The sequence below is a fragment of the Streptomyces sp. 378 genome (assembly GCF_030124145.1).
Taxonomy (GTDB): Bacteria; Actinomycetota; Actinomycetes; order Streptomycetales; family Streptomycetaceae; genus Streptomyces.
This window is the reverse complement of sequence record NZ_JASKMS010000036.1, coordinates 1-56,781: the sequence shown is the minus strand read 5'-3', so window position 1 is coordinate 56,781 and position 56,781 is coordinate 1. Positions and strand designations below refer to the sequence as shown.

The 56,781-nt window shown below is 71.7% G+C and carries 48 protein-coding genes, 1 pseudogene and 1 riboswitch; of the genes and pseudogenes, 16 read left to right on the top strand and 33 right to left on the bottom strand.

Features of this window, described 5'->3' with window-relative positions; translation table 11 throughout:
* Positions 1-143: 143 nt before the first annotated feature.
* Entirely contained in the window at positions 144-533 is a 390-nt protein-coding gene (locus QNO09_RS34250; protein ID WP_283974129.1) for a winged helix-turn-helix transcriptional regulator, read from the bottom strand.
* Positions 534-624: 91 nt separating this feature from the next.
* On the opposite strand from QNO09_RS34250, the gene QNO09_RS34245 reads away from it, so the two are divergent.
* Both QNO09_RS34245 and rarD read left to right on the top strand, forming a co-directional pair.
* Positions 625-1,479 (top strand): SDR family oxidoreductase, encoded by an 855-nt coding sequence (locus tag QNO09_RS34245; RefSeq protein ID WP_283974128.1) that lies wholly within the window; start codon positions 625-627, stop codon positions 1,477-1,479.
* Positions 1,480-1,602: 123 nt separating this feature from the next.
* Positions 1,603-2,616 carry an EamA family transporter RarD gene (gene rarD, locus QNO09_RS34240; RefSeq protein ID WP_283974127.1) on the top strand — a complete coding sequence of 338 codons (1,014 nt, stop codon included), beginning with the start codon at positions 1,603-1,605 and terminating at the stop codon, positions 2,614-2,616.
* Positions 2,617-2,817: 201 nt separating this feature from the next.
* Here rarD and QNO09_RS34235 read toward each other — a convergent pair whose 3' ends face one another.
* On the bottom strand, positions 2,818-3,441 hold the full coding sequence (locus QNO09_RS34235; RefSeq protein WP_283974126.1) for a CGNR zinc finger domain-containing protein: 624 nt from the start codon (positions 3,439-3,441) through the stop codon (positions 2,818-2,820).
* 21 nt (positions 3,442-3,462) lie between these two features.
* Here QNO09_RS34235 and QNO09_RS34230 point away from each other — a divergent pair, with 21 nt between their 5' ends.
* Both QNO09_RS34230 and QNO09_RS34225 read left to right on the top strand, forming a co-directional pair.
* A complete protein-coding gene (locus QNO09_RS34230; protein ID WP_283974125.1) occupies positions 3,463-3,936 on the top strand; it encodes a VOC family protein in 474 nt (157 codons plus the stop codon).
* A gap of 152 nt (positions 3,937-4,088) precedes the next feature.
* On the top strand, positions 4,089-5,039 hold the full coding sequence (locus QNO09_RS34225) for a M28 family metallopeptidase (protein ID WP_283974124.1): 951 nt from the start codon (positions 4,089-4,091) through the stop codon (positions 5,037-5,039).
* Positions 5,040-5,055: 16 nt separating this feature from the next.
* On the opposite strand, the gene QNO09_RS34220 is transcribed toward QNO09_RS34225, so the two are convergent.
* Positions 5,056-6,753, bottom strand: coding sequence for a tetratricopeptide repeat protein (locus QNO09_RS34220; protein WP_283974123.1), 1,698 nt, complete (start codon positions 6,751-6,753; stop codon positions 5,056-5,058).
* Positions 6,754-6,912: 159 nt separating this feature from the next.
* On the opposite strand from QNO09_RS34220, the gene QNO09_RS34215 reads away from it, so the two are divergent.
* The 3 genes from QNO09_RS34215 (at position 6,913) to QNO09_RS34205 (ending at position 9,359) form a co-directional block, all read left to right on the top strand.
* Positions 6,913-7,416, top strand: a complete 504-nt coding sequence (locus QNO09_RS34215) for a DUF6668 family protein (RefSeq protein ID WP_283974122.1) — start codon at positions 6,913-6,915, stop codon at positions 7,414-7,416.
* 68 nt (positions 7,417-7,484) lie between these two features.
* Positions 7,485-8,666 carry an amidase gene (locus tag QNO09_RS34210; protein ID WP_283974151.1) on the top strand — a complete coding sequence of 394 codons (1,182 nt, stop codon included), beginning with the start codon at positions 7,485-7,487 and terminating at the stop codon, positions 8,664-8,666.
* Between the two features lie 111 nt (positions 8,667-8,777).
* Positions 8,778-9,359 carry a flavodoxin family protein gene (locus QNO09_RS34205; RefSeq protein WP_283974121.1) on the top strand — a complete coding sequence of 194 codons (582 nt, stop codon included), beginning with the start codon at positions 8,778-8,780 and terminating at the stop codon, positions 9,357-9,359.
* 20 nt (positions 9,360-9,379) lie between these two features.
* Here the strand turns inward: QNO09_RS34205 and QNO09_RS34200 are convergent, their stop codons facing one another.
* The 4 genes from QNO09_RS34200 to QNO09_RS34185 all read right to left on the bottom strand — a co-directional run bounded on the left by QNO09_RS34200 (position 9,380) and on the right by QNO09_RS34185 (position 13,767).
* Positions 9,380-10,258 (bottom strand): ABC transporter permease, encoded by an 879-nt coding sequence (locus tag QNO09_RS34200; protein WP_283974120.1) that lies wholly within the window; start codon positions 10,256-10,258, stop codon positions 9,380-9,382.
* Positions 10,245-11,231 (bottom strand): ABC transporter ATP-binding protein, encoded by a 987-nt coding sequence (locus tag QNO09_RS34195; protein ID WP_283974119.1) that lies wholly within the window; start codon positions 11,229-11,231, stop codon positions 10,245-10,247. Before QNO09_RS34195 ends, QNO09_RS34200 begins: the two co-directional genes overlap by 14 nt.
* A 40-nt stretch (positions 11,232-11,271) precedes the next feature.
* A complete protein-coding gene (locus tag QNO09_RS34190) occupies positions 11,272-12,525 on the bottom strand; it encodes a LolA family protein (protein WP_283974118.1) in 1,254 nt (417 codons plus the stop codon).
* 231 nt (positions 12,526-12,756) lie between these two features.
* Complete coding sequence (locus QNO09_RS34185; protein WP_283974117.1) at positions 12,757-13,767, bottom strand: polyprenyl synthetase family protein; 1,011 nt, start codon at positions 13,765-13,767, stop codon at positions 12,757-12,759.
* Positions 13,768-14,276: 509 nt separating this feature from the next.
* A riboswitch (cyclic di-AMP (ydaO/yuaA leader) is annotated at positions 14,277-14,446 on the top strand.
* A gap of 3 nt (positions 14,447-14,449) precedes the next feature.
* Between QNO09_RS34185 and QNO09_RS34180 the strand changes: the two genes are divergently transcribed.
* Positions 14,450-15,226 (top strand): transglycosylase SLT domain-containing protein, encoded by a 777-nt coding sequence (locus QNO09_RS34180; RefSeq protein ID WP_283974116.1) that lies wholly within the window; start codon positions 14,450-14,452, stop codon positions 15,224-15,226.
* Here the strand turns inward: QNO09_RS34180 and QNO09_RS34175 are convergent.
* Entirely contained in the window at positions 15,190-16,038 is an 849-nt protein-coding gene (locus QNO09_RS34175) for an HAD family hydrolase (protein ID WP_283974115.1), read from the bottom strand. The two genes, QNO09_RS34180 and QNO09_RS34175, sit on opposite strands and share 37 nt — an antisense overlap.
* Positions 16,039-16,225: 187 nt before the next feature.
* On the opposite strand from QNO09_RS34175, the gene QNO09_RS34170 reads away from it, so the two are divergent.
* Genes QNO09_RS34170 through QNO09_RS34160 form a run of 3 tightly spaced genes read left to right on the top strand, consistent with a single transcriptional unit; the run spans position 16,226 to position 19,502 of the window.
* A complete protein-coding gene (locus QNO09_RS34170) occupies positions 16,226-17,296 on the top strand; it encodes a GNAT family N-acetyltransferase (protein ID WP_502962382.1) in 1,071 nt (356 codons plus the stop codon).
* A 35-nt stretch (positions 17,297-17,331) separates the two neighbouring features.
* The gene (locus QNO09_RS34165) at positions 17,332-18,633 is read left to right on the top strand and encodes a glycosyltransferase family 2 protein (protein ID WP_283974113.1); all 1,302 of its coding nucleotides are present in this window, start codon (positions 17,332-17,334) and stop codon (positions 18,631-18,633) included.
* Positions 18,630-19,502 carry a polysaccharide deacetylase family protein gene (locus QNO09_RS34160; RefSeq protein WP_283974112.1) on the top strand — a complete coding sequence of 291 codons (873 nt, stop codon included), beginning with the start codon at positions 18,630-18,632 and terminating at the stop codon, positions 19,500-19,502. Before QNO09_RS34165 ends, QNO09_RS34160 begins: the two co-directional genes overlap by 4 nt.
* Before the next feature lie 280 nt (positions 19,503-19,782).
* Here the strand turns inward: QNO09_RS34160 and QNO09_RS34155 are convergent, their stop codons facing one another.
* The 5 genes from QNO09_RS34155 to QNO09_RS34135 form a co-directional block, all read right to left on the bottom strand.
* Entirely contained in the window at positions 19,783-21,051 is a 1,269-nt protein-coding gene (locus QNO09_RS34155; protein WP_283974111.1) for a glycoside hydrolase family 26 protein, read from the bottom strand.
* Positions 20,958-21,410, bottom strand: a complete 453-nt coding sequence (locus tag QNO09_RS34150; RefSeq protein ID WP_283974110.1) for a hypothetical protein — start codon at positions 21,408-21,410, stop codon at positions 20,958-20,960. The genes QNO09_RS34155 and QNO09_RS34150 overlap by 94 nt, the downstream gene beginning before the upstream one ends.
* On the bottom strand, positions 21,407-23,266 hold the full coding sequence (locus tag QNO09_RS34145; protein ID WP_502962381.1) for a glycosyltransferase: 1,860 nt from the start codon (positions 23,264-23,266) through the stop codon (positions 21,407-21,409). The genes QNO09_RS34150 and QNO09_RS34145 overlap by 4 nt, the downstream gene beginning before the upstream one ends.
* Positions 23,267-23,489: 223 nt before the next feature.
* Positions 23,490-25,751 carry a lipopolysaccharide biosynthesis protein gene (locus QNO09_RS34140; RefSeq protein ID WP_283974108.1) on the bottom strand — a complete coding sequence of 754 codons (2,262 nt, stop codon included), beginning with the start codon at positions 25,749-25,751 and terminating at the stop codon, positions 23,490-23,492.
* Positions 25,744-27,003 (bottom strand): DegT/DnrJ/EryC1/StrS family aminotransferase, encoded by a 1,260-nt coding sequence (locus QNO09_RS34135; protein WP_283974107.1) that lies wholly within the window; start codon positions 27,001-27,003, stop codon positions 25,744-25,746. Before QNO09_RS34135 ends, QNO09_RS34140 begins: the two co-directional genes overlap by 8 nt.
* 310 nt (positions 27,004-27,313) lie before the next feature.
* On the opposite strand from QNO09_RS34135, the gene fahA reads away from it, so the two are divergent.
* A complete protein-coding gene (gene fahA, locus QNO09_RS34130; protein WP_283974106.1) occupies positions 27,314-28,525 on the top strand; it encodes a fumarylacetoacetase in 1,212 nt (403 codons plus the stop codon).
* Between the two features lie 205 nt (positions 28,526-28,730).
* Complete coding sequence (locus tag QNO09_RS34125) at positions 28,731-29,669, top strand: M56 family metallopeptidase (protein ID WP_283974150.1); 939 nt, start codon at positions 28,731-28,733, stop codon at positions 29,667-29,669.
* A 246-nt stretch (positions 29,670-29,915) separates the two neighbouring features.
* Here QNO09_RS34125 and recQ read toward each other — a convergent pair whose 3' ends face one another.
* The 15 genes from recQ to QNO09_RS34050 all read right to left on the bottom strand — a co-directional run bounded on the left by recQ (position 29,916) and on the right by QNO09_RS34050 (position 48,234).
* On the bottom strand, positions 29,916-31,970 hold the full coding sequence (recQ, locus tag QNO09_RS34120) for a DNA helicase RecQ (RefSeq protein WP_283974105.1): 2,055 nt from the start codon (positions 31,968-31,970) through the stop codon (positions 29,916-29,918).
* Positions 31,971-32,201: 231 nt separating this feature from the next.
* Complete coding sequence (gene nuoN, locus QNO09_RS34115) at positions 32,202-33,851, bottom strand: NADH-quinone oxidoreductase subunit NuoN (protein WP_283974104.1); 1,650 nt, start codon at positions 33,849-33,851, stop codon at positions 32,202-32,204.
* Positions 33,848-35,419, bottom strand: a complete 1,572-nt coding sequence (locus QNO09_RS34110; RefSeq protein WP_283974103.1) for an NADH-quinone oxidoreductase subunit M — start codon at positions 35,417-35,419, stop codon at positions 33,848-33,850. The genes nuoN and QNO09_RS34110 overlap by 4 nt, the downstream gene beginning before the upstream one ends.
* A gap of 5 nt (positions 35,420-35,424) precedes the next feature.
* Positions 35,425-37,389 carry an NADH-quinone oxidoreductase subunit L gene (gene nuoL, locus QNO09_RS34105; RefSeq protein WP_283974102.1) on the bottom strand — a complete coding sequence of 655 codons (1,965 nt, stop codon included), beginning with the start codon at positions 37,387-37,389 and terminating at the stop codon, positions 35,425-35,427.
* Positions 37,390-37,404: 15 nt separating this feature from the next.
* Positions 37,405-37,704 carry an NADH-quinone oxidoreductase subunit NuoK gene (gene nuoK, locus QNO09_RS34100; RefSeq protein ID WP_062928520.1) on the bottom strand — a complete coding sequence of 100 codons (300 nt, stop codon included), beginning with the start codon at positions 37,702-37,704 and terminating at the stop codon, positions 37,405-37,407.
* On the bottom strand, positions 37,701-38,543 hold the full coding sequence (locus QNO09_RS34095) for an NADH-quinone oxidoreductase subunit J (protein WP_283974101.1): 843 nt from the start codon (positions 38,541-38,543) through the stop codon (positions 37,701-37,703). Before QNO09_RS34095 ends, nuoK begins: the two co-directional genes overlap by 4 nt.
* On the bottom strand, positions 38,540-39,181 hold the full coding sequence (nuoI, locus tag QNO09_RS34090; protein ID WP_283974100.1) for an NADH-quinone oxidoreductase subunit NuoI: 642 nt from the start codon (positions 39,179-39,181) through the stop codon (positions 38,540-38,542). The genes QNO09_RS34095 and nuoI overlap by 4 nt, the downstream gene beginning before the upstream one ends.
* A complete protein-coding gene (nuoH, locus tag QNO09_RS34085; RefSeq protein ID WP_283974099.1) occupies positions 39,174-40,550 on the bottom strand; it encodes an NADH-quinone oxidoreductase subunit NuoH in 1,377 nt (458 codons plus the stop codon). The genes nuoI and nuoH overlap by 8 nt, the downstream gene beginning before the upstream one ends.
* The gene (locus QNO09_RS34080; RefSeq protein WP_283974098.1) at positions 40,547-43,051 is read right to left on the bottom strand and encodes an NADH-quinone oxidoreductase subunit G; all 2,505 of its coding nucleotides are present in this window, start codon (positions 43,049-43,051) and stop codon (positions 40,547-40,549) included. Before QNO09_RS34080 ends, nuoH begins: the two co-directional genes overlap by 4 nt.
* On the bottom strand, positions 43,048-44,394 hold the full coding sequence (gene nuoF, locus QNO09_RS34075; protein WP_502962380.1) for an NADH-quinone oxidoreductase subunit NuoF: 1,347 nt from the start codon (positions 44,392-44,394) through the stop codon (positions 43,048-43,050). The genes QNO09_RS34080 and nuoF overlap by 4 nt, the downstream gene beginning before the upstream one ends.
* Positions 44,394-45,254 (bottom strand): NADH-quinone oxidoreductase subunit NuoE, encoded by an 861-nt coding sequence (gene nuoE / locus QNO09_RS34070; RefSeq protein WP_283974096.1) that lies wholly within the window; start codon positions 45,252-45,254, stop codon positions 44,394-44,396. The genes nuoF and nuoE overlap by 1 nt, the downstream gene beginning before the upstream one ends.
* Complete coding sequence (locus QNO09_RS34065) at positions 45,251-46,573, bottom strand: NADH-quinone oxidoreductase subunit D (RefSeq protein WP_283974095.1); 1,323 nt, start codon at positions 46,571-46,573, stop codon at positions 45,251-45,253. Before QNO09_RS34065 ends, nuoE begins: the two co-directional genes overlap by 4 nt.
* Complete coding sequence (locus QNO09_RS34060) at positions 46,570-47,310, bottom strand: NADH-quinone oxidoreductase subunit C (protein ID WP_283974094.1); 741 nt, start codon at positions 47,308-47,310, stop codon at positions 46,570-46,572. Before QNO09_RS34060 ends, QNO09_RS34065 begins: the two co-directional genes overlap by 4 nt.
* On the bottom strand, positions 47,307-47,861 hold the full coding sequence (locus QNO09_RS34055) for a NuoB/complex I 20 kDa subunit family protein (RefSeq protein WP_007387566.1): 555 nt from the start codon (positions 47,859-47,861) through the stop codon (positions 47,307-47,309). Before QNO09_RS34055 ends, QNO09_RS34060 begins: the two co-directional genes overlap by 4 nt.
* Positions 47,862-47,874: 13 nt before the next feature.
* The gene (locus QNO09_RS34050) at positions 47,875-48,234 is read right to left on the bottom strand and encodes an NADH-quinone oxidoreductase subunit A (RefSeq protein WP_019755222.1); all 360 of its coding nucleotides are present in this window, start codon (positions 48,232-48,234) and stop codon (positions 47,875-47,877) included.
* Positions 48,235-48,958: 724 nt separating this feature from the next.
* On the opposite strand from QNO09_RS34050, the gene QNO09_RS34045 reads away from it, so the two are divergent.
* Positions 48,959-49,804 carry a C40 family peptidase gene (locus QNO09_RS34045; RefSeq protein WP_283974093.1) on the top strand — a complete coding sequence of 282 codons (846 nt, stop codon included), beginning with the start codon at positions 48,959-48,961 and terminating at the stop codon, positions 49,802-49,804.
* A gap of 471 nt (positions 49,805-50,275) precedes the next feature.
* Here the strand turns inward: QNO09_RS34045 and QNO09_RS34040 are convergent, their stop codons facing one another.
* The gene (locus QNO09_RS34040; RefSeq protein WP_283974092.1) at positions 50,276-51,568 is read right to left on the bottom strand and encodes a geranylgeranyl reductase family protein; all 1,293 of its coding nucleotides are present in this window, start codon (positions 51,566-51,568) and stop codon (positions 50,276-50,278) included.
* Between the two features lie 100 nt (positions 51,569-51,668).
* Here QNO09_RS34040 and QNO09_RS34035 point away from each other — a divergent pair, with 100 nt between their 5' ends.
* On the top strand, positions 51,669-52,193 hold the full coding sequence (locus QNO09_RS34035) for a GNAT family N-acetyltransferase (RefSeq protein WP_283974091.1): 525 nt from the start codon (positions 51,669-51,671) through the stop codon (positions 52,191-52,193).
* Between the two features lie 89 nt (positions 52,194-52,282).
* Positions 52,283-52,606, top strand: a pseudogene (locus QNO09_RS34030) (PASTA domain-containing protein); the annotation flags it as partial.
* 20 nt (positions 52,607-52,626) lie between these two features.
* On the opposite strand, the gene QNO09_RS34025 reads toward QNO09_RS34030, so the two are convergent.
* The 4 genes from QNO09_RS34025 to QNO09_RS34010 all read right to left on the bottom strand — a co-directional run bounded on the left by QNO09_RS34025 (position 52,627) and on the right by QNO09_RS34010 (position 56,678).
* The gene (locus tag QNO09_RS34025; RefSeq protein WP_283974090.1) at positions 52,627-53,322 is read right to left on the bottom strand and encodes a demethylmenaquinone methyltransferase; all 696 of its coding nucleotides are present in this window, start codon (positions 53,320-53,322) and stop codon (positions 52,627-52,629) included.
* Between the two features lie 372 nt (positions 53,323-53,694).
* Positions 53,695-54,372, bottom strand: a complete 678-nt coding sequence (locus QNO09_RS34020) for an amidohydrolase family protein (protein ID WP_283974089.1) — start codon at positions 54,370-54,372, stop codon at positions 53,695-53,697.
* Positions 54,373-54,379: 7 nt separating this feature from the next.
* The gene (gene mqnC / locus QNO09_RS34015; RefSeq protein WP_283974088.1) at positions 54,380-55,579 is read right to left on the bottom strand and encodes a cyclic dehypoxanthinyl futalosine synthase; all 1,200 of its coding nucleotides are present in this window, start codon (positions 55,577-55,579) and stop codon (positions 54,380-54,382) included.
* Positions 55,580-55,649: 70 nt separating this feature from the next.
* On the bottom strand, positions 55,650-56,678 hold the full coding sequence (locus QNO09_RS34010; RefSeq protein WP_283974087.1) for a CPBP family intramembrane glutamic endopeptidase: 1,029 nt from the start codon (positions 56,676-56,678) through the stop codon (positions 55,650-55,652).
* Positions 56,679-56,781 lie beyond the last annotated feature (103 nt).

Genomic DNA, 56,781 nt, shown 5'->3' with positions numbered 1-56,781 from the left:
GCGTCCGATCAGGTCGCGTGGTCCGGTGCCGTGCATCGCAAGGCGCCGGAAGACCCTAGTAGCTCCGCTACGAGGGTCTTTCGGCAACGCGGCGAGGTGCGGTGCCAGACCACGCGCCCCGGACGGGCATAGTGAAAGGACCCCTAAGACGCGGCCCGGGCCTCGTCGTACGCCCGGCGGGCCTTCTCCACCTCGTCCATGCGCTGGTGCGTCCACGCCGCGAGGCCCCGGACCTGCTCGGCGGCCTCGCGGCCCAGGTCGGTGAGGGAGTAGTCGACGCGCGGGGGGATGACGGCCTTGGCGTCGCGGTGGACGAGGCCGTCGCGCTCCAGGGTCTGAAGGGTCTGGGTGAGCATCTTCTCGCTGACGACCCTGCCCCCGGCGCCGACCGCGCGGCGCAGCTCGCTGAAGCGGTAGGTGCGCTCCAGGAGCTCGATCAGCACGAGCACGCCCCAGCGGCTGGTCACGTGCTCCAGGACCAGCCGGTGGGGGCACATCGCCTGGAGGTCGCTCACACTCCTACTTACCGTCATGCCAGTACCTTACTTCAAAGTGGGTACTTTCCCATAGTTAGCGCATCTCCTAGGGTTAGTGTCAACGCACCCCACAAGGAGAGTCCCCACCATGAGCATCGTCGTCACCGGAGCCACCGGACACCTCGGCCGTCACGTCGTGGAGCAGTTGCTGGAGAAGGTCCCCGCCGAGCAGATCACCGCGGTCGTCCGCACCGCGGAGAAGGCCGCCGACCTCGCGGCCCGCGGTGTGCGGATCGCGGTCGCCGACTACAACACCCCCGCCTCCTTCGACGGCCTCTTCGCCGCCGGCGACAAGGTGCTGCTGATCTCCGGCAACGAGTTCGACAAGGGCCGCGTGCAGCAGCACCGGGTGGTCATCGACGCCGCCAAGGCCGCCGGTGTCGCCCTGCTCGCCTACACGAGCGCCCCCAGCAGCCTGACCGCCGCGCTCGCCGACGACCACCGCGGCACCGAGGAGCTCCTGCTGGACTCCGGTGTGCCCTACGCGCTGCTGCGCAACGGCTGGTACCACGAGAACTACACCGAGAACCTCGCCCCGGTGCTGGAGCACAACGCGGTCGTCGCCGCCGCCGGCGAGGGCAAGGTCTCCTCCGCCGCCCGCGCCGACTACGCCGCTGCCGCCGTCGCGGTACTGACCGGCGAGGGACACGAGAACAAGACGTACGAGCTGGGCGGCGACACCGCGTGGAGCTTCGCCGAGTACGCGGCCGAGCTGAGCCGGCAGACCGGCAGGGAGATCGCCTACCACGCCGTCTCCCCCGAAGCCCTCGTCGGCATCCTGACCGGCGCGGGCCTGCCCGAGCCGTTCGCGCAGATCCTCGCGGGTGTCGACGCCGCCATCGAGAAGGGCGAGCTGGTCGTGTCCACCGGTGACCTGTCCCGTCTGACCGGCCGCCCGACCACCCCGCTCTCCGAGGCGATCACGGCCGCCCTCAAGAGCTGACACCCGCCCCACTCCCTCACCCCCGGGATGTCATGACCGTATGCCGATACGGGCATGACAGCCGGGGGCGCTCGGCGTTACCGTCGGGGACGCGGACACACGCCAGGCGCGAAGGAGGGGCCCGTGACCGGCAAGCCGAGGGGTGAGCGGCACATAGGACTGCTGAACGGCTTCGCGGCCTACGGGATGTGGGGGCTCGTCCCCCTGTTCTGGCCCCTGCTCAAGCCGGCCGGCGCGGTGGAGATCCTGGCCCACCGGATGGTGTGGTCGCTGGTCTTCGTGGGCGCCGCCCTGCTCGTGCTGCGCCGCTGGGTCTGGGCCGGTGAGCTGCTGCGGCAGCCGCGCAAACTGGCGCTGATCACGGTCGCCGCGGCGGTCATCACCGTCAACTGGGGCCTGTACATCTGGTCCGTGAACTCCGGGCACGTGGTCGAGGCCTCGCTCGGGTACTTCATCAACCCGCTGGTCACCATCGCGATCGGCGTGCTTCTGCTGAAGGAGCGGCTGCGGCCGGTGCAGTGGGCGGCGGTCGGCACCGGATGCGCCGCCGTCGTCGTACTGACCATCGGCTACGGCCGACCCCCGTGGATCTCCCTCTGCCTCGCGTTCTCCTTCGCCACGTACGGGCTGGTGAAGAAGAAGGTGGGCCTCGGCGGCATCGAGTCGCTGGCCGCGGAGACCGCGATCCAGTTCCTGCCCGCCCTGGGCTTCCTGGCGTGGCTGACCGCGCGGGGCGACTCCACCTTCGCCGCCGAGGGTGCGGGGCACGCGGCCCTGCTCGCCTCGGCCGGCATCGTCACCGCACTCCCCCTGGTCTGCTTCGGCGCGGCCGCCATCCGCGTGCCCCTGTCCACCATCGGCCTGCTGCAGTACTCGACGCCCGTCCTCCAGTTCCTGCTCGGCATCCTCTACTTCCACGAGGAGATGCCGCCGGAGCGCTGGGCCGGGTTCACGCTGGTGTGGCTGGCGTTGACGCTGCTCACCTGGGACGCCCTGCGCGCCGCCCGCCGGGCCTCGCGCACCCTCACCGACGAGATCAGCGCGCCCGGCGCCACCAGGGCGACCGGCACGGTCAGCGCCGCGCGGAAGGCCGACAGCGTGGCCTCGGGGCCGGATCCGGTGGACGCCAAGCCGTAGAGCGCGGTCACCGCCGAGCCGCCGATCGCCGAACCGAACTGGGTGGCGGTGGCCGGCAGCCCGCCGGCCGGGCCCTGCTCCGACCCCGCGTCCCCGTCCGTCGCCGCGATCGTCAGCTGCCCGTGGAGCACCGGGAGGAGATCGCGGCGGCCCGGACCGCGTACGACTCCCGCGCCGCGCAGGCCGCGCAGGCCGCGCAGGCTACGGCTTCGTAGGGGCGTGGCGGGCGCGGTGTGCCCGGACCTTCTCGCGGTTCCCGCAGTGCTCCATCGCGCACCAACGGCGGCGGCCCGGGCGGGAGGTGTCGACGAAGAGCAGGTGGCAGTCGTGGGCGCCGCACTCGCGGATCCGGTCGGCGAACGGCCCGGTGAACAGGTCGATCGCGTCGCGGGCGACGGTGGAGAGCAGTTGGGCGCCGGTGGCGCCGGGCGCCCAGGAGCGGATGCCGCCGGGCTCGACGCGAGCGATGAGCGGGGGCCCGGCAGCGGCGGCGTTGACGACGTCCAGGTGGGCCGGCTCCAGGGGGTGGCCGTGGGCGCGACCGGCGGCGAGCAGGAACACGGCGTCGCGCAGGGCGCGCACCCGCTCCAGTTCCGCGGCGCAGACGGTGAGGTCGAGCCCGTCCGGCAGTCGGCTGCGCGCGGCCCAGGTGACCAGGTCGGAGGGCTCGTGCAGCACCTCCCAGCGGGCGAAGGCCCCGGGGCCGCCCGTCGCCGTCAGCTCCATGCACAGGGTGCCCGGGTCGAAGCGGTAGGGCTTGCCCTCGTGCGAGACCAGCGTCAGACCGGGCGGTCGTTCCGGCGTTTCCCCTGCGCGTCCACTCACCTAACCAGTATAAGTGGTTACATGACGCAGACACCGCCGTCCCCCGCTCCCGTGCACTGGAAACTCGTCATCGACGCCGATGACCCGCACGCGCAGGCCGACTTCTGGGCGGCCGCCCTCCGCTACGAGGTCGAGGACAACAGCGCCCTGATCGGGAAGCTGCTCGGCTTCGGCGCCCTGCCGGAGGAGGCCACGGTCGACTTCCACGGCCGCCGCGCCTTCCGGGACCTGATCGCCGTACGGCACCCCGAGGACCCGTTCGACGAGGAGAGCGGGACCGGGCTGGGGCGGCGGCTGCTGTTCCAGCGAGTGCCGGAGGCGAAGACGGCCAAGAACCGGCTGCACCTCGATCTGCACCCGGGCGAGGGGCGGCGCGAGGAGGAGGTCGCACGGCTGGAGGAGCTCGGGGCGAGCACGCTGCGGCGGGTGAAGGAGCAGGGCGGTGCATGGGTCGTGATGGCGGACCCGGAGGGGAACGAGTTCTGCGTGCAGTGACCGGGGCACCGGAGGCCCGTACTCCGTAACGCCCTGGCCGAATAGGCACCTTGACGGAGAGTCAGTACCAGCTTCACCATCCAGGCACCCCATTCACTGTGGGCGGCCCGTGGACACCCCACGGGCTTCCCGACGGAATCCGGAGCCCCCACATGAAGCTCTCCGTTTCCGCGCGCGCCGTCGCGGCCGGCGGCATGGCAACAGCCATGCTCCTGACCGGCGGTGCCGTGGCCGACGCCGCGTCCTCCGCTCCCTCCAGAGCGGCCGTCGCGCCGGACATACCCGTGGCGAACGTCAAGGCCCACCTGTCCCAGCTGCAGTCCATAGCCACCGCCAACGGCGGCAACCGGGCGCACGGCCGGGCCGGCTACAAGGCCTCGCTCGACTACATGAAGGCCAGGCTGGACGCGGCCGGATACACCACCACGGTCCAGCAGTTCACCGCCTCCGGCCGCACCGGCTACAACCTGATCGCCGACTGGCCGGGCGGCGACGCGAACCAGGTCGTCATGGCCGGCTCGCACCTCGACAGCGTCTCCTCGGGGCCCGGCATCAACGACAACGCCTCCGGCTCGGCCGCCGTCCTGGAGACCGCCCTGGCCGTGTCGCGGGCGCAGTACAAGCCCGCCAAGCATCTGCGGTTCGCCTGGTGGGGCGCGGAGGAACTCGGCCTGATCGGCTCGCGCTACTACGTCAACCGGCTGGCGACCGGCGACCGTTCCAGGATCAGCGCCTACCTCAACTTCGACATGATCGGTTCGCCGAACCCCGGCTACTTCGTCTACGACGACGACCCCGCGATCGAGAAGACCTTCAAGGACTACTTCGGCGGCATCGGCGTCCCGACCGAGATCGAGACCGAGGGCGACGGCCGCTCCGACCACGCGCCGTTCAAGAGCGCGGGCGTGCCGGTGGGCGGCCTGTTCACGGGGGCGAGCCGGACGATGACGGCGGCACAGGCGGCCAAGTGGGGCGGCACGGCGGGGCAGGCCTTCGACCGCTGCTACCACTCCTCCTGCGACACCACCGCCAACATCAACGACACCGCCCTGAACCGCAACAGCGACGCCCTCGCGTACGCGGTGTGGGAGCTGTCGGAGTAGCCCCTCGGGGCGGCGCCTACGGGTTGCGGGCGGCGCGTTCGGTGAGACGGCCCATGCGGGCGCGGGCCGACTCCAGTTGCTCGACCTCCTCGGCGGCCGGACCGCCCTCGGCGGCGAGCTCCGTCCACAGACCGATCAGGTCGCGCCCCAGCTCCAGCCCTTGCGCCGGGTCGCGCACCGCGCGCCAGGCGGTGGCCGCGCTCTCCACGTTGCCGTAGGCGGCCTCCGCGTCGCCGGCCCGGCGGCGGGCACCGGCCAGGTCGAGCGACAGCCGGCAGGCGCGGACCGGGTCGCCCGCCAGGTAGGCGATGTACGCGGTGAGTTCGCGCAGCCGGAGCACCTCGGGGTGCTCCGGCCCCAGCGTCCCCGACGCCTGCGACACGGTCTGCTCAGCCAGCCCGGCGGCCGTGTCGATCCGGCCCTCCTTCACGGCCTCGTTGATCCGCGCGACGGGCTCCGCGAGGAGCGCGGGCGCGGCGGGATCGCCCGGGGCGGTGAGGGGTTCGTCCCCGAGCACGGCCTCCGCCACGGCGTCGAAACCGCGCGGGGGCGTGGGCTTGAGGTCGGGGTCGGCGGCGATCAGGGCCTCTTCGGGGACCGGTACACGTCGCGGAGCCGGGCGGGCCTCCGGGAGGGGGAGCGGCCTGGCGTCCATGGGCGGGGGCGGGCCGAACGCGCCGGTGGGCGGCGCGACGGTGCCGGGTGGCGTCGCCGTGCCCGGGGCCGGCGGCGCGTCGTCCGGCACGGGCTCCGCCGACCCCGGCACGGCTCGCAGCTCGAACGTCGGTACGGGTTCATCGGCCGGCTGCGGCTCGGGCACCGCCCGGAGCCGGAACGTGGGGGCCGAGTCCCGGCCGGACTCGTGCGCGGGGCGCAGCACATGCGTGGCGCTGTTACTCGGGGCGGACGGGGCGTGCGGCGGCCCGGGTGGGGTCGCGGCACTGCCACTCCGAGTGTGCTGCGGCTCGGGCGGGGACGCGGTCCAGCCGGGGGCGTGCGGCGGCTCCGGTGGGGTCGCGGTCCAGCCGGGGGCGTGCGGCGGCTCCGGTGGGGTCGCAGTCCCGCCCGAAACATGCGGCGGCGGCGCAAGGACGCCGTCGTCTCGGACAGGCCGCGACTCGGGCGGGAACCCGGCGCTACCACTCCGGGCATCCTGCGGCTCGGACGGGATCGCGGTCCCGCCCGGGGCGTGTTGCGGCTCGGCCGGGATCGCGGTCCGGTCGGGGACCTGTTGCGGCTCGAAGGGGGTCGCCGTCCCGCCCGGGGCGTGTGGCGGCTGCGGCGGCGCAAGGGTGCCGTTGTCTCGGGCGGGCCGCGGTTCCGGCGGCGTGAGGGCGGCCTCGTTGCCCCCGGCGTGCCGGGGCGCTGGTGGGGGCGTGGCGACCGGCTCGGCCGTGAAGCGGCTGGAGCCGTCCGGGTCGACCTGGAGCGGGACGACGTAGCCGATGCGCTCGTCGTGGATCGTGGCGAGGACGGGGTGGCCGGTGGCGAGGGCGATGTGGTGCAGGCGGTTCAGGACGGCCCGTTGGATCTCCTCACCAGGAGCCGCGAAGACCGGCACCCCTCCGACGGAGGCGCCGTCGGAGACCCCACCGGCTGCCCCTCCCGCGTCCGTCCCGGCCCGGGGGACATGGACGTCGATCGGCGCCGCCGGGGTCGCCGCGCGTGCGGCCTGCTTCTGTTCCCGCTTCTTCTCGCGGCTGAGTCGCGACATCGTCCCCTCACTGGGCGTCGTACACCTACTGTCGAGTGTGTCCGCTCGCCCCCGTTTCTCACGTCACCGCGGTGTCACAGGCTCGTCCCAAGGGCCGCGGGCAACGGCACGGGGCGTTCCGGGGGCGTGAGGGCCGGGCGCACGAGGGAGGAGAGGGGCATGCGCACAGGCACGCGACAGGGACCGGAGATCTGGCTGCGGGGCCCGGTGACCACGCCGGAGCCGGGGCCGCCGGAGCCCGCGCCCGCCCATGCCGCGGGGCGGCGCTTCTCCTGGGTCGGCACGCACGGCGGCGCGGGTGTCTCCACCCTCGTGGCGGTCTACGGCGGTCATGACAGCGGCCGGTCCTGGCCCGGGCCCGGTGATCCCCCGTCGGTGCTGCTGGTCGCCCGGACGCACGCGGCCGGGCTGGACACGGTCGCCGGGGCGGTGGAGCTCTTCCGGCGCGGTCAGGCTCCGCCGGGTCTCGACCTGGACGCCGTCGTCCTCGTGGCGGACGCCCCGGGCCGGCTGCCGCGCCCGCTCGCCCAGCGGGTCAGGTCCCTGGAGTCGGTCATCGACGTGTATCGCGTGCCGTGGGTGCCGTCCTGGCGGCTCGGCGAGACGGGCCACCCGCCGCGCGAGACGGCGGACCTGGCCCGCCTGACGGGAGCGGCGCGCTGACGGCCGTGCCCCTGCCGGACCGGCCCCTGTCGGACCGGCTGCTGTCGGACCGGCTGCTGTCGGACCGGCTGCTGTCGGCCGGGGAGATCGCGGCGGGTGTGCGCGCCCGGGCGCTGCGAGCGGCGAACGTCGTCGCGGCGGCGCTGGAGCGGATCGAGCGGGCCGATCCGGACCTGTGCGCGTTCGTCGAGGTGTGGGGCGAGGAGGCGTTGCGGCGGGCGGGTGAGGTGGACACCCGACTCGACCGGCGGGGTGCGGACCCGTCCCTGCCGCTCGCCGGTGTGCCGATCGCCGTCAAGGGGCGGCACGGGCTGCGCGCGGCGGACGCGCTGCTCGCCGCCGGGTGTGTGGCCGTGGGGGCGACGTCCGTGCCCGGGCCGGGCACGCCCTGGCAGACGTGGGGGCTCGGAGCCGGGGGCCGGACCGTCAACCCGTGGCGGGCCGACCGTACGCCGGGCGGTTCGTCGGCCGGGGCCGCGGCGGCGGTGGCGGCCGGGCTGGTGCCGCTGGCGACGGGTGGCGACGGGGCCGGGTCGGTGCGTATCCCGGCGGCGTGGTGCGGGGTGGTGGGGCTGAAGACGACGCGGGGACGGCTGCCGTCGGGCGATCGCACGGGGCTCACGGTCCGCGGGGTGCTCGCCCGCTCGGCGCGGGACGCGGAGCTGTGGTGGCGCACGGAAGCCCGGGAGCCGGTGCCGGCCCCGGTGCCTCTTCCCGTCACCGCCGTCTGGTCCCCGGACCTCGGTTTCGCGGGGCCCGACCCGGAGCCCGTCGCGCTCGCCCGGGCGGCGGTGGAACGGCTCGTGGTGGCAGGGGTGCTACGGCTGGTACGGCCGCGCACGCCGGTGCGGCTCGCGGATCCCGGGCCGGCCTGGCTCGCCCTGCGCACACCCGGTGCCGACCCGGCCGGGGCCCACCGTGTCCGGGCGGTGAACGACCGGCGGCTCGCGGACCTGTTCGCCGGTGCCGATCTGCTGCTGACACCGACGGCACCCACCGCCCCGCACGGCCACGAGGGCCCCGGGGACCGTTACTCCACTGCTCTGACCTGGGCGTTCAATCTCAGTGGGCACCCTGCGCTGAGTCTGCCCGCGGGGGTCGGCGACGACGGCTGCCCGGCCGGGCTTCAGCTGGTGGCCCGGCACGGGCGGGAGGCGCTTCTGCTGGCGGTGGCGCGCGAGGCGGAGGCGCGCGAGGCGGAGGCGCGCGAGGCGGAGGCGCGCGAGGCGGAGGCGCGCGAGGCGGGCTGACCGACGGCCCCGGCGGACACCCCTGGCGGCCACCCTTGGCACATTTACTTGCGTACGCATATGATGCACACGCGTGTAATTGACGTACGCCGAGTTTCCAGAGGGGCACCCATGACCCGCCGTTTCCTTTTCGTCCTGGGCAGCGCTCGCGCCGAGGGCAACTCCGAGCTGCTGGCCCGCCGGGCCGCCGAACAACTGCCCCCGGAGGTCGAGCAGGAGTGGATCGACCTCACCGAACTCCCCCTGCCGGACTTCGAGGACCTGCGCCACGACAGCGACCACGTCCGGCCGACCGAGGGCAACGTGGCCCGGCTGCTCGACGCCACGCTCGCGGCGACGGACATCGTGATCGTCTCGCCGCTGTACTGGTACTCGGTCTCCGCGCAGACCAAGCGCTACCTGGACCACTGGTCGGGCTGGCTGCGCACGCCGGGCCTCGACTTCAAGGCGACCCTGGCCGGACGCACCCTGTGGGGCGTCACCGCCCTCGCGCACACCCAGGAGGTGGTCGCCGACCCGCTCGTCGGGTCGCTCCACAACTCGGCCGCGTACCTGGGGATGCGCTTCGGCGGGGTACTGCTCGGCAACGGCAGCAAGCCCGGTGACGTGCTGACCGACACCGCGGCGCTGACCCGGGCGAAGACCTTCTTCACGCAGGAGGCACCGCTCGCCCGGTTCCTGTACGAGCAGTGACCTGGGGCGGGCGCTCGAAGCTAGGCGGTGATGTCCTTCGCCGTGAAGCGTGCCCACGCCGCCGACCCGAACACCGCCGCGTACAGGGCCTGGAGGCCCAGGTTCTTGACCAGGTCGTCCCAGTAGACCGGCTCGCGCATGAGGTCGGCGAAGGAGAGCCAGTAGTGGGAGAACAAGTACGGCTGGAGGGCGTGCAGTTGCGGGATCTGGTCGAGGATCTGGACCGTGATCAGCAGGCCGACCGTCGTCGCCATCGCCGCGATGCCGCTGCCCGTCAGGGTCGACACGAACAGGCCGAGCGCGGCGACGCCGATCAGTGACGCGGCGACGGCCAGGGCGATCAGCAGGGCCCTGCCCAGGCCCTCGGCGAAGCCGATCCGCGTACCGGAGAGGGTCGTCAGGTCCCCGAGCGGGAAGAGCAACGCGCCGACCGCCAGGGCCGATACGGCGACCACCAGCGTGGCGGCCACGCAGAAGACGACGACCGTCGCGTACTTGGTCAGCAGCAGACGGCTGCGGCCGGCCGGGGCGACCAGCAGATAGCGGAGCGTGCCGGAGTGGGCCTCACCGGCGATCGCGTCGCCCGCCACCACCCCGACCGCCATCGGCAGGAAGAACGGGAGCGTGGCGGCCAGGCCGGTGAAGACCAGGAACAGGCCGTTGTTGGTGATCTGCGCGATGAAGGCCGGACCTCCACCGCCCCCGCCGCCAGGCGACGAACCGTCCCCCGTCTCGATTCTGACGGCGATGCCGACGAGGATCGGCACACCCGCCAGCACGGCCAGCAGCGCGAGCGTGCGCCAGCGGCGGAAGGTGGTGACGAGCTCGTTGCGCAGCAGCCCGAAGGTCCACAGCCGGCTCACCGGCCGTGCGGATTCCACGACTTCAGCCCGCGACATCGAAGCCCTCCCCGGTCAGCGCCACGAACGCGTCCTCCAGCGAGGCCCGTTCGACGGTGAAGCCGCGCACCCGGACCCCCGCCGTCACCAGCGCGGCGTTCAGCTCGGCGAGGTCGCGCTGCGGTGGTTCGCCGGTCACCCGGTCGCCGGTGACGACGACGTCGCCGACGCCCTGTTCCTTCAGTACCCGTGCCGCCTCCGCCGGGTCCGGCGTGGTCACCAGCAGCCGGCGGCGCGCGCCGGCGGACAGTTCGGCGACCGGCCCCTGCGTGATCAGCCGGCCCCGCGCCATCACGGCCGCGTGCGAGCAGACCTGCTCGATCTCGTCGAGGAGGTGGGAGGAGAGGAAGACGGTCGTGCCGTCCGAGGCCAACTCCCGGATCAGGGTGCGGATCTCCCGCATGCCCTGCGGATCGAGGCCGTTGGTCGGCTCGTCGAGGACGAGCAGCCGGCGCGGCCGGAGCAGCGCGGCGGCGAGGCCCAGGCGCTGTTTCATGCCCAGGGAGTACGCCTTGGCCTTCTTGGACCCGGCGGCCGTCAGGCCCACCCGGTCCAGGGCCGAGGCGACCCGGGCCGAGCGGGTGCGCGGATCGGCGGCCGGGTCGGCGCTGTCGTAGCGGGTCAGGTTGTCGCGGCCGGAGAGGAAGCCGTAGAGGGCCGGTCCCTCGATGAGGGCGCCGACGTGCGGCAGCACGGCGCGGGTGGCGCGGGGCATGGGCTGCCCCAGGACCCGGGCCGTGCCGGAGGTGGGCTCGATGAGGCCCATCAGCATGCGGATGGTGGTGGTCTTGCCGGAGCCGTTGGGGCCGAGGAAGCCGAAGACGCTGCCCGCCGGGACGGTCAGGTCGAGACCGTCGACGGCGAGCTGTCCGCCGCGGTAGCGCTTGGTGAGCGCGCGGGTGGCGATGACCGGTTCCCCGGTCTCGGCCCGCGCCTCGCTCTCCTGCGGTTCCGCGGCGGACGGTTCGCCCATCGGCTTCCTCGTTCTCTCGACGTCCCGTACGCCTACGGGCCTACTTCCCGGCGTCGGCCGCCTTCACGAGCGCGTCCTTGGTGACCAGGCCCGCGTAGACCTTGCCGTCGTCGGTGATGAGGGCGTTGACCAGGCGGGTCGAGAAGACCGTGCCCGAGCCGAACTTTCCGTGGACCTTGTCGCCGAGGGAGTCCATGAAGCCGCCGAGGTCGCCGCCGGCCTTGCCGGAGGGCACGCCCTCGCCGCCGGTGTCGAAGGTGGCGATGGTGTTCCAGCCCTCGCCGATGGTCTTCATGCCGTCGAGGCCCTTGGCGGGGCCGTCCCCGGCCTTGGGGGCGTGCTCGCGCGCCCCGCCCTGGTCGAAGCCCTTTCCGAAGCCCTTGCCGAAGTCCTTCTCGGAGCCCTTGGCGGCGTCCTTCTCCTCGGTGACCTTCGCCCCCTTGGGCGGGGTGAAGTCGAAGGTCGAGGCAGCCGGCTTGGCGAAGCTGACCTTCGTGAAGCCCGCGTCGACGACGGCGGCGCCGCCGCTCGCCGGGGTGAGCGTGAACTTCAGCGGCATGCCGGTCCGCGCGTCCACCGCCACGGTGATCGCGCCGACGGTCGAGCCGGACTGCTTCGGCTCGATGACCAGCTTGTAGGCGTCGCGGCCGGCCACCTGGGCGGTGCCGTCCACGGTGACGGACGTCGTGTCGTCGACCGCCTTCAACGCCTCCTCGGCGAAGTCCTTCGGCAGGGCCGGCGGCCGCTGGTCCTTCCCGCGCTCCGGGCTCTCGGCGGAGGTGCCGTGGTAGACCTCGTTGGACTTGCTGTCGTAGCCCCAGACGTCCTTGCCGTTGTGGATGAGGCTGTACTCGGCGGCGTTCTCCAGCAGTGACAGCTTCTGCCGGTCCGGGCCGTCCGCCGCGACGCGCAGGGTGTGCGTGCCGGAGGCCAGTTCGGTGAGCTTGGCGGTCGGGTCGGCGGAGGAGCCGCCCTCGCCCTGGCCCGCGGCACCGGACAGCAGGCCGGACTCCAGGCCGCCGAGGTTCGGCAGGCCGAGGTCGGTGCTGATCTTCACCGTGCCGGACAGCTGCTCGACGTCGGACTTGGCGATCTTCTCGATGAGTTGCCGGGCGGTGATCTTCGGGAGGTCGGGGTCGCCGGAGTCGGCGAGCGCGGGGACCAGGCCGATCGTCGCGGCCGCCACCCCGATCACCGTGACCGGGACGATGTACCGCGCGGCTGTGCGCCGCCCGGATCGCTGCTCGTCGGCCTGCCCGGCGGTCGTGCTGTCGTCGGATGCGTACGGTGCCATGTGTGCCCTACCTCCGTGATCGGCGGCGGCTGTCCGTGTCGTGCACGCACTCGTCCCTGAGCCGCCATTCTCACCCGAACAGGTGAGGAGTGGTGTTTTCCGTAGTGTCCATCTGACCAAATCGGCCAGCCGGATACGTCAGACCCCGGACTCAACTCCGTGTACTGCTGGGGTATGACACGGAGGCTCGGCTTCTCCCCCGACCCGTAGGGGTCGTACGGGGAAGAGGTGCTAGCCGGCCCGGTGCACGACCGCGTCACACAGCTCCACAAGCGCCGTCTTCGCGGCGCACTCCTTCAGGGGCGCCAGCGCCGAACGGGCGTCCTGGGCATAGCGGACGGTGTCCCGCCGGGCCTGCTCCAGCGCCGGGTGGGCCCGCAGCAGGCGCAGGGCCTCGGCATGCCGTTCGTCGTCGGTGAGGTCGGAGTCCAGCAGCTCGCACAGGGCGATGTCCTCGGCGAGCCCGAGCCGGGCCGCCCGCTCGCGCAGCCGCAGCACCGGCAGGGTGGGGATGCCCTCGCGCAGGTCGGTGCCGGGGGTCTTGCCGGACTCGTGGGAGTCGGAGGCGATGTCCAGGACGTCGTCGGCGAGCTGGAAGGCGACACCGAGCCGCTCGCCGTACTGGGTCAGCACGTGCACGACCGTCTCGTCGGCGCCGGACATCATCGCGCCGAAGCGGCAGGAGACGGCGACCAGCGAGCCGGTCTTGCCGCCCAGCACGTCCAGGTAGTGCTCGACGGGGTCGCGGCCGTCCTGCGGTCCGGCCGTCTCCAGGATCTGGCCGGTCACCAGGCGCTCGAACGCCTCGGCCTGCACCCGCACGGCCTCCGGGCCGAGGTCGGCCAGGATGTGCGAGGCGCGGGCGAAAAGGAAGTCGCCGGTGAGGACCGCGACGGAGTTGCCCCAGCGGGTGTTCGCGCTCGCGACGCCCCGGCGCACGGCGGCCTCGTCCATGACGTCGTCGTGGTACAGCGTGGCGAGGTGGGTCAGCTCCACGACGACGGCCGACGGCACGATCCCGGGTGCGTACCGGTCACCGAACTGGGCGGAGAGCATCACGAGCAGCGGACGGAACCGCTTGCCACCGGCCCGCACCAGGTGCTGGGCGGCCTCCGTGATGAAGGGCACCTCACTCTTGGTGGCCTCGAGCAAGCCTTCCTCGACAGCCGTCAGCCCGGCCTGGACATCGGCTTCCAGAGCCTGGTCCCGCACGCTCAGCCCGAACGGCCCGACGTCGGTCACGAGGGGTCTCCTGTCTGCTGTGTCTGCCGGTGATTACGCGGTTTGTCGATAGGTCGCTGCCCTCACTCACGTCAGCGTATCCGGTCACGTTTCGATCACCGCCAGCGCCCGTGGTTACAGGCCGGGTGGTATCCGATCACGACCGCTATGTTTTCGATCAACCCATAAGAACAGATATTTATCGACTTACTCAAAGATAGCAAAATATGCCCGATTTGCCGTTTTGAGTAAGTGAATTCCCCTTGATGGAAATTGCCCCTCCGGCTCGTGATCAGTGAGTTGAATCACTCCTTCCGCTTTTCCCTCCCGGCCTCGCACCGGCCCGTACCCCCTTCCCCGATAAGCCAGTTGAGCCTTGGCTCGCGCAAAGGATCAAGTGGCCCAAACAGCCCCGACCAAGGTCATCCGCGTGATATGTGACTGAGGCGCTTGTTCCCGACATGTGCTCTCGCATACGTTCCCGGCCTGTCCGGCGGACGCCTAATCCTGCCGCCGCCCGGACTCCCCACTGAACCGACTCACTCACGCAGGGCAGGAGCGGGGGACCCAGGTAAGTCGCCGGTCCGCACAGCGGCACGGCTCGGGGTGAAGCCGCGCACGGCACACAGCGCCGTACGCGGCCGGGCACCTCCCGGCCCGAACCCGACAGCTCACCTCGCAGGCGCCGGAGAGGAATATCGCCATGCCCGCACGAGGCAAGCACCGTCGCCCCAGAACCAACCCGCTGACCCGAGGCTTCATCGCCGCCGGCACCGGCGGAGCCGCACTCACCCTCCCGCTCCTCGGCGCCACCCACGCGAGCGCCGCCGAGCCCCAGAGCGCACCCGCCGCACAGTCCGTGCCGCGGGCGGCCCAGCCCGCCAAGTCCCTCACGTACACCGTGACCAAGGGCGACTCGCTCGCCCGCATCGCGGACACGTACGACGTCTCGGGCGGCTGGAAGCAGCTCTACAAGGACAACCGCGCCGCCGTCGGCGACAACCCGAAGCTGATCCACCCGGGTCTGAAGCTGACGGTGAAGACCACCAAGGCGCCCGCCGCGAAGAAGACGGTGACCCCCTCGTCCGCCCCGGCCAAGCCGGCCGCGAAGCCCGCCACGGGCGTCGCCCAGGCCACCCAGGCGTCCGCGAAGACCTACGCGAACAACCTCGACGGCTGGATCCGCGAAGCGCTGGACATCATGGCGCAGAAGGGGATCCCGGGGTCCTACGAGGGCATCCACCGCAACATCATGCGCGAGTCGTCCGGCAACCCGCTGGCGATCAACAACTGGGACTCGAACGCCGCCAAGGGCACCCCGTCCAAGGGCCTGCTCCAGACCATCGACCCGACGTTCCAGGCCTACCACGTGGACGGCACGTCGTGGGACCCGTTCGACCCGGTCGCCAACATCACGGCGGCCTGCAACTACGCGGCCGACCGCTACGGCTCGATCGACAACGTCAACGGCCCGTACTGAGCCGTCCCGCCCAGCAGTCGTTCGAGGACGACGGCGATGCCGTCGTCCTCGTTCGACAGGGTGATCTCGTCGGCCACGGCCTTGAGTTCGGGATGGCCGTTGGCCATCGCCACGCCGTGCGCCGCCCAGTCGAACATCGGGATGTCGTTGGGCATGTCACCGAAGGCGATGGTGTCCGCCGGCCGCAGCCCCAGGTGCTCGGCGGCCAGCGCCAGACCCGTCGCCTTGGTGATCCCGCACGGCTGGAGTTCCACCGTGCCGGGCCCCGACATCGTCACCGTCGCCAGTGAGCCCACCACCGAGCGGGCCGTCGCCGCCAGTTCGTCGTCCGACAGGTAGGGGTGGCGCAGCAGCACCTTGCTGATGGGCTCGCCCCACAGGTCGTCGCGCCGGTCGACCCGCACCGCGGGCAGCGTCGGGTGCGGCATGAGGTAACCCGGCTCGATCAGGGTGAGCCCGTCGACCCCGTCCTGGTCGACCGCCGCGTACACCTGCCCCACCTCGGCCTCGATCTTGCCGAGGGCCGTCTCGGCCAGTTCCCGGTCCAGGGTGATGGACCACAGCAGCCGGTCCGCGCCGGCGTCGTACACCTGCGCGCCCTGCCCGCACACCGCGAGCCCCCCGCATCCGAGGTCGTCCAGGAGCGGCCGCACTCTCGGCGCCGGCCGGCCCGTCACCACGAGGTGCTGGGCACCGGCGTCCGCCACCCGCGCGAGCACGGCGAGAGACCGGTCGGAGAGGGTGTCGTCGCCGCGCAGCAACGTCCCGTCCAGATCGGTGGCGATGAGTGAATATGCGAGGGGTGCGGCCATGATCAGAGAATACGGACAACGCGCCCCCTTCGTTTCATCGCACGGCGGACGCCGATTGCCCGGTTGAAGGCCTCTGCACCGGTTGGCAACAAGATGCTCCGCTACCTACCGGAGAGGCCGCAACGAGCGGTACCTTCCATGTGTCCAGGGGGGACTTGATCGGGGGGTCAGGTTGAGCGGTGGGCGCATACGCGTGGCGGGGCCCGGGGAGCTCGGTGCAGGGGAGAAGGAGCGCTGGCGTGCGCTGCGCGCGGCCTGCGAGGCACCGCGCAACCCCTTCATGGAACCGGAGTTCACCGAAGCCGTCGGCCGGGTCAGGCCGGGGGCCCGGGTCGCCGTGGTGTACGAGGGGCCGGAGCCGGCCGGCTTCCTGCCCTATGAGCGGGGCCCGTTGGGGCAGGGCCGGGCGATCGGGCTCGGCGTCTCGGACGCGCAGGGCGCGATCCTGCGGCCGGGCCTGGACCTGGAGACGGGCGACCTGCTGAAGGCCTGCTCGGTGTCGAGCTTCGCCTTCGACAATCTGGAGGCCGAGCAGCGGCTGTTCGTCCGGTACGCGGCCGAGGAGCACGCCACCTACGTCATCGACGTGGAGAAGGGCTACGAGACGTACGAGTCGGTGCTGCGCGCGCAGTCGCCGAAGTTCCTCAAGACCACGCTGGCCAAGGAGCGCAAGCTGGGCCGGCAGGCCGGTGAGCTGCGGTTCGTGTTCGACGAACGCGACCCCGCCGCGCTGCGCACCCTCATGGAGTGGAAGTCGGCGCAGTACCGCAGGACCGGCCGCCGGGACCGGTTCGCCCAGGAGTGGATCACCCGGCTCGTCGGACGGCTGGCCCGGACCCGGGCGCCGGAGTGCAGCGGCACCCTGTCCGTGCTGTACGCCGGTGAGCGGCCCGTCGCCGCCCACTTCGGGCTGCGCTCGGCCTCGGTGCTGGCCTGCTGGTTCCCGGCCTACGACCCGGAGTTCGCGAAGTTCTCGCCGGGTCTGGTGCTGCACCTGCGCATGGCGGAGGCGGCGGCCGCCGATGGCGTCGGCATGCTCGACCTGGGGCGGGGCGCGGCCGCGTACAAGGACGCGCTGAAGACGGGCGAACTGCCCGTGTACGAGGGGGCGGTGACGCGGCCGGGGGCGGGCGCGGCGCTGCACTGGCTGAGCCGCGAGCCGGCGCGCCGCGCGCACCGCTTCGTCCGCGGTCGGCCGCGGCTCGCCTCGCTGGCCGCGCGGACCCTGAAGGGCGCGGCCCGGCTGCGCCGCACCTGAGCGCAAGGCGTATCCGACACAAGGGGGGTGGGCGCATGGCCCGTTCGGCGCGTGCGCGGGAGGAGATACGGCGGTTCCTGGACATCGGGGCGGTGCAGGTCGCCGAGCTGGACCTCGACGGGGACGAGGCGGTGCTCAGACCGGGCCCGGGGAGTCCGCCGGTGACGCACGGAGAGGTGTTCGCGCTGGTCAGGAGGGGCGGTCGGCCCGTCGGCACGCTGCTCGGGCGGGTGCCGGAGGGAGCGGATCCGACGGCCGTGCTGGCGGGGCGGGCCCGGGCGGAGTGCCGGCCGGCCGTCTTCGGCGAGCCCGGGGAGCCCCCGTACACGAGTGTCGTCGTCGCGACGCGGGAACGTGCCGGGCAGCTGGCGCGGGCGCTGGACTCGCTGCTGGCGCAGGACCATCCGCGGTTCGAGATCGTCGTCGTCGACAACGCGCCCGTCACGGACGAGACACGGGAGTTGATCGAGCGGAAGTACGCCGAGCGCGTGCGGTACGTCCGTGAGCCTGTTCCGGGGCTCGCGGGCGCGCACAACGCCGGGCTGGACGCCGTGCGCGGCGAGGTGGTCGCCTTCACCGACGACGACGTGGTCGCCGACCCGCGCTGGCTGACCGAGCTGACCGCGCCCTTCGCCGCCGACGCCCGGCTCGGGTGCAGCACCGGACTGATCCTGCCCGCGCGGCTGACCACTCCGGCCCAGGTGCTGCTGGAGAGCCACGGCGGCTTCGCGAAGGGCTTCACTCCAAGGACGTACGACCCGGCGAGCCCGCCGGGCGACGAGCCGCTGTTCCCGTTCACGGCGGGGCGGTTCGGATCGGGCGCGAACATGGCGTTCCGCACGGCGGTGCTGCGTTCCGTCGGCGGTTTCGACCCGGCCACCGGCGCCGGGACGGCCGCCCGGGGCGGGGACGACCTCTACGGTTTCGTGCGCGTCCTGGCCGAGGGCCACCGGCTGTGCTACACGCCGTACGCCCTGGTGTGGCACCACCACCGGGAGACCTGGCGGGACCTGGAGACCCAGGCGTTCGGCTACGGCGCCGGGCTCACGGCGTATCTCACCGCGGTGCTCGTGAACCGGCCCGCGCTGCTGCCGGCGTTCCTCGCGCGGCTGCCCCGGGGCCTCGCCCACGCCCGCGCGCTGACGGCCGTGCGGGAGGCGGAGGCGGCGCACGACGCGGGGATGCCGGGTGATCACGACGGGCGGACCCATCCCTGGCCGCGGCGGCTGTCGCGGTTGCAGCGACGCGGGATGGTGTACGGGCCGGTCGGCTATCTGAAGGCGCGGCGGGCCCTGCGCTCGCCCGTTCGGGAGAAGACAGCTCGGGGGGCGGGATGAAGACGGACGGCAGAGGCCGGGCGGAGCGGGGTGCGCAGGACGGTGAGGGGCCGACAGCCGCGGCGGGCGGTGCCGGCACCCCCGCGATCCCCGTCTTCCTGTACCACTCCGTGACGGACGATCCGCCGGACTGGATAGCGGAGTTCACGGTCACGCCGAAGCAGTTCGCCGCGCACCTCGACGCGGTGGTCCGCAGCGGCCGTACGCCCGTCACGATCAGCGCGGTCGCCGACCACCTGGCCGGGCGGGCGCCGCTGCCGCCCCGGCCCGTGCTGCTCACCTTCGACGACGGGTTCGCCGATCTGCCCGGCGCCACCGCCGAGGCCCTGGCCGAACGCGCGCTGCCGGCCACCGCCTACCTCACCACCGGGGCCATCGCCCCGGGTGGCCGCAGCCTGCTGCCACCCGCCCCGATGATGGCCCTGGCCCGGGCGGCGGAGCTGGAACGTTCCGGCATGGAGATCGGCAGCCACACCGTCACCCACGCGCAGCTCGACACCCTGCCGGCCAAGGCCCTGGCGTACGAACTGCGCACCTCCAAGGCCGTATTGGAGGACGCCCTCGGGCACGAGATACGGCACCTCGCCTACCCGCACGGCTACAACAGCCCCCGTGTACGGGCCATGTCGGCCCGGGCCGGCTACGAGACGGCGACCGCCGTACGGCACGCGCTCAGCTCCGACCGCGACGAGCGGTACCGCATCGCCCGGCTCATCGTCCGGCGCACCCACACCCTCGCCGACGTCGAGAGCTGGCTGGCGGGGGCGGGCGCGCGGGTGGCGCCGTACCGCGACGGGCCGAAGACGATCGCCTGGCGCTGGTACCGGCGGGCCCGTGCGGTGCTGCGCGGGCCCGAGTTCGCCGGCTGATCCCGGCTCACTCCAGCGGCTGGTCGAGTACGGGTCGGCGACGGCTCACCTCAGCGGCTGGTTACAGGTACGGGTCGGCGACGGCTCACCTCAGCGGCTGGTTCAGGTACGGGTCGGCGGCGGCTCACCTCAGCGGCTGGTTCAGGTACGGGTCGGCGGCGGCTCACCTCAGCGGCTGGTTCAGGTACGGGTCGGCGGCGGCTCACCTCAGCGGCTGGTTCAGGTACGGGTCGGCGGCGGCTCACCTCAGCGGCTGGTTCAGGTACGGGTCGGCGGCGGCTCACCTCAGCGGCTGGTTCAGGTACGGGTCGGCGACCGCCTCGCGCAGGCTGTCCCAGGCCGCGTCGTTCGCCAGCGCCAGGTTGCAGTGCGGTCCGGGGTCGCGGTAGTTCCACTGGAGGGCCGCCTTGACGCCCTCCAGGTCCTTCAGCACCCCGGGCACCTGCGCGTACCACTCGGCCTGCCGCTGCGGGCGGGTCGTGTCCTCTGCGGTGCCGAACTCGGAGAGCATCAGCGGCTTGTCGTCGGAGATGTTCGCCCGGATCCAGTCGTGCGTGGCGTTCTGGGTCTGCGCGAAGGTCAGCCAGCCGGCGTCGTGACAGCGGTAGTAGTTGTACTGGTTGTAGCCGATCCAGTCGACGTAGTCGTCGCCCGGGTACATCTTCTCGATCGCGTCGGCGTGGTCGAGGTACCCGGTGGTGATCCACGTCCACACCACGTTGTCGACGCCCAGGTCGCGGAACCGGTCGTGGATGTGCCGGTACGCCTTCACATAGTCGGCGGGCGTGCCGCTGGCCGGGGTGCGGGTGTCCATCTCCAGATCGAAGGAGAGGAACACCTTCTTGCCGTAGTCCTTGATGCGCCGGGCCTGGACGTCGATGACCTTGTCGTCCAGCTCGCCGGCCGCGATCTGCTTCCAGGTCGGCTGCTGCCGCTTCGTGCCGCCCCACCACTTGCTCTCCCAGGAGAGCAGCAGCAGGTGGTCCTCGCCGACGCGCCGCTCCTCCGGGGTGAGCAGTTGACCCTCGCGCCGGGTGCCCGAGGGGAGGGACATGTCGTGGTACGTGTACACGATGTCGAGTGCGCGGCCCACCCGCTTCTCGTAAGCGCGCACCTTCTCGGGCAGGTCGTCGCGCTCGTGCGGCACGAACGCGCCGAACCAGGCGCCGCAGGGCGGTTCCAGGAGCTGCGTGGGGCGGCAGTCCGCCCCGGAGCCGGCCGCTCCCCGCTCCTGCGGCCCGGAGGCGTCCCGCAGGGCGAGGACGGCGACCAGGACCGCGCTGACGACCGTGGCGGACGTGATCAGCAGGCGGCGCCGGCTGGATGCCAACGGGCCGGCGGCCCGCTCCTCGTGCGGTGTCCGCGCGTGCGGTCGCTCCGGGTGCGGCGTCCTGCGGTGCTGTCCCGCGGCCGGGCTCGGCTTGCGGCGAAAGGGACGGTGGGGGCGGGTGAACCTCACGGAGCGGAACCCTTCGGTGTGCTCGGCGTCGTGCTCGGCGTCGTGCTCGGTGTCGGGGAGGCGCGCAGCGGCGGACAGAAGGCGGCGCATGTGGTCAGCAGTGTCAGGGTCAGCAGCACGCGCTGCGCGCTGAAGGTGTGGGTGGCGATCAGCACGGTCGCGACGAACATCACGGCGCCGATGCTCAGGAACAGCACCAGCATCAGCCGCTCCAGCAGGTCGGAGTGGCGGGCGAAGTCCGCGTCCCGGCGCTCCACGGGCCCTTCGGCGGGCCGGGCTCCGAGGGCGGGCGCGCAGATCCTGACCGCGGCGGCGCCCGGGCCCGCCGCCAGGAAGAGCACGACCGCGGCGCCCCGCAGCGGCGAGCCGCCGGGCAGGGCGAGCGCGGCCAGCGCCAGCCAGCCGCCGAACGGGGGCAGCATCCGGACCACGAGATCCTGCGGTGTCATCGCTCCGCTCCCCCTGCCTGCTTCAGTACGTAGAGCCATCCGGCGCTGTTCTTCGCCACCAGCCGGAACCGGGGCGAGGCGGCGACGGACTTCTGGATGCGGTTCAGCTGCGCCTTGTCGAGCTGCCCGTTCATCTCGGAGTTGGCCCACTGACCCCGGGTGAGCAGGAAGTAGGCCCGGGCCGGCCGCTCCACCCCGGCCATGTCACGGGCGAGGGTGGCGGCGGGGCTCGCGACGATCTGGTCGACGTGGCTGCGGTCGTCGTCGAGGAACCAGTAGTGGTCGACGCTCCAGTAGGAGGCGTACGCGTCCGGGTAGTTGCGGTTGGCGGCCACGACCAGCGAGCCGTCCGGCGCCTGGTCGAAGAGCTGCCGGACGAGGGCCACTTCCTGAGGCGGGAAGTAGTTGATCCGGTCCTTGCCGGAGTAGGCCGGGACGAACGCCAGCGTGCCGCCGAGCAGCGCGGCCAGCGGCACCCAGACGCCGGGTCCCCGACGGCTTCCGGCGGAGGTGGTCCGTCTGCCGCCGGCCTCCCGCGTGGCGGCGTCGGCGTCGGCGTCGGCGTCGGCGTCGGCGTCGGCGTCGGCGTCGGCGTCGGCGGCCAGTGTGCGGACCTTGGGCAGCAGCGCGGCTGCCGCGAAGAAGGCGGCGCCGGGCAGCATGAACAGCAGCACCCGGAAGATCATCTCGCTGCCGTAGCTGCTCGCCGCGAACATCGGCAGCGGGGCCGCCGCGACCAGCAGCAGGGGCCGGGCGCGGTGGCGCAGCACCCGCTGGCGCAGCACGCCGACGGTCGCGAGCAGCAGGACGGAGCCGGACAGCAGCCGGGCCGCCCAGGAGGTGGCGATCGCTCCGGCGCCGGTCGGGGTGGCGCCGTAGCCCGTCTCGACGTTGGCGCCGACGTCGCCGATGGAGCGGATCAGGTCCGGCATCGCCGCGGACAGGAAGGGCAGCGCGGCCGTGAGACACCAGGCCAGGAAGAGCACGACGGTCGTGACGGCCGGGACCCAGTCGCGGTAGCGGCGGCTCAGGCACAGGGCGAGCAGGCAGACGGCCAGCATGCCCGGGGTGAGCTGGTGGGAGATGACGATCGCCACGATCATGACGGTGATCACCACCGTCCACACGGCCTGCCGGGGCCGGCCGCCGCGCACCGCGGACCGGCCGAAGCGGCGCAGGACGACGGCGAGCACGCCCACGTGCAGCGCGTACGCCACGGACTGGGGGGAGAAGTAGTCCTGCCCCACCCAGTTGGCGACGTAGAAGAGCCAGACCGCGGTCCAGATCAGCCGCCGGTCCTCGGTGAAGGTGCGGTAGATCAGCAGCAGCGGGAGCAGCAGCATCAGGCTGGAGGCCAGGGGCCACCAGGCCATGAACATCGCCGCCGACTCCACGCCCAGCAGCCGCTGCAGGGCGGCCTGGGCGGCGAAGAAGCCCGGCCACTGGTCGTACACCGCCATGTCGCCGACCTGATCGGCCGTCTGCAGACCTCCGGCCGTCAGCAGATGGTCGATGACCGCCTCGTGCTTCCACGCCCAGGCGTACAGCGGGGTCGGATAGACCAGGGCCTGTGTGGCCCGCTCCATCACCAGCAGACCGAGCACGTACGCCGCCGGCCATGCGCCCGGCCGGCGCGCGTCGCGGACCGTGAACCAGAAGCCGGTGGTGAGCACCGCCAGCCCGGCCCAGAAGGCCGGATGCAGCGCGCTGACCAGCCCGTAGTCGTCGATCCGGGAGACGTCGGTGTGCCGCACGGCGTACGCCCAGAGTGCGAGCGCGACGAACAGCGGGACGGCGGGCCAGGCCAGTGCGCGGCGCCCGGACCGGGTGGGGGGGAGGTCGGACAGATCCGTCACCGGCGCGTGGGCGGGGCTCGACGACTCCGAGGAGGAGGGGCTGGAGGACTGGCTGGCCGTCTCGGGGCCGCTGCCGGGGGTGTTCGCGCCGCCCCGCGCGGGTGTGGGTTCCGGCGTGGATCTCTCCCTCGGTGTGACTGGCGGACGCACGGTGGTTCCCCCCTGGCGGTTCGGCTCTCTCGGCTCTGTTCGGTCTGTTCGGTCTGTTCGGCTCTGTGCTTGATCAGTGGTGGGGCCGGCCGCTCGGTGGTCCGTCGGCCGTTCGGTCGGCTGTGGAGGCTGAGGTGCGCGAACGCGACCGGGCCGAGACGGCGCGCTGGAGCAGCAGGAGCAGCACGAGGACGGCGAGCAGGGGCGGCGCGACCGGTGCGAGCGCGTCACGCCACACCCAGCCGCCGACCGCGACGAGATACAGGACCCCCCAGCGCCCCGGCCACGGCAGCCGGCCGCCCGCGCTCGCGAGGAGCAGTCCCAGCGGCAGGAGACACATCACCTGGCAGGCCGGCGGCGCCCAGCGCAGCAGCGGCTCGGGCCCGTCGAGCCCCACCGCCTGCGCCAGGAAACCGGCCGTCTTCTCGTACAACGCCCCGTCCACCGGCCGCGGTTCCCGTCCGAGGGCGGCCGGTGCGGCGTGGAGGGCGAGCAGAGCGGCGCCCAGCGCCGTGCCCGGCAGCCACGGGTCGCGCCGGGTGCTCAGCGTGACGGCGGCGACGAACACCACGAGCAGCAGGCCGCCCGCGGTGAGCGACGGCAAGGGCATGCCCTCCAGCAACTGACGTCCGCTCAATGCCGCTTGCGAGGCGCCGTCCGGCCACGGCAGGTCCCGCAGCGGTGCCCAGAAGAACACGGTGGCGACGGCGAGCAGGCTCCACAGGGCGCCTCTCAGCCGCCGTTCCCGCGCCTCCTCGTCCGCGAACGGCTCCCCGGACGGGGCCGGTGGTTCCCGGGTCGGCCCCTCCGGCCGCACGATCAGCGCCAGCGTGTCCGCCTGCAGGGCCTCCCGCTCGTATCCGGGGCGCCCTATGAACAGCGTGACGGTGTCCTGGTCGCCGTCCCCGGGCCGGTAGGCGGCCCGGCGGGCCCAGGTGGTGCCGTACCCGGCGGTGGCGTTGAGTTTCGCCCACTGGGTGCCGTAGGAAGGGCCGGCGGGCGGGCGGACGGCGGGTGCGCTGTCGTGGGGGCGCAGGGCATTGCGCAGCCCGGCCGTGGCGACGACCGCGATCAGCGTCATGCTCAGCAGCACCGCCCACCCGGCGCCCGCGATCCCCGACGGGGTGAACAGCACGGCCGCGCTGCCCAGCACCAGGGCGCACATGGCCCCTTGGAGCGCGGCCAGCACTCCTGTGCGCCCCTGGACGCGCAGTACGCCGATGTACAGCTCCACCACGACCCGTGGCAGTGCGCCGAGGGCCAGCAGCCGCAGCACGGTCGAGCCGTGCTCGGCGTAGTCCGGGCTGAAGAGGGTGAGGATCTGCGGGGCGAAGACGACCAGCACCAGCACGACCGGGACGAGCAGCAGCGTCATGCGCCGCAGAGCGCCCCGCACCCCGTCGGCGAGCTGACGCGGGTCGTGCGAGGCGTGCGCGGTGAGGGACGAGGCCATGTTGATGGCCATGAACTCCATCGTGCCGCCGACGGTGTAGGCCACGTAGAAGTAGCCGTTATCGGCGGCGCTGAAGCGGACCGCGACCATCACCGGCAGCAGGTTGATCATCGCCAGGCTGAACAGCGCGCCCAGCGAGTCCCCGGCCAGGAACCGGCCCATGTCCCTGATCCTCGAGGGCTCTTTGCCGCGGTCGGCCTCCGCCTGGCGCGGGATGAGCCGGCGGAAGATCAGCCAGCCCAGCGGCAGGGTGGAGAAGGCGATCGCGACCGCCCAGGAGACGAAGATGCCGAGCACCGGCAGCGTGCCGGCGAACACGGCCAGCAGCGCCAGCTTCCCGACCGAGAACACCGCGTTCCCGGCGGGCACCCACTCCGCCTTGCGCAGCCCGGTGAGCACCCCGTCCTGGAGGGTGAGCAGCGCCCAGGCCACGCATGCCGCGACGAACACCGCCCCGGCCACGGGTGTGCCCAACGGCGCGTAGGAGGCCCCCCAGGCGTCGAGCGTGAGCAGGAAGACGGCGGCCGCCAGCGCCACGATCAGCGAACTGGCCACGTACGTGCCCCACACCAGACGCCCGGTCTCCCGGCCCGCGCGCGGGACGAAGCGGACGACGGCGCCGATCATCGTCGTGGCGGTGATGCTGGCGAGCAGCCGCATCGCGGCGATCGCGGCCGAGCCCTGGCCGACGGCCTCCTCCGAGTAGTAGCGGGCGGCCACCAGCCAGAACCCCAGGCCCAGTACGGCGGAGACGCCGGTGCTGAGCATGAGGAAGTAGGCGTTCTTGAACAGCGAGTCGTGGGTGTGGTCGGTGCCGGCAGGCCGCGGTCCGCCGCCGTCGGCGCGCGCGGCGGCGGGCTCGTGCACCTGGATCTCAGCCACGGGACTGTCCCAGCCCTCCCGGTGTCGGCTCGTTCCCCGGCAGTTCTCCCGGCGCCCGGACCGGTCGCGCCCCGGACCGCTCCAGCACCTCGACGACCGTCCGCGCCCGCAGCGGGTCGACGGGCAGCGCGTGCCGCGCGAACCAGCGGGCCGCCTCGGGTGCCGGTGAGGGGTCGGTGAACTCCGCCCCGGCGTAGTCGTCCAGAGGCGGGTCGTAGAGGTAGCCGACGACGATGCCCTGCCGCGCCAGCGCCGCGATCGCCGCGTCCCGGTCCGCCACGAACAGCGGGACGCGGAACAACGGCTGCGTCACCGAGCCCTCACGCGGCTTGGCCCAGGGCGTGGACAGCAGCACTGCGGTGCCCGCCCGGCAGGCGTCCAGCACGTCGTCCAGCCGGTCGAGCCCCCGCCCGACGCGCCGCAGCCGCAGCCGGCCGGATGCCAGGCGGTAGTCGTGCATGTCGACCCGCAGCCACGGGTGGTGGGCGTCGAGCCCGGGCGCCTCGGGGGCGGCGAGGGCGAGTTCGTCCGGGCGCAGCGGCATCCGGATCTCCTCGCGGTCCGCCAGCCCCAGCAGCCGGATCGCGGCCCAGGCGGCGCGCCGCAGCCGCAGCCCGCGCACCGTCGCCTCCGCGTAGGGCCGGATCAGGTAGGCGAGTTCGGCGCTCGTCCGGCGCGGTGCGAGCAGCCCCGCGCAGGTCTTCTCCACCGCTTCCCGCAACCCCGGATCGGCGAGCGAGAGCACGCCTCCGGCCTTGGCCCCGACGTGCTTGGACAGGCTGAACACGGAGGCCTCGCCCCACGCCCCGACCGGCCGGTCCCCCACCCGGCTGCCGATCGCGTGGGCCGCGTCCTCGAACAGCGGGATGCCCAGCGCGTCGCACTTCTGCCTGAGGCGCGGCGCCGGGTCCGGGTTGCCGTACAGGTTCGTCGTGAGCACGGCCGAGACCGAGCCCCACACCTCGTCCGGCACGGCATCGACGTCGATGGACGCGTCGAGCGGGTGCAACGGCGCCTGCACCGGGCGCAGTCCGGCCGCGAGCACGACGAAGAAGATCACGTCGTCGTTGACCGGCGACATCAGCACCCGTCCGCCGGGCGGGCACCAGTGGCGCAGCGCCACGTACAGCCCGAATCGGCACGACGGTACGTACACACATTCCCGGCCGAGCCGGACGCGCATGGTCTCTTCCAGCCGCTTCGGCTGTGCACCATGCCGCACCGAACCCGGACCGGCCGCCCCTATGGCCATCCGCCCCCCAGATGTGCCGTGGGAAAGCCCCCTCCCCGAGGCCTTCCGGCACCCGCCCAGAGTCGCCCCGTTCGCACCGCTCCGTCAAGATTGCGTCGCGTCCTGTGGATAACTTCCGGCTCGTACGGATGTGCCGTCCCGCCCGGCGCGCCGGAGCCGCCCCGTCCGGTCCCACCCGGACCCACCTGCCCCGTTCGCCTCTTCGCGCCTCCTCGGACTCTGCCCAGGACCGGCGTGTCACCCGTAACGTGTGGCACGACCACGAACACGTGGCGACGACATGGCACACCCGAAAGCGAGGCAGCACCCGATGCCCCCCTTCGATGTCCCCGAGGGCGACCCCTTCGGCCCGCACAACCTGCCGTACGGCGTGTTCTCCCTGCCCGGCTCGTCCCACCGGACGGTGGGCGTCCGGCTGGGCGACCATGTGCTGGACGCGGGCGCGGCGGCCCACGCGCTCGGCTCGCCGTACGCCTCCCTGCTCGCGCGGCCGACCCTCAACCCGCTGCTGGCCGCGGGGCGCACGGCCTGGTCCGACGTGCGCCGGGCGCTGACCGCCTGGGTGACCGTGCCGTCCCACCGCGAGACCGTCGCACCCCTGTGCCACCCCCTGTCGTCGGTGACCCTGCACCTGCCCTTCGAGGTGGCGGACTACGTCGACTTCTACGCCTCCGAGAACCACGCCCGCAACGTCGGGCAGATCTTCCGCCCCGACGCCGAGGACTCCCTCACCCCCAACTGGAAGCACCTGCCGATCGGCTATCACGGCCGCTCCGGCACGGTCGTCGTCTCCGGCACGGAGGTCGTACGCCCCTCCGGCCAGCGCAAGGCCCCCACCGACGCCGCTCCCGTCTTCGGCCCGTCCGTCCGGCTGGACATCGAGGCCGAGGTCGGTTTCGTCGTCGGCGTGCCCTCCCGGATGGGCGCGCCGGTGGCCCTCGGGGACTTCCGCGAGCACGTGTTCGGGCTGTGTCTCCTCAACGACTGGTCGGCCCGCGACATCCAGGCCTGGGAGTACGTGCCCCTCGGCCCGTTCCTCGGCAAGTCCTTCGCCACCTCGGTGTCGGCGTGGATCACGCCGCTGGACGCCCTGGAGGAGGCGCTCGTGACGCCTCCGGCCCGGACGCACGAGCTGCTGCCCTACCTGGACGACGGCGACGAGGAACCGGGCGGCTACGACCTGCGGATCAGCGTCGCCGTCAACGGCCACGTGGTCTCCGAGCCGCCCTTCTCCACCATGTACTGGACGGCCGCCCAGCAGTTGGCCCACATGACCGTCAACGGCGCCTCCCTGCGCACCGGCGACCTGTACGGCTCCGGCACGGTCAGCGGCCCCGCGGAACGCGAGCGCGGCTCCCTGCTGGAGCTGACCTGGAACGGCCGCGAGCCGCTCGAACTCCCCGACGGCAAGCGGACGTTCCTGGAGGACGGCGACGAGGTGACCCTCTCGGCCTGGGCGCCCGGGCCGAACGGCGTGCGCGTGGGGCTGGGCGAGGTGACGGGGCGGGTGGTCCAGGGCTGACGCCCCGCGGCCGACGACTGCCCCTCCGGTCACTCTCGTTGCCGCTCGGCCCCTGACGCACACCGCCCGGCCCGTCATACTGGGCACAGGGCGGTGTGCCCGCACGTGCGCCACGCTCGCCGTGGTCACAGTGCGCCCGGGGACCGCCCTGCTCCGCACGACCCGTAGCCGCCCCTCTTCCGACGAGGAACCGGAGCCCGTGGCCATGACCGTCTGCCTGCTCCTGCTGAGCGTCGTCGCCGTGACGGCCGCCGTTCCCGTCCCCCGCGCGCTGACCCGGGCCGCGTGGCCGGAACGGGAACCGGTGGTGGCGCTGTGGGTGTGGCAGTGCCTGGTCGCCACCGTCCTGCTGGCCTGCGTGACGGCGCTCTCCCTGGGCGCCGCCGCCGTCTTCGGCACGGTGCGCGCCCAGCTCTTCGCCCCGGCACCACCGGCGGTCACCGCCGCGTACGACCTGTCCACCGCCCCGCCCTGGGCCGCCGCGCTCACCCTGCTGCTGGCCTGCGGCGCCGCCTGGACGACAGCGATGCTCGCCCGGGAGCTCGTCGAGGCCCGCCGGCGCCGCGCCCGGGCCCGCGCCCACCTGCGCGAGCGCGCCCCCGACCTGCCGGCCGGTCTGCCCGCGGCGCGCGGTCCGCTGCTGGTCCTGGAGGACGAGTACCCGGACGCCTGGTGGATGCCCGGAAGCCCGCCCCAGCTGATCGTGACCACGGGCGCCCTGCACCGCCTCACCCGCCACCAGCTCGACGCCGTCCTCACCCACGAGCGGGGCCACGCCCGGGCCCGCCACGACTGGCTGCTGCACCTGTCCACCGCCCTGGCTACCGGCTTCCCCCGCATCCCGCTGTTCGCCCACTTCTGCGACCAGACCCACCGCCTGGTCGAACTGGCCGCCGACGACACGGCCTCCCGCCGCTGCGGCCACCTGACCACGGCCCTGGCCCTGATCGAGCTCAACCAGCACCGCGGCGTCCTGTCCTGCGCCTCCAGCCACCGCCTGCTGGGCGAGCGGGTCGACCGGCTCCTGGAACCGCCGCCCCGGCTGGGCCGCCGGCACCGGGCCCTGACCACCACGACGGCCGCGCTCGTGCCGCTGCTGCCCCTGCTGATCGCGTTCGCCCCGGGCCTGACGGCACTGTCGTAGCCGGGCCGGCCCGGCGGTGGACGGCTCTCGCCGTGACGGTCGGCGCGGCCGCACCGGCCGGACGGCCGGCGGCGGATCCGGGCACGGGCCGGCCAAAGGGCCGGCTCACTCTTGCCACCGAGGAGGCCCGGGCGGCCCTCGCCACGGCGACGACGGACTCCGGCGCGGAGGTCAGGGCGTACGCGGGGCGGGCGCCGGCACCGGACCGGCCCTCCACCCCCGGGTGGCCTCGGCCGGCGCCCGGCCCTATATCCAGTCGTCGGGCTCCGACTCCTCGTCCGCCTCCGGCCAGATGTCCGGCTCACCCGCGTCCTGGCGCACGGTGTGAGCGGAGGTCCGGGCCGGAGCCGGGTCCGCTGCCGGAGCCGCGTGAGCCGGTCCGCCCAGCGACGCGAGCACTTCCAGCACACCCTCCCCGTACGTCGCCAGCTTCTTCTCGCCGACCCCGCCGATCCCGCCGAGCTCCCCCACCGATGTCGGCCAGGCCACGGCGATCTCCCGCAGCGTGGCGTCGTGGAAGATCACGTACGCCGGGACGCCCTGCTCACGGGCCTGCTCGGCGCGCCAGGCGCGCAGCGCCTCGAAGGCCGGCAGCAGTTCCTCGGGCAGCTCGGCGGCGACCGCCTTGCCCTTGCGCTCGCCCCGCCCGGAGCCCGAGGACGACGCCCCCGACCGGGAGGTCACCGGCTTCTTCGGCTCCTTGCGCAGCGGCACGTCCCGCTCCCGCCGGAGCACCGCCCCGCTGGCCTCGGTCAGCACCAGCGTGCCGTACTCGCCCTCCACCGCGAGCAGCCCCTGGGCGAGCAACTGACGGATGACGCCCCGCCATTCCCCCTCGGTGTGCTCCTCGCCGATGCCGAACACGGACAGCTGGTCGTGGTCGAACTGGATGACCTTGGCCGTCCGCTTCCCCAGCAGGATGTCGACGATCTGCACCGCGCCGAACTTCTGCCCGCGCTCGCGCTGCAGCCTCACCACCGTCGACAGTGCCTTCTGCGCCGCGACGGTGCCGTCCCAGGTCTCCGGCGGGGTCAGGCAGGTGTCGCAGTTGCCGCAGCCGGACGGGTCCGGGTCCTGACCGAAGTAGGCGAGGAGCTGGCCCCGGCGGCACCGGGCCGTCTCGCACAGCGCCAGCATCGAGTCCAGATGGGCCTGGGCCCGGCGCCGGAAGGCCTCGTCGCCCTCACCGGACTGGATCAGCTTGCGCTGCTGGATGACGTCGTTCAGCCCGTAGGCCATCCAGGCCGTCGACGGCAGCCCGTCGCGGCCGGCCCGGCCCGTCTCCTGGTAGTAGCCCTCGACCGACTTGGGCAGGTCGAGGTGGGCGACGAAGCGGACGTCCGGCTTGTCGATGCCCATGCCGAAGGCGATGGTCGCCACCACGACCAGGCCGTCCTCCCGCAGGAAGCGGGACTGGTGGGCGGCGCGCGTCCCCGAGTCCAGGCCCGCGTGGTACGGCACCGCCTCGACGCCGTTGCGGCTGAGGAACTCGGTGGTCTTGTCCACCGAGTTGCGCGACAGGCAGTAGACGATGCCCGCGTCGCCCGCGTGCTCCTCACGCAGGAAGCTCAGCAGCTGCTTCTTCGGGTCGGCCTTGGGCACGATCCGGTACTGGATGTTGGGCCGATCGAAGCTCGCCACGAAGTGCCGGGCCGTCGGCATGTTCAACCGCTCGGTGATCTCCCGGTGCGTCGCGTGGGTGGCCGTCGCCGTCAGCGCGATCCGCGGCACGTCCGGCCAGCGCTCGCCCAGCAGGGACAGCGCCAGGTAGTCGGGCCGGAAGTCGTGGCCCCACTGGGAGACGCAGTGCGCCTCGTCGATCGCGAAGACGGCGATCTTGCCGCGGGAGAGCAGATCGAGCGTGCTCTCCAGCCGTAGCCGCTCCGGCGCCAGGTACAGCAGGTCGAGCTCGCCGGCGAGGAACTCGGCCTCGACCGTCCGCCGCTCGTCGAAGTCCTGCGTGGAGTTCATGAACCCGGCCCGTACGCCCAGCGCACGCAGCGCGTTCACCTGGTCCTGCATGAGGGCGATGAGCGGGGAGACGACCACGCCCGTACCGGGCCTGACCAGGGACGGGATCTGGTAGCACAGCGACTTGCCGCCGCCGGTCGGCATGAGCACGACGGCGTCGCCGCCGGCCACGACATGGTCGATGACGGCTTCCTGCTCACCGCGGAAGGCCTCGTAGCCGAAGACCCGGTGCAGCGCGAGAAGCGCCTCGCTCGCGTCGGCACCGAGGGGCCCGGCGGGATCACCGCCCGTGCCGATCCCGGCTCCGGTCACCGCGTCCAGTTCCGTCATCACACCTGTCCCGCCCGTAGCGCCCGTCATTGCGTCCCCCGTGCGTCGCCCTCGACCACTGCGTCCACCATAGGCGCCCGCACCGACAGCTCCGGAGTTGTCCACAGGTCCCGTCCGTGGAGCGGTGCCCATACGTGCGTTCGACATGGCCCGACGGGCAGCCCGCCGTCCCGGAAACGCCGCGGGACCCGGCTCCCGAAGGAGACCGGGTCCCGCGCAGACGCGGCGAGGTCAGCGGACGAACACGCCCGCCTGCCCCGCCAGGTCCAGGAAGTACTGCGGCGCCACACCGAGCACCAGCGTGACCGCCACGCCCACCCCGATCGCCGTCATCGTCAGCGGCGACGGCACGGCCACCGTCGGGCCCTCCGGCCGCGGCTCGCTGAAGAACATCAGCACGATGACGCGGATGTAGAAGAACGCCGCGATCGCCGACGAGATCACACCGATGACGACGAGCGGGGCGGCCCCGCCCTCCGCCGCCGCCTTGAACACGGCGAACTTCCCGGCGAAGCCGGACGTCAGCGGAATGCCCGCGAAGGCCAGCAGGAACACCGCGAACACGGCCGCCACCAGCGGGGACCTGCGGCCCAGGCCCGCCCACTTGGACAGGTGCGTCGCCTCACCGCCCGCGTCGCGGACGAGGGTGACCACCGCGAAGGCTCCGATCGTCACGAACGAGTACGCCGCCAGGTAGAACAGCACCGACGAGACGCCGTCGGGCGTGGTCGCGATGACACCCGCGAGGATGAACCCCGCGTGCGCGATCGACGAGTACGCCAGCAGCCGCTTGATGTCGGTCTGGGTGATCGCGACGATCGCACCGCCCAGCATGGTGACGATGGCGACGGCCCACATGACCGGCCGCCAGTCCCAGCGCAGACCCGGCAGGACGACGTACAGCAGCCGCAGCAGCGCGCCGAACGCCGCCACCTTCGTGGCCGCCGCCATGAAGCCGGTCACCGGCGTCGGAGCGCCCTGGTACACGTCCGGCGTCCACATGTGGAACGGCACCGCGCCCACCTTGAACAGCAGACCCATCACCAGCAGCGCGGCGCCGATCAGCAGCAGCGCGTCGTTGCCCATGGTGTCGGCGAGCGCCGGGTTGACGTCCTGCACGGTGCCCTCGACGACCTGCGCGATCGTGGCGTACGACATCGAGCCCGCGTAGCCGTAGAGCAGCGCGATGCCGAACAGGGTGAAGGCGGAGGCGAAGGCGCCGAGCAGGAAGTACTTGACCGCCGCCTCCTGCGACATGAGCCGCTTGCGGCGGGCCAGGGCGCACAGGAGATACAGCGGCAGGGAGAGGACCTCCAGCGCCACGAACAGCGTCAGCAGATCGTTGGCCGCCGGGAAGATCAGCATGCCGGCGACGGCGAACAGCAGCAGCGGGAACACCTCGGTGGTGGTGAACCCGGCCTTGACCGCGGCCTTCTCGCTCTCGCTGCCCGGCACGGCGGCGGCCTGCGCGGCGAAGGAGTCGACGCGGTTGCCGTGCACCACCGGGTCCAGGCGCCGCTCGGCGAAGGTGAACAGGCCCACCAGGGCCGCCAGCAGGATCGTGCCCTGCAGGAACAGGGCCGGTCCGTCGACGGCGATCGCGCCCATCGCCGCGATCTGCGCCTTGGTGGTGCCGTATCCGTCGGCGGCGAGCGCCACGACCGCCGCGAAGGCGGCCGTGATCGCGACCACGGAGACGAACATCTGGACGTAGTAGCGCGATCTGCGCGGGACGAACGCCTCGACCAGGATCCCGACGATCGCCGCACCGACGATGATCAGGGTGGGGGCGAGCTGCCCGTATTCGATCTTCGGCGCGTCGATCTTCGAGATCGGTTCGGCCGCGGTTGTCCACAGGCTGTGGACGGCTGTTGCGCTCACTTGGCCGCCTCCACCTCGGGCTGGGGGTCCTTCTTCTGGACGTCGGACATGGTCTGCTTGACCGCCGGATCGATGATCTGCGTGAGGGGCTTCGGGTAGACGCCCAGGAAGATCAGCAGGACGACCAGCGGGGTGACGACCACGAGTTCCCGGACCCGGAGGTCCGGCATCGCGGAGACCGCCGGTTTCACCGGGCCCGTCATCGTCCGCTGGTAGAGGACGAGGGTGTAGAGCGCGGCGAGGACGATGCCGAACGTGGCGATGATGCCGATCACCGGGTAGCGCGTGAACGTGCCGACCAGGACCAGGAACTCACTGACGAACGGCGCCAGTCCCGGCAGGGAGAGGGTCGCGAGGCTCCCGATCAGGAACGTGCCGGCGAGCACCGGGGCGACCTTCTGCACTCCGCCGTAGTCGGCGATGAGCCGCGAGCCGCGCCGGGAGATCAGGAAGCCCGCGACCAGCATCAGCGCGGCCGTCGAGATGCCGTGGTTGATCATGTAGAGCGTCGCCCCGGACTGGCCCTGGCTGGTCATCGCGAAGATGCCCATGATGATGAAGCCGAAGTGGGAGATCGACGCGTAGGCGATCAGCCGCTTGATGTCCCGCTGTCCGACCGCCAGCAGCGCCCCGTAGATGATGCTGATCAGGGCGAGGACGAGGATGGCGGGCGTGGCCCACTTGCTGGCCTCCGGGAAGAGCTGGAGGCAGAAGCGGAGCATCGCGAAGGTGCCGACCTTGTCGACGACCGCCGTGATGAGCACGGCGACCGGGGCGGTGGACTCCTGCATGGCGTTGGGCAGCCAGGTGTGCAGCGGCCACAGCGGCGCCTTCACCGCGAACGCGAAGAAGAAGCCGAGGAACAGCCAGCGTTCGGTGTTGGTCGCCATGTCGAGCGTGCCGTTGGCGCGGGCCTCGGCGATCTCCTGGAGCGAGAAGTTCCCGGCGACCACGTACAGGCCGATCACCGCGGCCAGCATGATCAGACCGCCGGCCAGGTTGTAGAGGAGGAACTTCACCGCCGCGTACGACCGTTGGGTCGCCGCCGCCTTCTCGCCGTGCTCGTGGGCACGGTCCCCGAAGCCGCCGATGAGGAAGTACATCGGGATCAGCATGGCTTCGAAGAAGATGTAGAAGAGGAAGACGTCGGTGGCCTCGAAGGAGAGGATCACCATCGCCTCGACGGCGAGGATCAGGGCGAAGAAGCCCTGCGTCGGCCGCCACCGGGTGCTGCCGGTCTCCAGGGGGTCGGCGTCGTGCCAGCCCGCGAGGATGATGAACGGGATCAGCAGCGCGGTCAGCGCGATCAGCGCCACCCCGATGCCGTCCACACCCAGTTCGTAGCGGACGCCGAAGTCGGCGATCCAGGCGTGGGACTCGGTGAGCTGGTAGCGGTCGCCGCCCGGCTCGAAGCGCACCAGGACGGTGATCGCCAGGGCGAGCGTGGCGAGCGAGAAGAGCAGCGCCAGCCACTTGGCCGCGGTGCGCTTCGCGGCCGGTACGGCGGCGGTGGCGATCGCCCCGACGGCCGGGAGCGCCGCTGTCACTGTCAGCAGAGGAAAGGACATCGGTATCAGACCGCCCTCATCAGCAGGGTCGCGGCGACGATGACCGCCGCACCCCCGAACATCGAGACCGCGTAGGAGCGGGCGAAGCCGTTCTGCAGCCTGCGCATCCGCCCGGACAGGCCGCCGACCGAGGCCGCCGTGCCGTTGACGACGCCGTCGACCAGCGTGTGGTCGACGTAGACCAGGGACCGCGTGAGGTGCTCGCCGCCGCGGACCAGGACGACGTGGTTGAAGTCGTCCTGGAGCAGGTCGCGCCGGGCGGCCCGGGTGAGCAGCGAGCCGCGCGGGGCGACGGCCGGGACCGGGCGGCGGCCGTACTGGGCCCAGGCGAGGGCGACGCCGATGACCATGCACGCGACGGTCGCGCCGGTGACCACGCCCGCGCTGATCGGCGGATTGCCGTGACTGTGCCCGGTGATCGGCTCCAGCCAGTGCAGGAACCGGTCGCCGATGCTGAAGAACGCGCCGCCGACCACCGACCCGACGGCCAGCACGATCATCGGGATCGTCATGACCTTGGGCGACTCGTGCGGATGCGGCGGGGTGTACTCGCCGCGCGTCTGGGCGGCGGGCTCCGCGCTCGGCTCGGCCGGGGACGGCGTCGGGGCGTGGCGCCAGCGCTCCTCGCCGAAGAAGGTCATCAGCATCACGCGCGTCATGTAGAACGCGGTGATGGCCGCGCCGAGCAGGGCGCAGGCGCCGAGGATCCAGCCCTCGGTGCCGCCCTTGGCGAACGCCGCCTCGATGATCTTGTCCTTGGAGAAGAACCCGGACAGGCCCGGGAAGCCGATGATCGCCAGGTAGCCGAGGCCGAAGGTGACGAAGGTGACCGGCATGTACTTCCGGAGTCCGCCGTAGCGGCGCATGTCGACCTCGTCGTTCATGCCGTGCATGACGGAACCGGCGCCGAGGAACAGGCCGGCCTTGAAGAAGCCGTGCGTCACCAGGTGCATGATCGCGAAGACGTAGCCGATGGGGCCGAGGCCCGCGGCGAGGATCATGTAGCCGATCTGCGACATGGTCGAGCCGGCCAGGGCCTTCTTGATGTCGTCCTTCGCACAACCGACGATCGCACCGAACAGCAGCGTGACCGCGCCGACGATGGTGACGACCAGTTGCGCGTCCGGGGCGCCGTTGAAGACGGCCGCGGAGCGGACGATCAGGTAGACGCCCGCCGTCACCATCGTCGCGGCGTGGATGAGGGCCGAGACCGGGGTCGGGCCCTCCATGGCGTCCCCGAGCCAGGACTGCAGCGGTACCTGGGCGGACTTGCCGCACGCGGCGAGCAGCAGCATCAGCGCGATCGCGGTCAGCTTGTCCTCACCGGCGGCACCGGCCAGCCCGGCCTCCCCGTGGCCGCCGAGCACCGGCCCGAAGGCGAAGGTGCCGAACCACAGGAACATCAGCATGATCGCGATGGACAGGCCCATGTCGCCGACGCGGTTGACCAGGAAGGCCTTCTTCGCGGCCGTGGCGGCGCTGGGCTTGTGCTGCCAGAAGCCGATCAGCAGGTAGGAGGCCAGACCGACGCCCTCCCAGCCGACGTACAGCAGCAGGTAGTTGTCGGCGAGGACGAGGATCAGCATCGCCGCGAGGAACAGGTTCAGATAGCCGAAGAAGCGGCGGCGCCGCTCGTCGTGCTCCATGTACCCGATCGAGTACAGGTGGATCAGCGATCCGACGCCCGTGATCAGCAGCACGAACGTCATGGACAACTGGTCGAGCTGGAAGGCGACGTCCGCCTGGAAACCCTCGACCGGGATCCAGCTGAACAGGTGCTGGCTCAGGACGCGGTTCTCGGCGTCCCGGCCCAGCATGTCGGTGAACAGCACCAGGCCCAGCACGAAGGAGACGGCCGCGAGCAGGGTGCCGAGCCAGTGGCCGACGGCGTCCAGCCGCCGTCCGCCGCACAGCAGGACCGCCGCTCCGAGCAGGGGCGCCGCCACCAGCAGCGCAATGAGGTTCTCCACGATTCTTCCGACCCCTTACAGCTTCATCAGGCTGGCGTCGTCGACCGAGGCCGAGTGGCGGGCACGGAACAGGGACACGATGATCGCCAGCCCGACCACGACCTCGGCGGCGGCGACGACCATCGTGAAGAAGGCGATGATCTGGCCGTCGAGGTTGCCGTGCATCCGGGAGAAGGCGACGAACGCGAGGTTGCAGGCGTTGAGCATGAGCTCGACGCACATGAACACGACGATCGCGTTGCGCCTGATCAGCACGCCGGTGGCGCCGATCGTGAACAACAGGGCCGCGAGATAGAGGTAGTTGACCGGATTCACTTCGACCCCTCCTCGGACCGCTGGAACTTCGCCGGCCCGACCGCCCTGCGCTCCAGACGCTCCTCGGACCGCTGCTCCAGGGCCTTGAGGTCGTTGAGCGCCTCCCGCGACACGTCGCGGATCTGGCCGCGCTCGCGCAGCGTCTTGCTGACGGTGAGGTCGGACGGGGTGCCGTCGGGCAGCAGGCCCGCGATGTCGACCGCGTTGTGCCGGGCGTACACGCCGGGGGCGGGCAGGGGCGGCAGTTGCTTGCCCTCGCGCACGCGCTCCTCGGCGAGCTCCCGCTGCGTCTTGGCGCGCTCGGTGCGCTCGCGGTGGGTGAGCACCATGGCGCCGACGGCGGCCGTGATGAGCAGGGCGCCGGTGATCTCGAACGCGAAGACGTACCTGGTGAACAGGAGGGCGGCCAGGCCCTCCACATTGCCCCCGGCGTTCGCCTGGCCGATGCCGTTGAACTCCGTCAGGGAGGCGTTGCCGATCCCGGCGACCAGCAGGACGCCGAAGCCGAGCCCGCACAGCGCGGCCAACCAGCGCTGACCCTTGATGGTCTCCTTCAGGGAGTCCGCCGCGGTGACGCCGACGAGCATCACCACGAACAGGAACAGCATCATGATCGCGCCGGTGTAGACGATGATCTGGACGATGCCCAGGAAGTACGCGCCGTTGGCGAGGTAGAACACCGCCAGGACGATCATGGTTCCGGCGAGGCAGAGCGCGCTGTGCACGGCCCTCTTCATGAGGATGGTGCCCAGGGCGCCGATCACCGCGACGGTGCCGAGGATCCAGAACTGGACGGCCTCTCCGGTGGAGGTGGAGTAGGCGGCGAGCTGGGCGGTCATCGGCCGATCACCTCGTCCGACGCGGGTTCGGTCCCGCCGAAGGTCGAGTCGGCCTCCTGCACCACCTCGCCCTTGGAGTGGGCGACCTGCTGTTCGGTGCCGGGCGCGGCCTCCGTCACCAGACCCCGGTAGTAGTCCTGCTCGTCCGTGCCGGGGTAGATGGCGTGGGGCGTGTCGACCATGCCCTCTTCCAGACCGGCGAGCAGCTGCTCCTTGGTGTAGATGAGGTTGGCGCGGCTGGAGTCGGCCAGCTCGAACTCGTTGGTCATCGTGAGCGCGCGCGTGGGGCAGGCCTCGATGCACAGGCCGCACAGGATGCAGCGGGCGTAGTTGATCTGGTAGACGCGGCCGTACCGCTCGCCCGGCGAGTAGCGCTCCTCCTCGGTGTTGTCCGCGCCCTCCACGTAGATCGCGTCGGCGGGGCAGGCCCAGGCGCACAGTTCACAGCCGACGCACTTCTCCAGGCCGTCCGGATGGCGGTTGAGCTGGTGCCGTCCGTGGAAGCGCGGTGCCGTGGTCTTCTGCTGCTCCGGGTACTGCTCGGTCAGCCGCTTCTTGAACATGGCCTTGAAGGTCACGCCGAAGCCGGCCACGGGGTTCTGGAAACCGGGCTTGGTGTCCTTGGGTTCCTCAGTCATCGGACGCCTCCTTTCCATCCGTAGTTCCGCCCAGAGATTCGTCACTCCGAGTATCGGGGCCACCACTGACAATCAGCTCACGCTCACTGCGCGAGCGGCGGCGCGGGACTGGTGGGAGTTCCTGTCCCGGCAGGGGCGGCACGGGGAATCCGCCCGCCATCGGGTCGAAGGCGGGCGGGGCCTCCGCGGGTTGCTCGGCCTTCCTCGACTTCTCGCGGAACATGTCGACGACGAAGGAGAGCAGCAGCAGGGCGAGTACGCCACCGCCCACGTAGAGGGCGATGTCGGCGAAGTCGTAGCCCTGGTTCCTGAAGGCCCGGACGCTCGCGACGAGCATCAGCCACACCAGCGCGACCGGAATGAGGACCTTCCAGCCGAGCTTCATCAGCTGGTCGTAGCGAACGCGCGGGAGGGTGCCGCGAAGCCAGATGAAGAAGAAGATCAGCACCTGGAGTTTGACGACGAACCAGAGCATCGGCCACCAGCCGTGGTTCGCGCCCTCCCAGAAGGTGCTGATCGGCCAGGGGGCCCGCCAGCCGCCGAGGAACAGCGTCACCGCGATCATCGACACGGTGACCATGTGGATGTACTCGGAGAGCATGAACATCGCGAACTTGATGGAGCTGTACTCGGTGTTGAAACCGCCGACCAGGTCGCCCTCGGATTCCGGCATGTCGAACGGGGCCCGACTGGACTCGCCGATCATCGTCACCATGTAGATCAGGAACGAGACCGGGAGCAGCATGAAGAACCAGCGGTCCTCCTGGGCTCCGACGATCGCCGAGGTCGACATCGAGCCGGAGTAGAGGAAGACCGAGGCGATGGCGGCGCCCATGGCGATCTCGTACGAGATGATCTGCGCGCACGAGCGGATACCGCCGAGCAGAGGGTACGTCGACCCGGAGGACCAGCCGCCCAGGACGAAGCCGTACACCCCGAGGGAACCGATGGCCAGGATGTAGAGCATCGCGACCGGCAGGTCGGTGAGCTGCATCGTGGTGCGCTGGCCGAAGATCGAGATCTCGTTGCCGGCCGGGCCGAAGGGGATCACCGCGATCGCCATGAAGGCCGGGATGGCCGCGATGACCGGCGCGAGGACGTACACCGCCTTGTCCGCGCGCTTGACGATCACGTCCTCCTTCAGCATCAGCTTGATGCCGTCGGCGAGCGACTGGAGCATGCCCCAGGGGCCGTGCCGGTTGGGGCCGATGCGCAGCTGCATCCAGGCGACGACCTTGCGCTCCATGACGATGGAGACCAGCACGGTCACCATCAGGAAGGCGAAGCAGAACACCGCCTTGATGCCGACCAGCCACCACGGGTCGGTGCCGAACATCGAGAGGTCTTCAGCGGCGAGGTACGGGCTCATGCCTCCACCTCCTTGGGGGCCTCGCCGGCGAGCGTCGCCGGGCCGATGCGGACGAGGGAGCCGGGCCGCGCCCCGGTGTCGGAGGCGACGCCGCCGCCGGTGGAGTTCAGCGGCAGCCACACCACCCGGTCGGGCATGTCGCTGATCTGGAGCGGGAGTTCCACGACCCCCTGGGGGCCGGTGACCGCGAGCAGGTCGCCGTTCTCGACGCCCGCCTCGGCGGCCGTCGCGGACGACAGCCGCGCGCGAGCGGCGTGCCGGGTTCCGGCGAGTGCCTCGTCGCCCTGCTGGAGGACGCCCTGGTCGAGCAGCAGCCGGTGTCCCGCGAGTACGGCTTCACCGGCGGCCGGCCTCGGCAGCGCGGCCGCGGTCTCCAGGGGCTCACCGGCCCGCGGGCCGTCCCAGGCGCCGAGCCGGTCGATCTCGCCGCGCACGGTGCGCAGGTCCGGCAGCCCGAGGTGGACGTCCATGGCGTCGGCCAGCATCTGCAGCACGCGCGCGTCGGTGGGAGCCGAGCGGCGGGTCATCTGGTCGGGCTTGAGCGCCGCCTCGAAGAAGCGGATCCGGCCTTCCCAGTTGAGGAAGGTGCCGGCCTTCTCGACGACCGCGGCGACGGGCAGGACGACATCGGCCTTGCGGGTGATCTCGCTGGGCCGCAGTTCGAGGGAGACCAGGAAGCCCACCTCGTCCAGGGCGGCACGCGCGCGTGCCGGGTCGGGCAGGTCGGCGATCTCCACGCCCGCCACCAGCAGCGCCTGGAGCTCTCCGGTCGCGGCGGCCTCCACGATCTGGCCGGTGTCACGGCCGTAGCGGTGCGGGAGACCGGCGACGCCCCAGACGGCGGCGACCTCGTCCCGCGCGCGCGGGTCGGTGGCCGGGCGTCCGCCCGGCAGCAGCGACGGCAGCGCGCCCGCCTCGATCGCGCCGCGCTCCCCGGCCCGGCGCGGGATCCACACCAGCCGGGCGCCGGTCGCGGAGGCCGTGCGGGCGGCGGCGGTGAGCCCGCCGGCCACGGCGGCCAGCCGCTCGCCGACGACGATGACCGCGCCCTCGGTGCGCAGTGCCTCGGCGGCGAGCGCGCCGTCGTCCTCCAGGCCGGCGCCGCTCGCGAGCGCGTCCAGCCACTCGGTCTCGGTGCCGGGCGCGGCCGGCAGCAGCGTGCCTCCGGCCTTCTCCAGACCGCGCGTGGCGTGCGTGGCCAGGGAGTACACCTTCTGCCCGTGCCCCCGCCAGGCCTTGCGCAGCCGCAGGAAGACGCCGGGCGCCTCCTCCTCCGCCTCGAACCCGACCAGCAGGACGGCCGGTGCCTTCTCCAGCGCGGTGTAGGTGACGCCCGTGCCGTCGAGGTCCCGGCCGCGCCCGGCGATCTCGGCCGCGAGGAAGTCGGCCTCCTCGCTGCTGTGCACGCGCGCGCGGAAGTCGATGTCGTTGGTGTCGAGCGCCACGCGCGCGAACTTGCTGTACGCGTAGGCGTCCTCGACGGTGAGGCGGCCGCCGGTCAGGACTCCGGTCCGGCCCCGGGAGGCCAGCAGCCCCTGGGCCGCGATCTGCAGCGCCTCCGGCCAGGAGGCCGGTTCCAGCTCACCCTCGGCGTTGCGCACGAGCGGCGTCTCAAGCCGGTCGCGCTGCTGCGCGTACCGGAACCCGAACCGCCCCTTGTCGCAGATCCACTCCTCGTTGACCTCGGGGTCGTTGGCCGCGAGCCGCCGCATGACCTTGCCGCGCCGGTGGTCGGTGCGCGTGGCGCAGCCGCCGGAGCAGTGCTCGCACACCGACGGGGAGGAGACCAGGTCGAAGGGGCGGGAGCGGAATCGGTACGCCGCAGAAGTCAGCGCGCCGACCGGGCAGATCTGGATGGTGTTGCCGGAGAAGTACGACTCGAACGGGTCGCCCTCGCCGGTGCCGACCTGCTGGAGCGCGCCCCGCTCGATCAGCTCGATCATCGGGTCGCCCGCGACCTGGTTGGAGAACCGGGTGCAGCGGGCGCACAGCACGCACCGCTCGCGGTCGAGGAGCACCTGCGTGGAGATCGGCACGGGCTTCTCGTAGGTCCGCTTGCGGCCCTCGAAGCGGGACTCGGCGTCGCCGTGCGACATGGCCTGGTTCTGCAGCGGGCACTCACCGCCCTTGTCGCAGACCGGGCAGTCCAGCGGGTGGTTGATGAGCAGGAGCTCCATCACACCCTTCTGGGCCTTCTCCGCGACCGGGGAGGTGAGGTGGGTCTTGACCACCATCCCGTCGGTGCAGGTGATGGTGCAGGACGCCATGGGCTTGCGCTGGCCCTCGACCTCGACGATGCACTGGCGGCACGCGCCGGCCGGGTCGAGCAGGGGATGGTCGCAGAACCGGGGGATCTCGATGCCGAGCTGCTCGGCGGCCCGGATGACCAGGGTGCCCTTGGGCACGCTGATCTCGGCGCCGTCGATCGTCAGCGACACGAGGTCCTCCGGCGGGACCACTGTCTCTCCCCCGCCTGAGGGAGCGTTGGTGGTCACGGTCATGCGTTCACCTCCGTGCGGTCGGCCCAGGCCGTCGACTTGGCCGGGTCGAAGGGGCAGCCCCGGCCCGTGATGTGCTGCTCGTACTCCTCGCGGAAGTACTTGAGCGAGGAGAAGATGGGCGAGGCGGCGCCGTCGCCGAGGGCGCAGAAGGACTTGCCGTTGATGTTGTCGGCGATGTCGTTCAGCTTGTCGAGGTCGGACATCCGTCCCTTGCCGTCCTCGATGTCGCGCAGCAGCTGCACGAGCCAGTAGGTCCCTTCGCGGCAGGGCGTGCACTTGCCGCAGGACTCGTGGGCGTAGAACTCGGTCCAGCGCGTGACGGCCCGGACCACGCAGGTCGTCTCGTCGAAGCACTGGAGGGCTTTGGTGCCGAGCATGGAACCCGCGGCGCCCACTCCTTCGTAGTCAAGAGGGACGTCGAGGTGCTCGTCGGTGAACATCGGGGTCGAGGAGCCGCCCGGCGTCCAGAACTTGAGGCGGTGCCCGGGGCGCATCCCGCCGCTCATGTCGAGGAGCTGGCGGAGCGTGATCCCGAGCGGCGCCTCGTACTGGCCGGGGCTGGCGACATGACCGGACAGGGAGTAGAGCGTGAAGCCGGGCGACTTCTCACTCCCCATCGACCGGAACCATTCCTTGCCCCGCTGCAGGATCGCGGGAACCGACGCGATCGATTCGACGTTGTTCACCACGGTCGGGCAGGCGTAGAGGCCCGCGACGGCGGGGAAGGGAGGGCGAAGCCGCGGCTGGCCCCGGCGGCCTTCGAGCGAGTCCAGCAGCGCGGTCTCCTCACCGCAGATGTACGCGCCCGCGCCCGCGTGCACGGTGATGTCGAGGTCGAGTCCGCTGTCCAGGATGTTCTCGCCGAGGAAGCCCGCCTCGTAGGCCTCGCGCACGGCGGAGTGCAACCGCCGCAGCACGGGGACGACTTCACCCCGCAGATAGATGAAGGCGTGCGACGACCTGATGGCGTAACACGCGATGATCATGCCCTCGATGAGGCTGTGCGGGTTCGCGAAGAGGAGCGGGATGTCCTTGCACGTCCCGGGCTCCGACTCGTCGGCGTTGACCACGAGATAGTGCGGCTTTCCATCCCCCTGGGGAATGAACTGCCACTTCATGCCCGTGGGGAAGCCCGCGCCGCCGCGCCCGCGCAGACCGGAGTCCTTGACGTATGCGATCAGGTCGTCCGGCGACATGGCGAGCGCCTTGCGCAGCCCTTCGTAGCCGTCGTGCCGCCGGTAGACGTCCAGCGTCCAGGATTTGTCCTCGTCCCAGAAGGCCGACAGCACCGGTGCGAGCAGCTTCTCGGGGCTCATGTCTTTCAGCTCGGGTGCCAAGGTCATCACTCCCCCTCCTCGGCGGTGGGCCCGGCCGGGTGGGCCGGGTCGGAGGCCGACGTGTCCTGCGGCGCGTCGTGCGAGCTCAAGTGCTCCGTCGGCGACGGCTCGTGCGGTGCCCCGGTCCGGGCCGCCTCACCGCGCGGGTGCACCACGCGTGCGGCGGAGGCCTCCCCCTTGGCGAGCTTCAGGCCGACCAGGGAGGCGGGTCCCGCGCTTCCCCCGGACTCCACGGCCCCGTCCCGCTCGTCAGGGAAGCCGGCCAGGACCCGGGCGGTCTCCTTGAAGGTGCACATGCGCGCCCCGCGGGTGGGCGTCACCGGCCGTCCCGCGCGCAGGTCGTCGACGAGGCTTTTGGCGCTGGCCGGGGTCTGGTTGTCGAAGAACTCCCAGTTGACCATCACGACCGGCGCGAAGTCGCAGGCCGCGTTGCACTCGATGTGCTCCAGGGTGACCTTGCCGTCGCCGGTGGTCTCGCCGTTGCCGACCCCGAGGTGCTCCTGGAGCTCCTCGAAGATGGCGTCCCCGCCCATCACGGCGCACAGGGTGTTGGTGCACACTCCCACCTGGTAGTCACCGCTCGGGCGGCGGCGGTACATGGTGTAGAAGGTGGCGACCGCGGTGACCTCGGCCGTGGTCAGGCCGAGCACGTCCGCGCAGAACCGCATGCCGGTGCGGGTCACATGCCCTTCCTCCGCCTGCACGAGGTGCAGCAGCGGCAGGAGGGCGGACCGGGAGTCCGGGTAGCGGGCGATGATCTCGCGCGCGTCGGTCTCCAGACGGGTCCGGACGTCGTCCGGGTAGGCGGGTGCGGGCAGTTCGGGCATACCCAGGCTGACGCCCCGCTCGGAAGACGATGTGGTCATCGGTCGACGCCTCCCATCACGGGGTCGATGGACGCGACGGCGACGATGACGTCGGCGACCTGGCCGCCCTCGCACATCGCCGCCATGGCCTGCAGGTTGGTGAAGGACGGGTCGCGGAAGTGGACCCGGTAGGGGCGGGTGCCGCCGTCGGAGACGACGTGCACCCCGAGTTCGCCCTTGGGCGACTCGACCGCCGCGTACGTCTGTCCCGGCGGGACGCGGAAGCCCTCGGTGACCAGCTTGAAGTGGTGGATCAGGGCCTCCATGGAGGTGCCCATGATCTTCTTGATGTGGTCGAGGGAGTTGCCGAGGCCGTCGGGCCCCAGCGCGAGCTGCGCGGGCCAGGCGATCTTCTTGTCGGCGACCATGACCGGGCCGGGCTGGAGCCGGTCCAGGCACTGCTCGACGATCTTGAGGGACTGGCGCATCTCCTCCAGCCGGATGAGGAAGCGGCCGTAGGAGTCGCAGGTGTCGGCGGTCGGGATCTCGAAGTCGTAGGTCTCGTAGCCGCAGTACGGCTGGGCCTTGCGCAGGTCGTGCGGCAGGCCGGTGGAGCGCAGGATCGGTCCCGTCGCGCCGAGGGCCATGCAGCCGGCCAGGTCGAGGTAGCCGATGTCCTGCATGCGGGCCTTGAAGATGGGGTTCCCGGTGGCGAGCTTGTCGTACTCCGGGAGGTTCTTCTTCATCGTCTTCACGAACTCGCGGATCTGGTCCACCGCGCCGGGCGGCAGGTCCTGGGCGAGTCCGCCGGGGCGGATGTACCCGTGGTTCATCCGCAGGCCGGTGATCAGCTCGAAGATATCGAGAATGAGTTCACGATCACGGAATCCGTAGATCATGATCGTGGTGGCGCCGAGCTCCATGCCGCCGGTGGCGATGGCCACCAGGTGGGAGGAGATCCGGTTCAGCTCCATCAGGAGCACCCGGATGATCGAGGCGCGGTCCGGGATCTGGTCCTCGATGCCGAGGAGCTTCTCCACCCCGAGGCAGTACGCCGTCTCGTTGAAGAACGGCATCAGGTAGTCCATGCGCGTCACGAACGTGGTGCCCTGGGTCCAGTTCCGGTACTCGAGGTTCTTCTCGATACCGGTGTGGAGGTAGCCGATGCCGCAGCGGGCCTCGGTGACGGTCTCGCCGTCGATCTCCAGGATCAGCCGGAGCACGCCGTGTGTGGACGGGTGCTGCGGGCCCATGTTGACGACGATGCGCTCGTCGTCGGTGCGGGCCGCGGACTGGACGACCTCGTCCCAGTCGCCGCCGGTGACCGTGTAGACGGTGCCCTCTGTGGTCTCCCGAGGGGAGGCGTGCGAAGTGCTCATGAGTACGACCTCCGCTGGTCCGGAGCCGGGATCTGGGCGCCCTTGTACTCGACGGGGATGCCGCCGAGGGGGTAGTCCTTGCGCTGCGGAAAGCCCTGCCAGTCGTCCGGCATCATGATCCGCGTCAGGGCCGGGTGGCCGTCGAAGACGATTCCGAAGAAGTCGTACGTCTCGCGCTCGTGCCAGTCGTTCGTCGGGTAGACCTCGAACAGCGACGGGATGTGCGGGTCGCTGTCGGGGGCGCTGACCTCCAGGCGGATCACCCGGTTGTGGGTGATCGAGCGCAGGTGGTAGACGGCGTGCAGCTCGCGGCCCTTGTCGTTCGGGTAGTGCACGCCGCTGACGCCGGTGCACAGCTCGAAGCGCAGGGCCGGGTCGTCGCGCAGGGTGCGGGCGACGCGGACGAGGTGCTCGCGCTCGATGTGGAAGGTCAGCTCGTCGCGGTCGACGACCGTCTTCTCGATGGCGTTGTCCGGGAGCAGGCCCTGCTCCTCCAGCGCCCCTTCGAGTTCGTCGGCCACCTCGTCGAACCAGCCGCCGTAGGGACGGGCCGCCGGTCCCGGGAGCCGGACCGAGCGGACCAGGCCGCCGTAGCCGGAGGTGTCGCCGCCGCTGTTCGCGCCGAACATGCCGCGCTGGACGCGGATCTCCTCGCCGCCCTGGCCGCGCTGGCCGGGGAGGTTGGAGGCCGACAGGTCCTTCTCGGGGTTGACACCGTTGCCGTTCGCGTCGCTCACCGCAGCAGCCCCTTCATCTCGATCGTGGGCAGGGCCTTGAGCGCCGCCTCCTCCGCCTCGCGGGCCGCCTCCTCGGCGTTCACGCCGAGCTTGGAGGACTGGATCTTCTGGTGGAGCTTGAGGATGGCGTCCAGCAGCATCTCCGGCCGGGGCGGGCAGCCGGGGAGGTAGATGTCGACCGGCACGACGTGGTCGACGCCCTGGACGATGGCGTAGTTGTTGAACATGCCGCCCGAGGAGGCGCAGACCCCCATGGAGATCACCCACTTGGGGTTCGGCATCTGGTCGTAGACCTGCCGCAGTACCGGCGCCATCTTCTGGCTGACCCGGCCGGCGACGATCATCAGGTCCGCCTGGCGCGGCGAGCCCCGGAAGACCTCCATGCCGAAGCGCGCCATGTCGTAGCGGCCCGCGCCGGTGGTCATCATCTCGATGGCACAGCAGGCGAGGCCGAAGGTGGCGGGGAAGACGGACGACTTGCGCACCCAGCCCGCGGCCTGCTCGACGGTGGTCAGCAGGAAGCCGCTCGGCAGCTTTTCTTCGAGTCCCATGACGTGTGGCTCCTCAGTCCCATTCCAGGCCGCCGCGCCGCCATACGTACGCGTACGCGACGAAGACGGTGAGCACGAAGAGCAGCATCTCCACGAGCCCGAAGATCCCCAGGGCGTCGAAGCTGACGGCCCAGGGATAGAGGAAGACGATCTCGATATCGAAAATGATGAAGAGCATCGCCGTCAGGTAGTACTTGATGGGGAAGCGCCCGCCGCCGGCCGGCGTGGGGGTCGGTTCGATACCGCACTCGTAGGCCTCGAGCTTCGCGCGGTTGTACCGCTTGGGCCCGATCAACGTGGCCATCACCACGGAGAAGATCGCAAAGCCTGCCCCGAGGGCTCCCAGTACGAGGATGGGCGCATAAGCGTTCACCGCTCCTCGCTCCTCTCAGTCGGCACTGACTGCTGGCGGTTTGCGTCGGGCTCACATCCGCCCCACCTGTCCCTCGAACCTCGCCAGCCCCGGCGAAGATCGGGAACATGTGAAGCAGGTCACAAGCCCAACCGCGTGCATCCTATGCCCGACACTCTGTGATCTGCGACACGGGGTATTGCACAAGCTTTGTGATCTCCACCACCTGACGATCGATCATGAAGCCGGATGAGCGTTGATCTTCACACGCGAAGCGTCCGAGTGATCACGAGAGGTGACATTTTGGCACGTCATCGCAGGCCGGAGGGGTCGTCTCAATATCAAGAGGGTTCCCGTGCATGCAAATTGGCGAGGGAGTCGATCTCTTGGTAGAGGCCCGTTCACACGTCAGGGGGTGCGCGGGGCGAGGTGTGGACGTGTGCGCGCGTTCACGATCTCCGCGAGCTCGTGACCCGGTCGTGATCCACGCGCCGGGACGCGACCGCCGGGACAACCGTTCCGTGACCTCCGTCACATGGATGAGAGATCCATGAGAACGGGGCTTGGCCAATCAACCCAACCGATGGTAGGCCCGGGGCAATTCGGGCGTATTGATCAAACACCGTGATCACAGGCTGGTCACGGCGCGCCCGCAATGTCCGTTAGGGCGTCAATAAAGAGGCTCGTCGGGGGTTTTTGGGGGCCCGGATGAACAACTGTGGCGCAGCACACGTTTCTTGAAGATATGAAGGAGCCCCTGGTACCGGTTGTTCCCATGTCCCACACCGCTCACATACGCAGCCACCGGAAACCCCGCCGCAGCGCGACCTCTTCGATCGCCATGCGTGCCGGAGTCACCGGTGGCGTCCTCAGCATGGCGGCGGCAGGTGCGTCGGCTTCGGCGAGCGCCGCCGAGCCGGTGACGCAGACCATCGAACTGCCCACCCTGACGGCCGACCTGTCCGCTCAGGTGGCCCAGTCCGCGGCCGCCACCCAGCAGGCCGCCGCGACCTACGAGCTGCGCGCCGAGCGCGACGCGGCCGCCGCCAAGGCCGCCGCGGAGGCCAAGAAGGACCTCGCCGAGGCGAAGAAGAAGGCGGAGGCCAAGAAGAAGGCCGCCGAGGAAGCCCGCAAGGCCGCCGCCGAACGCGCCACGCGCAACGTCGAGCGCGCCACGCTCTCCGCCTCGGCCTCCACGTCCGCCTCCACCTCCACGTCCGTGTCGGCGCCCGCCAGCGGCAGCGTCGCGACGGTCATCTCGTTCCTCAAGGCCCAGCTGGGCGACGCCTACGTCATGGGCGCCACCGGTCCCAACGCCTGGGACTGCTCCTCCCTCGTGCAGGCCGCGTACAAGCAGGTTGGTGTGGACCTGCCGCGCATCTCGCAGGACCAGTCGATGGCCGGCACGGACGTCCCGCTGTCCAGCGTCCAGGTCGGCGACATCCTGTACTGGGGCGGCAAGGGCTCCGCGTACCACGTGGGTGTCTACATCGGGAACGGCCAGTACCTGGACGCGGCCAACCCCTCCAAGGGCGTCGTCATCCAGGATCTGTCGGGCTACCCGGCGTCGGGCGCGGTGCGCGTCCTCTGACGTCTCCGGCCGTCTGACACCTCCGCACGAACGGGCTTGAGGGCCGCTGCCACTTCGAGGCAACGGCCCTCCCGGCCTGTCCGGGGTCATCGGCCTTCCCCGACCCCCACTCTGCCCCCAGAGGCGCTCCAGTGGCCCTCAGGGCCGCTCTGGAGGCCATTCGGCACCGCGGCCTGCCCGTGCACTTCCCTCACTCGAGCACCCCGCGCCCGAATTGTCCCAGCCTGGCTGAGTATTGCTCCCCTGACGGGCCGTAAGTCCCGTACGCCCCGAAATGGTGCGGGCCGACGGCAGCGGGTGGCCGCAACCTCCCGTGCAGGACGGCGGCATGCGCAGCCGGCAAGGCGCTCGGGCCACCGGCAGGCCGCCCGCTCACGCCGTCGGCACCACGAACCGCCAGCCCGCTCACGCCGTCGGCATCGCAGGCCGACCACCCGCTCAAGCCGTCGGCATCACCACGCGGGCGCCCGGTCAGGCCTTCGGGGCCACCCTGCTCAGGCCGTTGATGATGCGGTCCATCGCGTCGCCGCCGGTCGGGTCGGTGAGGTTCGCGAGGAGCTTCAGGGTGAACTTCATCAGCATCGGGTGGGTGAGCCCGCGCTGGGCCGCGATCTGCATGACCTTCGGGTTGCCGATGAGCTTCACGAAGGCGCGGCCGAGCGTGTAGTAGCCGCCGTAGGTGTCCTTCAGGACGCGCGGGTAGCGCTGGAGGGCCAGTTCACGGCTCGCGGGGGTCGGCCGGGCGTGGGCCTGGACGATGACGTCGGCGGCGATCTGGCCGGATTCCATGGCGTAGGCGATGCCTTCGCCGTTGAAGGGGTTCACGAGGCCGCCGGCGTCGCCGACGAGCAGCAGGCCCTTGGTGTAGTGCGGCTGGCGGTTGAAGGCCATGGGCAGCGCGGCGCCGCGGATCGGACCGGTCATGTGGTCGGGGGTGTAGCCCCAGTCCTCCGGCATGGACGCGCACCAGGCCTTCAGGACCTCGCGCCAGTCCAGTTCCTTGAAGGAGTCGGAGGTGTTGAGGACGCCCAGGCCGACGTTCGACGTGCCGTCGCCCATGCCGAAGATCCAGCCGTAGCCGGGCAGGAGACGGTCCTCGGCGCCGCGGCGGTCCCACAGTTCCAGCCACGACTCCAGGTAGTCGTCCTCGTGGCGCGGGCTGGTGAAGTACGTGCGCACCGCCACCCCCATCGGGCGGTCCTCGCGGCGGTGCAGGCCCATCGCGAGGGACAGCCGGGTGGAGTTGCCGTCGGCGGCCACGACGAGGGGCGCTTGGAAGGTGACCTCGCGCTTCTCCTCACCGAGCTTGGCGTGCACCCCGGTGATGCGGCCGGTGCGGTCGTCGATGATCGGCGCGCCCACGTTGCAGCGCTCGAAGAGCCGGGCGCCGGCTTTCTGGGCCTGCCGGGCGAGCTGCTCGTCGAAGTCGTCGCGCTTGCGGACGAGGCCGTAGTCGGGGAAGGAGGCGAGATCCGGCCAGTCGAGCTGGAGCCGCACCCCGCCGCCGATGATGCGCAGGCCCTTGTTGCGCAGCCACCCGGCCTCCTCCGAGATGTCGATGCCCATCGCCACGAGCTGCTTGACGGCACGCGGGGTGAGGCCGTCGCCGCAGACCTTCTCGCGTGGGAACTCGGTCTTCTCCAGCAGGAGGACGTCGAGTCCCGCCTTGGCGAGGTGGTAGGCGGTGGTGGAGCCGGCCGGCCCCGCGCCCACGACGATCACATCGGCGGTGTTCTCGGAGAGGGGCTCGGTCACGACGGTCACGGCGGGATCTCCCCAAGTTCGGAATCTTGCGTGCCGACCGGCACTGGACATGGGCAGTCTATGCAGCAGCATTCATCACCCGGTTGAAGGGCTGCCCTCCGTGAATCGAGCTCTCCCCGCCGTGCGGCTTCGCGTCCCCACTCATGAGGACGCGTTCGTCTGGCACCGGATCTTCGACGACCCGGACGTCATGGAGTTCCAGGGCGGCAGGGCCGCGGAGCTCTCCGTCTACGAGGAGCTCACCGCCCGCCAGCGCCGGCACGACGCCGAACTCGGCTTCTGCCTGTGGACGGTGCTCGACGAGTCCGGGCAGGTCATCGGGTTCACGGGTGCCCAGCCGTGGGAGCGGGCCTGGGGCCCGGCGGGCGAGATCGAGATCGGCTGGCGGCTTGCCCGGGAGCACTGGGGCAAGGGCTACGTCACCGCGGCCGCGCGGCAGACGCTGGAGCGGATGCGGGTGACCGGCGTACCGGGCGTCGTGGCGATGGTCGACGCCCGCAACAGCCGGTCGATCGCGGTGACCCGGCGTCTGGGGATGCGCCTCGCCGAGACGTTCACGACACCGGCCGCGCGACGGACGGGGCACTGCTACCGGCTCGACCTCAAGGTCGTCGACGCACAGTAGTCGACTGTCACAGAAAGACACCTGTCGCTTACGGCCGGTGCGGGGCGGGAGTCACCCTTCCCGTACCGCTGGGGGTGACATCTGTGCACATGTCCCGCACCGCACCCGACGTGCGCGTCCCGCGCCTGGTCGGCCTGATGGCCGTGGACGCGCGGGAGACGGCCCGGGCACGGGGTCTCCTCCTCGGCGCGCCGGACCGGCCCGACTTCCACCTCGCCGTCGTCGACTACGTCGTACGCCAGTACCCGCAGGCCGGAGCCGAGGTACCGCGGGAGTCGATGGTCTACGTGTGGTTCGACCTCGGCCCGGGCGAGGGCGGCGGGGCGTGCACGAACCGCGGCTCCCGCTGGAGCCCGCCCCGGGGCGGGCTCCAGCGGGAGCCGGACGAGCCGGGCGACGACCCGTACCGGGTGCTCAGCCCCCGCCAGAGCGATCAGCCCTGCTTGAATCCCCGGTGCAGGGCGACGATTCCGCCGCTCAGGTTGCGCCAGGCCACCCGGGACCAGCCGGCCCCGCCCAGCCGCTCGGCCAGGGCGGGCTGGTCGGGCCAGGCGCGGATGGACTCGGCGAGGTAGACGTAGGCGTCGGGGTTGGAGGACACGGCCCGGGCGACCGGCGGCAGGGCGCGCATCAGGTACTCGGTGTAGGCCGTGCGGAACGGCGCCCACGTCGGGTGCGAGAACTCGCAGATCACGATCCGCCCGCCGGGCCGGGTCACCCGGAGCATCTCGCGCAGCGCGGCGTCCGTGTCCTGCACGTTGCGCAGCCCGAAGGAGATGGTGACGGCGTCGAAGGTGTCGTCCTTGAACGGCAGCCGCGTCGCGTCACCCGCGGTGTACGGCAGCCAGGGCCGGCGCTGCTTGCCCACCTGGAGCATGCCCTGCGAGAAGTCGCAGGGGACGACGTAGGCGCCGGTGCGGGCGAAGGGCAGCGAGGAGGTCCCCGTGCCGGCCGCCAGGTCGAGGATCTTCTGCGCCGGGCGCGCGTCGACCGCCTTGGCGACCTCCTTGCGCCATCGCCGGTCCTGGCCGAGGGACAGCACGTCGTTGGTCAGGTCGTACCGTTCCGCCACGTCGTCGAACATCGAGGCGACTTCGTGCGGCTGCTTGTCCAGGGATGCGCGGGTCACGGGCCCATTCTTGCAGCACCCCCTGCGGGCAGGAGCCGCGGCTTCTTCCGTGCCGCCACGTCCTCCACCCAGCCGCACAGCGGCACAGCAGCACGGACACCGTGCGCGGACAGCTCCGATTAGGCCGGGGCGGCGACCGGTCGCAGCGGAAGCACACAAGGGGGCTTCTGATGGATCTCCGTGGAAGAAGGAGCGGCGTTCGGTGCGTGCTCTCGGCGTGCCGGGCGGAAGGCCTCGTAGCGGAGCTACTAGGCCTTTTGTCCGGTGCGGCGAGAGTGCGTGCCGGGCGTCGCGACGCCGCGGAGATCCATCAGAAGCCCCCTAGGGCCGGGGGCGTTCGGCAAGGCGTTCGCGGGCTGATGCGTCCCGGGGTCAGCGGGACCGGTACACCAGTCGGCCGGCCAGCACGGTCGCCACACAGGTGGCCGCGCCGCGCTCCCGCAGGGCCGTCTCGTCGGGTACGTCGAACACGGCCAGGTCGGCCCGGCCGCCGACGGCCATCGGGGCGTGAACGGTACCCGCGAGGTCGTACCCCTCGGCGAACGGGTCGAGGTCGGGCCGCTCCCCGAGCAGTGTGCCGGGCGCCTTCGTGGTCCCCACGACGGTCAGTCCGGACCGGGCGACGGCCGTGGCCACCAGCGGATCGCGGAAGCGGGCGCCGGGCGAGGCGACCGCCGTCGTGCCGTAGCGCAGCATCCGCTGCACGCCGCGCCGCACGCTGCCCGACCAGCGGGTCTCGGTGAGGTCGCCCAGGGCCGCCAACCGCTCGCCCCACAGGGGCTGTTCGCCCAGCTCGTCGGCTTCGCGCGGGTCCGGGTGGTAGCAGTGGCGCAGCAGCCACAGCGGGTGCCACTGGCGCAGACCCGGGGTGAGCACGCCCGGCCAGCGCCGTACCCGCGCGCCCGGCGCGGTGTCGACGGCGTCCTCGTACGGCTCGACGGCGATGATCCGGTCGCCGTCCACCACGACGGCTCCGTCCACGACCGCGTCGTCCACGCCCGGTGCGCCGCCCGCCGGCAGGACCAGCGGGGCGGCGTGGATCGTCAGCACGGTCGGGTCAGTTGGGGGCCAGCAGCTTCAGCTCGGGGTGAGCCGTGCCGCCTTCGATGGCCGTGGAGGAGATGTGCGAGACCACGCGGTCGTCGACCGGGTCGTTCGCCGGGTCGTCGTGGACGACGAGGTGCTCGTACGTGGTCGCGCGCTGGGCGGGCACCCGGCCCGCCTTCCGGATCAGATCGATGATCTCCATCCGGTTGGACCGGTGCTTGGCGCCGGCCGACGACACCACGTTCTCCTCCAGCATGATCGAGCCGAGGTCGTCGGCGCCGTAGTGCAGGGAGAGCTGCCCGACCTCCTTGCCCGTGGTCAGCCACGAGCCCTGGATGTGGGCGATGTTGTCCATGAACAGCCGCGCGACGGCGATCATCCGCAGGTACTCGAAGAGCGTCGCCTGCGTGCGGCCCTTCAGGTGGTTGTTCTCGGGCTGGTAGGTGTACGGGATGAAGGCGCGGAAGCCGCCCGTGCGGTCCTGGACGTCCCGGATCATCCGCAGGTGTTCGATGCGCTCGGCGTTGGTCTCGCCGGTGCCCATGAGCATGGTGGAGGTGGATTCCACGCCCAGGTTGTGCGCGATCTCCATGATCTCCAGCCAGCGCTCGCCGGACTCCTTCAGCGGGGCGATGGCCTTGCGGGGCCGCTCGGGCAGCAGCTCGGCACCGGCACCGGCGAAGGAGTCCAGGCCGGCGGCGTGAATACGCCGGATCGCCTCCTCGACGGACACCTTCGAGATCCGGGCCATGTGCTCGACCTCGGACGCCCCCAGGCTGTGGATGACCAGCTGCGGGAATTCCTTCTTGATCGCCGCGAAGTGCTTCTCGTAGTACTCGACGCCGTAGTCCGGGTGGTGCCCGCCCTGGAACATGATCTGGGTGCCGCCGAGTTCGACGGTCTCCGCGCACCGGCGCAGGATGTCGTCCAGGTCACGCGTCCAGCCCTTGGCGGTGTCCTTGGGAGCGGCGTAGAACGCGCAGAACCGGCACGCCGTCACGCAGACGTTCGTGTAGTTGATGTTGCGCTCGATGATGTACGTCGCGATGTGCTCGGTCCCGGCGTACCGGCGGCGGCGTACGGCGTCGGCGGCGGCGCCCAGCGCGTGCAGCGGGGCGTCCCGGTACAGCACGAGCGCTTCGTCCGGGGTGATCCGCCCACCGGCGGCTGCACGGTCGAGGATGGGCTGAAGGTCGGCCTTCTCGGTCACCGGGCGTCCCTTTCGTAAGGGTTGTGGACGGACCAGCCCAGCGTACGCCAGGGGTTCCAAGGCCTGGACGTCAGGCCGTGCGGGCGGGGCCGGGGTACTCCGGGTACGGAGTGGGCGCCTGCGCCGGGGGCGAGAGGCGCTGCGGCCTGCGACGCCGGGCGAGCCACAGCACGATCGCGGCGTAGAGCAGGTCGGTGGCCACGGCGGCGACGGCCAGCGACCAGGGCGCGTCGGCCGCGGTCTCGTCCGAGGACAGTCCGCCGACGACCGCGGCGGAGGCGCCGAAGGCCAGCAGGTTGTTCAGGACGTGCAGGGCGATGGCCGCTTCCAGTCCGCCGGTGCGGATCGTGAGCAGTCCCGCCACCAGGCCGTTCACCAGCAGACCGAGGAACCCCCATCGGGTGCCCCAGCCGTGCGCCGCGGCGAACAGCGCGGCCTGCGGGATCACCACGATCCACGGCGAGCGCACGAAGGCGCCGACCGCCTGGGTCAGCCAGCCGCGGAAGACGTACTCCTCGGCCGCGGCCTGCAACGGGACGAGGGCCGCCAGCACGGCCATGGCCACGAGGAACGAGCGCCAGCCCACCCATGTCTCGGACCCGCCGGACCCGGCGGAGTCGTCCGGCAGGAGGAAGGCCGACACCGTGAGCAGCAGGACGGGCACCAGCCCGGCCAGCAGACACCACCCGAGCCAGCCGAACCGCAGCCGCCCGGTCACCGACGAGACGGTTCCGACCGGCCGTCTCGCCGGCCACAGCACGGCCAGCAGCACCACGGGCAGGGCTATCGCGATGGCCACCAGATCCGTCGCGGTGTTCCCGAGCGGCCCCAAGTCGGCGCCGCCGTCCGGCAGTTCCGGCAACCCGGCCATCGCCCCGAGCGCGTAGGAGGCGACGAGCAGCACGACCACCAGCACGGAGTAGCCGCAGACCAGAAGCAGCGTGCCGACCAACGGCCGCCACCAGCGGTGACGGCCTGTGGTGCGGTCCATCCGGTGGTAGGGGTGGCCGCCGGGGTCGGGGGCCGGGGCGGCGGGGTACGGCGTGGGGCCGGTGGGGTACGGGGTCGGGCCGGTGGGGTACGGGGATGCGTTTGTCATGATCAGCATCCTTACAGGGCCGGTTGCGCACAGGGGACTTAGAAGTCGTCTCATTTGGTGAGTCTGCGGTAGCAGATGAGGGTGCAGGCGATGCTGGTGAAGG

What these genes read in the sequence shown, in the direction of transcription:
- nuoH (WP_283974099.1), bottom strand. Translation starts at nt 40,550, where the DNA reads ATGAGCCCGTACCTCGCCGCTGAAGACCTCTCGATGTTCGGCACCGAC.
- QNO09_RS34055 (WP_007387566.1), bottom strand. Translation starts at nt 47,861, where the DNA reads ATGGGACTCGAAGAAAAGCTGCCGAGCGGCTTCCTGCTGACCACCGTC.
- QNO09_RS34045 (WP_283974093.1), top strand. Translation starts at nt 48,959, where the DNA reads ATGAAGGAGCCCCTGGTACCGGTTGTTCCCATGTCCCACACCGCTCAC.
- QNO09_RS34215 (WP_283974122.1), top strand. Translation starts at nt 6,913, where the DNA reads ATGCGCACAGGCACGCGACAGGGACCGGAGATCTGGCTGCGGGGCCCG.
- QNO09_RS34190 (WP_283974118.1), bottom strand. Translation starts at nt 12,525, where the DNA reads ATGGCACCGTACGCATCCGACGACAGCACGACCGCCGGGCAGGCCGAC.
- QNO09_RS34160 (WP_283974112.1), top strand. Translation starts at nt 18,630, where the DNA reads ATGAAGACGGACGGCAGAGGCCGGGCGGAGCGGGGTGCGCAGGACGGT.
- nuoI (WP_283974100.1), bottom strand. Translation starts at nt 39,181, where the DNA reads ATGACTGAGGAACCCAAGGACACCAAGCCCGGTTTCCAGAACCCCGTG.
- QNO09_RS34200 (WP_283974120.1), bottom strand. Translation starts at nt 10,258, where the DNA reads ATGTCGCGGGCTGAAGTCGTGGAATCCGCACGGCCGGTGAGCCGGCTG.
- recQ (WP_283974105.1), bottom strand. Translation starts at nt 31,970, where the DNA reads ATGACGGAACTGGACGCGGTGACCGGAGCCGGGATCGGCACGGGCGGT.
- QNO09_RS34095 (WP_283974101.1), bottom strand. Translation starts at nt 38,543, where the DNA reads ATGACCGCCCAGCTCGCCGCCTACTCCACCTCCACCGGAGAGGCCGTC.
- nuoF (WP_502962380.1), bottom strand. Translation starts at nt 44,394, where the DNA reads ATGACCTTGGCACCCGAGCTGAAAGACATGAGCCCCGAGAAGCTGCTC.
- QNO09_RS34245 (WP_283974128.1), top strand. Translation starts at nt 625, where the DNA reads ATGAGCATCGTCGTCACCGGAGCCACCGGACACCTCGGCCGTCACGTC.
- QNO09_RS34065 (WP_283974095.1), bottom strand. Translation starts at nt 46,573, where the DNA reads ATGAGCACTTCGCACGCCTCCCCTCGGGAGACCACAGAGGGCACCGTC.
- QNO09_RS34165 (WP_283974113.1), top strand. Translation starts at nt 17,332, where the DNA reads ATGGCCCGTTCGGCGCGTGCGCGGGAGGAGATACGGCGGTTCCTGGAC.
- QNO09_RS34110 (WP_283974103.1), bottom strand. Translation starts at nt 35,419, where the DNA reads ATGTCCTTTCCTCTGCTGACAGTGACAGCGGCGCTCCCGGCCGTCGGG.
- QNO09_RS34195 (WP_283974119.1), bottom strand. Translation starts at nt 11,231, where the DNA reads ATGGGCGAACCGTCCGCCGCGGAACCGCAGGAGAGCGAGGCGCGGGCC.
- QNO09_RS34125 (WP_283974150.1), top strand. Translation starts at nt 28,731, where the DNA reads ATGACCGTCTGCCTGCTCCTGCTGAGCGTCGTCGCCGTGACGGCCGCC.
- QNO09_RS34155 (WP_283974111.1), bottom strand. Translation starts at nt 21,051, where the DNA reads ATGCGCCGCCTTCTGTCCGCCGCTGCGCGCCTCCCCGACACCGAGCAC.
- fahA (WP_283974106.1), top strand. Translation starts at nt 27,314, where the DNA reads ATGCCCCCCTTCGATGTCCCCGAGGGCGACCCCTTCGGCCCGCACAAC.
- QNO09_RS34250 (WP_283974129.1), bottom strand. Translation starts at nt 533, where the DNA reads ATGACGGTAAGTAGGAGTGTGAGCGACCTCCAGGCGATGTGCCCCCAC.
- QNO09_RS34080 (WP_283974098.1), bottom strand. Translation starts at nt 43,051, where the DNA reads ATGACCGTGACCACCAACGCTCCCTCAGGCGGGGGAGAGACAGTGGTC.
- QNO09_RS34225 (WP_283974124.1), top strand. Translation starts at nt 4,089, where the DNA reads ATGAAGCTCTCCGTTTCCGCGCGCGCCGTCGCGGCCGGCGGCATGGCA.
- QNO09_RS34150 (WP_283974110.1), bottom strand. Translation starts at nt 21,410, where the DNA reads ATGACACCGCAGGATCTCGTGGTCCGGATGCTGCCCCCGTTCGGCGGC.
- nuoE (WP_283974096.1), bottom strand. Translation starts at nt 45,254, where the DNA reads ATGACCACATCGTCTTCCGAGCGGGGCGTCAGCCTGGGTATGCCCGAA.
- QNO09_RS34220 (WP_283974123.1), bottom strand. Translation starts at nt 6,753, where the DNA reads ATGTCGCGACTCAGCCGCGAGAAGAAGCGGGAACAGAAGCAGGCCGCA.
- QNO09_RS34180 (WP_283974116.1), top strand. Translation starts at nt 14,450, where the DNA reads ATGCCCGCACGAGGCAAGCACCGTCGCCCCAGAACCAACCCGCTGACC.
- QNO09_RS34010 (WP_283974087.1), bottom strand. Translation starts at nt 56,678, where the DNA reads ATGACAAACGCATCCCCGTACCCCACCGGCCCGACCCCGTACCCCACC.
- QNO09_RS34205 (WP_283974121.1), top strand. Translation starts at nt 8,778, where the DNA reads ATGACCCGCCGTTTCCTTTTCGTCCTGGGCAGCGCTCGCGCCGAGGGC.
- QNO09_RS34135 (WP_283974107.1), bottom strand. Translation starts at nt 27,003, where the DNA reads ATGGCCATAGGGGCGGCCGGTCCGGGTTCGGTGCGGCATGGTGCACAG.
- QNO09_RS34175 (WP_283974115.1), bottom strand. Translation starts at nt 16,038, where the DNA reads ATGGCCGCACCCCTCGCATATTCACTCATCGCCACCGATCTGGACGGG.
- QNO09_RS34230 (WP_283974125.1), top strand. Translation starts at nt 3,463, where the DNA reads ATGACGCAGACACCGCCGTCCCCCGCTCCCGTGCACTGGAAACTCGTC.